This is a genomic window from Lentzea californiensis, from assembly GCF_024648825.1.
Taxonomy (GTDB): domain Bacteria; phylum Actinomycetota; class Actinomycetes; order Mycobacteriales; family Pseudonocardiaceae; genus Lentzea; species Lentzea californiensis.
The window spans coordinates 285,674-341,186 of the sequence record NZ_JANBBE010000007.1 but is presented as its reverse complement, the minus strand read 5'-3'; the positions used below and the strand labels follow the sequence as shown (position 1 = coordinate 341,186).

Below are 55,513 nucleotides of genomic sequence, written 5' to 3'. Positions count from 1 at the left end.
GGCCGCTGGTGCAGAAGTGCATGCACCGCGACCCGGCCAAGCGCCCGGAACCGGCCGAGGTGACGCGCCTGCTGTCCCAGGTCGTCACGCCGAAGGCGCCGACCAGCAAGATGCCCGCCCCGATGACGCCGGCCGCCGCGACGTTCTCGACGTCGCGGTTCGTGCCGATGGCGTGGGGTGGCCTGAACCTCGCCGTGGCGCTGCTCGCCGCCGCGATCGCCGACCCGGCCGCGCAGGCGAACGGTGCCACCCAGCTGCTGGCGCTGGCCGCGTTCTGCGTGCTCATCGTGCGCGCCGTGCGGTACTTCAGCGCCGCCGCGCGCCGCAAGGTCGTGATCGAGATCAGCCGAGAGGGCATCGCCACGACGCGCAACGGCAAGTTCCACCAGTACTGGTGGTACGAGCTCGCACGGGTGCGCGTCGTGCCGCACAAGAAACGGCCGTGGGTCGTCGTCTGGCTGAAGGACCCGGCGCCGCGCCGCTTCTTCGGCGCGCACCACGGCGGTGTGCGGGTGTTCCCGATCGCCCACGAGCGCACCAGGAGGCGGCGCGAGCGCGACGTCGCCGAGCTGCGCGCCGCCCTGGCCTGGTACCTGCCGCGGAGCTACGACGGCCGCTGATCGGTCCACTCGTAGGTGATGGTGACCGAGGTCGTCACCGTGTCCGCCGGGATCCGCGGGTCGTTCGACCCGCGCTCCTCCATGCCGGTGACCTGGCCGGTCGCCGGGTCGACGGCGAACGTCCTGGCGCCGCCGTCGGTCGTCACCTTCCCGTTGTCCCAGCGGATCTGGGGCGACTCGGCGATCCGGCGGTACAGCGCGGCCTTCTCCTCGTTCGTGGTGAACGGCGAGAGCATCGCGGCCACGGCGTCCTCCAGCCTCCGCTTCGGCTCGGTGCTCAGCGGCTGCCCGGCGGTCTCCTCCTTGCACGGGGTGCTCGCGCAGAACGACTCCCACAGCGAAGGGTTGCGGGAGTAGTTGGTGAAGTCCTCGACGGGGCGCCGCGCGCCCGCGACCGGCCGCTGGCCGCCGGTCGGCCTGCGGTAGATCACGACCATCTCGTCGGCGGCGGTGGGCAGCCACACGACGTACTCGAACTCGATCGCCGAGGACGCGTACGGGTCGCCCACTCCCATCACGTGCCAGATGCGGTAGGTGATGCGCTGGTACTTCGCCGCCGGCTGCTGCGCCACCTCCAGCAGCGTGGCGGCCTCCTGCAACGAGGCCGCGGGCTTCACCGGCAGCGTCGCGGGCGCGTCCCGCGAGACCGGCCGCAGCAGCACCACGAGCCCGGTGATCATCACCACCGCCACGGCCGCCGCCGCGATGCCGACCCACCGTCGTGAGCGGGAACGCGGCTTCTCGGCGAACAGCTGCTCGCGCAACCGGGCCAGCCGCACGTCGTCGCTCGCCCGCACGGGGTACAGCTCGGCGAGGTCGTCGTCCAGCACGTCACGCATGTTCCACTTCCTTCAGCTTCGCGCGCAGGCGGTGCAGACGGGACCGCGCGGTGCCGGGGTTGAGGTCGAGTGCTTCCGCGGTCTCCTGCACGCTCAGGCCGGCCAGCGACACGAGCAGCACCAGGTCGCGGTCGGTCTGGGACATCCGGGCCAGCTCGCGGGCGATCCGGCGCAGGTGCGCGCGGGAGTCGACGCGGGTGACGACCGTGTGCTCCAGCGACTCGGCGACACCGAGGTCGACGCCGTACCGCTCGGAGGTGCGCAGCAGGCGGTTCTCGCGCTTGGCGTGCCCGCGCAACAGGTTCGTGGCGATGCCGTAGAGCCAGCCGACCACACTGCCCTTCTCCGGGTCGTAGCCCTCCTCGCCGCGCATGGCGGCCAGGAAGGTCTCGCTGACGAGGTCGTCGGCCACGTCGGCGCCCACCCGCCGCGCCAGATACCGGTGCAACGGGTGGGCGTGCTCGTCGAACAGCTCCGCGAACATCACGCCCCCAGTTGGCTTCTCGCGGCACCGGTGTTGCAGTGACCTGAATCACAGTGGACGGCCTTTCGATGATGGTCCCATGACCAACTGGACCGTGACGGCCACCGCCGCCGCGCAGTCGCCGCTCAACCGCGAGTACAACGCGGAGATGATCAGCCGCTACTGGGGCAGGCCGGCGAACGACGCCGAGATCGACGCGTACGAACGCGACGAGCAGGACCACGACGTGCCGGTGTTCCTCGTCGTGTCGCGCGATGGCAACGATGTCGGCTGTCTGGGCATGCGCTTCCTCGACGACGGTGTCGGTGAGCTGACCCGGATGTTCGTCCGCGCGCCGTTCCGCGGACAGGGTGCCGCGTCGGCGCTGCTCGCCGCGATGGAGGCCGAGGCGAAGGCGCGCGGCATCACGACGTTGCGGCTCGACACCCGCAAAGATCTCGTGGAGGCGAGGAGTCTCTACGCCAAGCACGGCTTCGCGGAGATTGCTCCGTACAACGCAGCCGAGTACTCCGACCACTGGTTCGAGAAACGGCTAACGTCCGCTCGCCCGGTCGCGATGTCCTGAAGGGTCGGGATGACTCGCAGGAGGCATTGAAATGCGGTTGCGTCCACTGGTGATGGCGGTTGCCGTCACCTCGGCACTGGTGGTGACCCCGGCCCAGGCGGCACCCGCCGGCCGGGTCCTGGGGTACGTCGCCAACAACGGCGGCGGGGTGTCGGTGATCGACACGGCCACGAACGCGGTGTCCACGACGATCGCCGACGGCGGCGGCGGTTCGCCGTACATGGCGGCGGTCGCGTTCGACGGAACTCGCGGCTACGTGACGAACTCCGTGCAGAACACGCTGACGGTCATCGACACGCCGACCAACACGGTCGACAAGTCCATTCCCGTCGGGACCCAGCCCGCGGGCGTCGCGGTCGCCCCCGGTGGCGGCTTCGTCTACGTCACCAACTACCTGGGCGGCACGGTGTCCGTGGTCGACACGGCCACGCTGACGGTCACCGCGACCGTCTCGGTCGGCTCGAACGCCGACGGTGTCGTCGTCACGAAGGACGGTTCGGCCGTCTACGTCACGCACGACCTTCCAGGGCCGGGCAAGGTCTCGGTCATCGACACGACGTCCAACACCGTCGTCGCCACGATCGGCGTCGGCAACGCGGCGACCGCCATCGCGGCCTCGGCGGACGGCAAGCGGATGTACGTGGTCAACAAGGGTTCGGACAGCGTCTCCGCCATCGACGTCGCCTCGCGCACCGTCGTCGGCACCGCGTCCGTCGGCTTCACGCCGCACGGCATCGCGCTGACGCCGGACGGCACCCGCGCGTACGTCACGAACAGCGAGTTCGACTCGGTGTCCGTCGTGGACCTCACGACGATGGCCGAACTGCAGAAGATCTTCGTCGGCGACCGCCCGATCAGCGTGGCGCTCACGCCGGACGGCGCGAGCGCCTACGTCACGAACTTCAACAGCAACTCGGTGTCGATCATCGACACGGCGTCGAACACGGTCACCGGCACCCTCGCCGTGGGCCAGCACCCGGTGGGCATCGCGATCAACTTCGTGCCGCCCGCCACGTCGAAGCTCGTGGGCGGGTCCGCCCAGCTGCAGTTGCGGCTCCTCGGTTTCACGGTCCGCTCGCTCGACGCGACGCTGACCGACAAGCACACCGGGGTGCCGGTCGCCGGCCAGCAGGTCGTCTTCCGCACGGTGAAGGGCAACCCGCTCTGCACCGCGACGACCAACTCGTACGGCAAGGCCACCTGTGACGCGCAAGTGTCACTGCTGGTCGGTCTCTCCACGCTGCTGCAAGGCTTCACGGCCTCGTACGCGGGCAACAACGAGCACGGCGGTGCCTCTTCGCACGGGCACATCGCATTGCTCTAGTGGTGTGGCAGTGGTGGTGGGCCTAGGCCGCCATCGGCACGTCGAACCGGAGCGCGTCCACGTAGTCCGCACAGGACTGCCTGGACGCGACTCCGTGGACGACCTGCCAGCCGGCGGGCACCTGGAGCACCGCGGGCCAGATCGAGTACTGGCCCGTCGGGCTGACCAGCACCAGGAACATGGTGTGAGCCTGTGCGAACGGGGAAGTCATGCTCCCAGAGTGACCTGCGACACCTATGGTTCGGCTATCTCCCCGCTCAAGCTCACCCGACCGCGCGGTTCCCGATCTCGGCCCGCGTGTGATTACGTGGTGCACGTGACTGTGGAACAGGTGGTCCTCCTGGCCGAGGACGGTTCGGCCATCGGCGTCGAGGACAAAGCAGTGGTGCACCACGCGGAAACCCCGCTGCACCTGGCGTTCTCCAGCTACGTCTTCGACTCGGCGGGCAACACCGTGCTCACCCGCCGCGCGCTGCACAAGAAGACCTTCCCCGGTCTGTGGACGAACACCTGCTGCGGCCACCCCCTCCCGGAGGAGGACATGGCCCAGGCCGTGCTGCGGCGCCTGCGCGACGAGCTCGGCATGAAGGTCTCCGAGCCCGAACTGCTGCTGCCGGCCTTCCGCTACCGCGCGGAGATGGACGGCGTCGTCGAGAACGAGATGTGCCCGGTGTTCCGCGTGCTGTCCGACGACGAGCCGGTCCCCAACCCCGACGAGGTCGACTCGACCGAGCGGGTTCCGTGGAGCGAGTTCGCTGCGAGCGTGCTGGACGGCACCCGCGAGATCTCCCCTTGGTCGCGTCTGCAGGTCGCCGCACTCGTGGAACTCGGGCCCGATCCGCTGGCGTGGCCGGTCGCGGACCGGGCCGGGCTCCCTAAAGCCGTGCGGCTCGCCTCACCACTCCAGTGATCCGCCGTTCTGGTACTCGATGACCCTGGTCTCGAAGAAGTTCTTCTCCTTCTTCAGGTCCATCATCTCCGACATCCACGGGAACGGGTTCTCGGCCGGCTCCCACACCGGCTCCAGGCCGAGCTGTGCGCACCGGCGGTTCGTGATGAACCGCATGTACTGCTCGCACAGCTCGGCGTTGAGACCGAGGATGCCGTTCGGCATGGTGTCGCGGCCGTAGGCGATCTCCAGCTCGCACCCCTCCGCGAGCATGGTCCGCACCTCCTCCTGGAACGCGTCGTTCCACAGGTGCGGGTTCTCAATCTTGATCTGGTTGATCGCGTCGATGCCGAAGTTCAGGTGGATCGACTCGTCGCGCAGGATGTACTGGTACTGCTCGGCGACGCCGACCATCTTGTTGCGGCGGCCGAGCGACAGGATCTGCGCGAACCCGGTGTAGAACCACATGCCCTCGAAGACCACGTAGAACGCGACGAGGTCCTTGAGGAACGCCTGGTCCGTCTCGGGCGTACCGGTCCTGAACGCGGGGTCCTCCAGGTGTTGCGTGAACTGCAGCGCCCACACCGCCTTGTCCGTGATGGACGGGATCTCCCGGTACATGTTGAACAGCTCGCCGTCGTCGAGGCCGAGCGACTCGCAGACGTACTGGAACGTGTGGGTGTGCACGGCCTCCTCGAAGGCCTGCCGCAGCAGGTACTGGCGGCACTCGGGGTTCGTGAGGTGGCGGTACACCGCGAGCACGATGTTGTTGGCCACCAGTGACTCGCTGGTCGCGAAGAAGCCCAGGTTGCGCTTGATCATCAGCCGTTCGTCGTCGGTGAGACCGTCCTTCGACTTCCACAGGCCGATGTCGGCCTGCATGGAGACCTCGGTCGGCATCCACGCGTTGTTGCAGCCGGCCAGGTACTTCTCCCACGCCCAGTGGTACTTCAGCGGCAGCAGCTGGTTGACGTCGGCGCGACAGTTGATCATCGCCTTGTCGTCGACGGAGACGCGCGCGGCGCCTGCCTCGATCAGGTCCTCGGTCATTGGCAGGCCTCGCACTCGGGGTCGGTGATGGAGCAGTTCGGGTCGGCGGCGGAGGGGGAGACGGCGTTGAGCTTGCCGTCGGTGCCCTGCAACGTGGACTTCTCCACGTGCGTCGCGCTCTGCGTGCGCAGGTAGTACGTGGTCTTGAGGCCGCGCAGCCACGCCAGCTGGTAGAGCTCGTCGAGCTTGCGGCCGCTCGGCTGGGAGAGGTACAGGTTCAGCGACTGCGCCTGGTCGATCCACTTCTGCCTGCGTGAACCGGCCTCGACCAGCCACGAGCTGTCGACCTCGAACGCCGTGGCGTACAGGGCCTTCAGGTACGGCGGCACCCGGTCGATCGCGCCGAGGCTGCCGTCGTGCAGCTTCAGGTCCGACACCATCCGCTCGTCCCACAGCCCGCGCTGCTCGAGCGCCCGCACCAGGTGGGGGTTGACCACGGTGAAGTCACCGGACATGTTCGACTTCACGTACAGGTTGCGGTACAGCGGCTCGATCGACTGGTTGACACCGGTGATGTTCGCGATGGTCGCGGTCGGCGCGATCGCCATCACGTTCGAGTTCCGCATGCCCTCGCGGGCCATCGCCCTGACCGGCGCCCAGTCCATCGTGGACTCGCGGTTCTGCTCCAGCTCACCCCCGGCGCGCGTGGCGGCCAGGATCTCGATCGAGTCGATCGGCAGGATCCCCCTGCTCCACAACGATCCCTCGAACGACGCGTAGGCGCCGCGTTCCCGCGCCAGCTCCGCGCTCGCGGAGATCGCGTAGTAGCTGATCTCCTCCATGCTGCGGTCGGCGAACTCGACGGCCTCCTTCGACGCCATCGGCGTGCCGAGAGTGAACAGCGCATCCTGGAAACCCATCAGCCCCAGGCCCACGGGCCGGTGCTTCAGGTTGGAGTTCCTGGCTTCCGGGATCGTGTAGTAGTTCACGTCGATCACGTTGTCGAGCATGCGCACCGCCGTGCGCACGGTCTTCTCGAGCCGCGCGTGGTCGATGCCGTCCACTGTCACGTGCCGCGCGAGGTTGACACTGCCGAGGTTGCAGACCGCGACCTCGTCGACCGCCGTGTTCAGGGTGATCTCGGTGCACAGGTTGGACGAGTGCACGACACCGCTGTGCTGCTGCGGCGAACGCAGGTTGCACGGGTCCTTGAACGTGATCCACGGGTGGCCGGTCTCGAACAGCATGGTCAGCATGCGCCGCCACAGGTCGACGGCCCGCACCCGGCGGAAGACCTTGATCTCGCCGTTGTCGGCCATCTCCTCGTACGCGCGGTACTTCGCCGCGAACTCGCTGCCGAAGGCGTCGTGCAGGTCCGGCACCTCGTCGGGCGAGAACAGCGTCCACTGGCCGTTCGCGCGCACGCGGCGGATGAACTCGTCCGGCACCCAGTTCGCGGTGTTCATGTCGTGGGTGCGGCGGCGTTCGTCGCCGGTGTTCTTGCGCAGGTCGAGGAACTCCTCGACGTCGATGTGCCAGGTCTCCAGGTAGGCGCAGACAGCGCCCTTGCGGCGCCCGCCCTGGTTCACGGCCACCGCGGTGTCGTTCGCGACCTTGAGGAACGGCACGACGCCCTGCGACTTGCCGTTGGTGCCCTTGATGTGCGCGCCGATGCCGCGCACCGGGGTCCAGTCGTTGCCGAGGCCGCCGGCGAACTTGGAGAGCAGCGCGTTGTTGCTGATGCCGTGGAAGATGGCGGCGAGGTCGTCGTCCACGGTTGTGAGGAAGCACGACGAGAGCTGTGGGCGCGTGGTGCCCGAGTTGAACAGGGTCGGCGTCGAGCACATGAAGTCGAAGCTCGACAGCAGCTCGTAGAACTCGATCGCGCGGGCGTTCCTGTCGTCCTCCTCGAGGGCCAGGCCCATCGCGACGCGCATGAAGAACGCCTGCGGCAGCTCGTAGCGGCGGTCGTCGTGGTGCAGGAAGTAGCGGTCGTAGAGCGTCTGCATGCCCAGGAACTGGAAGTTCAGGTCGCGGGACGCGTCGAGCGCGGCGCCGAGCCCGGCCAGGTCGAAGTCGGCGAGGCGCGGGTCGAGCTGACCGAGTTCGATGCCGTGGCGGACGAACTGCGCGAAGTACTCCGGGTAGCGCTCGGTCATCTCGGCGTGCGACAGGGGGATTCCGCAGGCCTCGGTGCGGAGTTTGTCCAGCAGCAACCGGGCGCTGACGTAGGAGTAGTCCGGGTCGTGCTCGACCATCGTGCGGGCGGCCATGATCGGCGCGAGCGCGAGCTCGGCGTCGGTGATGCCGTCGTAGAGGGTCCGCTTGGTCTCGGCCAGAACCGCCTCGGCCGACGCGTGGGGCAGGTCGGCGCAGGCTTCGTCGATGACCACTGAAAGGCGGTCGGGCACGCTCTCTCCTCCGAGATCGGCCCGAGGAAACGCGTGCGCGCACCAGCGGTCGCCACCACTGGTGCACACAGCCGCCCTCCCTCGGGGCACCGTGTCGTGCGCGCAGGCTTGCGCGCACACCAATGGCAGGTCTTCGGACTCGTGGGCGTACCTCTGGCGCCTACCGGCCGTCGCTTCCCAGGTCTCGCGACCCAGTGCTTCGTTGACGGCTTTCGTTCCCACTCACCGCTGCGGGGCAGTCCCGGATTCCCACCGGGTTCCCTCTTGCCTCACCGGCCCGGTTGATCCGAGCCCGTGAACCACTAGCGCGGCAGATACTACATGTGGTGGTGAAGTCTGGATCACCACCCAATATGCGCGTGTCGTGGGCTAGGGTCGAGAACGTGGATGATCTTCGGCCTCGGGTCGTCATCGGTGCTCTGGTCAGCGCGGGGCTCGCTTCGGCGTCCCTTCTCGCCGGGGCGGCGGCACCCGTGACGAGCGGTGTCCTGGCCGTCGCGGCGGTGCTGGTGATGATCACGACCCGGCGATCAGGGCCACCCCGAGAGTGATCATCACGGCGGCGATCAGGCCGTCCAGCACCCGCCACGCGCGGGGCTTCGCGAACAACGGGCTGAGCAGCCGCGCGCCGAACCCGAGCGCGACGAACCAGGTGATGCTCGCCGTCACCGCGCCGATCCCGAACAGCCAGCGGCCGGCCGCGATCGAGCCGAGGAGCACCAGCGTGTCGAGGTAGACGTGCGGGTTGAGCCACGTCAGCGCGAGCGCCGTCAGCACGGGCCGGCTGCTCGTCTCCGTTCCGGCGTTCAACGCCGAGGGCCTGAACGCCCTGCGCGCCGCCAGGAACCCGTATCCCAGCAGGAAGATCCCGCCCAGGACCGCGGCGACCGTGATGGCCTGTGGGAACTTCTTCACGATCACGCCGAAGCCGGCGACGCCCACCGCGACCAGGATCGCGTCCGAGAGGGCGCACACGGCGACGACCCTCACGACCGCTTGCCGGCGAAGTCCTTGCCGCAGCACGAAAGCGTTCTGCGCGCCGATCGCGACGATCAGGGTCATCATGGTGCCGAAGCCGAGCAGCAGGTCAGTCACGGGTTCCACGGTATTTACGCGGTCTTGATGAAACCAGCTAAAGATTCTTAAGTACCATTAGCCGCTGTGATGGATCTCGACCTGGTGCGGACGCTGCTCGCGGTCGTCGACGCGGGCACGTTCGACGCGGCGGCCACCGCGCTGCACGTCACGCCTTCCGCTGTCTCGCAACGCATCAAGGCCCTGGAACAACGGACGGGCCGCGTGCTGCTGGTGCGGGCGCGCCCGGTGCGGCTGACGCCGTCGGGCGAGGTGATCGTCCGCTACGGTCGCCAACTGCTCGCCCTGGACCAGGACCTCGACGCGGCACTCGGCGAGGACGCGGTCGCGCGGGTGCCCATCGCGGTGAACGCCGACTCGCTCGCCACGTGGTTCCTGCCCGCGCTGCAACGGGTGTCACCTGACCTGCGGATCTCCTTCGACCTCCATCGTGAGGACCAGGACCACACGACGGCGTTGCTGCGGCAGGGTCTGGTGATGGCGGCGGTGACGTCCTCGCGCGAGCCGGTGGCGGGCTGCTCGGTGACCAAGCTGGGCGAGATCCGTTACGCGGCAATGGCTTCGGAGTCGTTTCTGGAGCGTCACGAGGACGGTCCGCCGAAGTCGTGGCTGCCGGACGCGCCGGTCGTCGTGTTCGACCGCAACGACGACCTGCAGGACCGTTTCGTGCGCACGCTGACCCGTGGTCGCGGCGCCTCGGACCACCGCCACTACGTGCCGTCGTCCGAGGTGTACGTCCGGGCGATCGTGGCGGGCCTCGGCTGGGGAATGGTTCCACCGCAACAACTCCAGGACGGCCTCGTCGACCTCGTGCCGGGCCGCACCATCTCCGTGCCGCTGTACTGGCAGCAGTGGAAGCTCGACTCGCCGGCGCTGACCGCGGTGGCCGAGGCGGTCGCGGCCGAGGCGGGCGTGGCGCTGCGGTAGGAGTTAGCCTCGACGCCATGACCGGCGAGCCGATGAACCTCAACGGGAAGACCGCAGTCATCTACGGCGGTGCGGGCAACGTGGGCGGCGCGATCGCCGCCGCGTTCACCGAGGCCGGCGCCAGGGTGCACCTGGCCGGCCGCACGGAGGCGACGCTCAAGGCGAAAGCCGCCGAGCTCGGCGCCGAGTACGCCGTGGTCGACGCGCTCGACGAGCAGGCGGTGGACCGGCACGCCGCCGCGTTCGAACGGATCGACATCTCCGTCAACGTCACCACCGACGACGACGTCCAGGGCACGCCGATGGTCGAGATGAGCGTCGACGACTACCTGAGTCCCGTCGTGTCGGCGGTCCGGTCGAAGTTCCTCACGGCCAGGGCGGCGGCCCGGCACATGATCCGGCAGCGTTCCGGCGTCATCCTGTTCTTCGGCGGCACCGGTGAGCCGTCGGCGCACCGGAAGTGGCAGCTCGGCGGTCTGCTCGCGGCGTTCGACGCCGTGGAGTCGATGCGGCGCCAGCTCGCGGCCGAGCTCGGCCCGCGCGGCGTGCGGGTGGTGACCCTGCAGACCGGAGGCATCCCCGAGTCGGTGCCGGCGGAGCACCGGGCGCCCATCGAGGAGGACATCGTCGGCGACACGCTGCTCGGGCGGGCGGCGACGCTCGGCGACGTGGGGCGGACGGCGGTGTTCGCTGCCTCGGACTGGGGGCGCGCGATCACGGGAGCGCAGGTCAACATCACGTGCGGGAGCGTCTTCGGCTGATCCTGTCAGGTGCGACCTGTCGGGTTCCTGAACCCAGGAACCCCGCGCGTTCGCCGGGACGTTGTCCGTTACGTGCTCCTACCTCGCCTGGCCGCCATCGGCGGTTCGCTCGCCGTCGTCGCGACGATCACCATGGTCGGTCTGCTGGACCTGACCGCCGGTTCGCTGCGGCGCACGATCAGCGAGTACGCCCTGGGCGACTACCGCCTGGTCTTCGACGTCGCCGTGGTGCTGCTGGCCGTCGGATCGCTCGCGATCCTCGGCGTGCTGGCGCACAAGGGGCTGACGAGGTGGTGGTCCGGCGGCTCGATCGCGCTCGCCCTGTGGTCGGCCGGCCTGTTCCTCGTGGTGGTGTTCCCGAAGACGAACTGGGCCATGGGCACCAACGAGCTCAGCGGCAGCATCCACCGGTTCGGCAGCATGCTCGCGTTCGTCAGCCTGCCGATCGCCGTCATCCTGCTCGCGCGGCCGTGGCTGCGGGACCACGTGTGGGGGAAACACGCGCGGTGGACGATGGCGTCCGGTTTGTTGAGCGTTGTCGCATTCATGCCGATCTTGTACGCCATTGTGCTGGGCATGGTGTCCGACGTTCGGTGGTGGCGCGTGTTCCCGTTGGGCTACATAGAGAGGATCTTGCTCATCGCCGAGGTGGGCGCTGTGCTCGTGGTCGGGCTGTGGGCCGTCGCGGCAAGTAGGGTTGCGCCATGGCGAGTTGGGGAGACCTCGCGGATTACGTCCGCGCCACGTACGACGTCATCCACGACGAGGGCGAGGAACTGAGGATCCTCTGCACCTTCGGAGACGTGGAGGAGGACGAGGACGACCGCACGCAGGTCGTGATCATCGTCCGGGAAGTGCTCGACAAGATGCACGAGTGGGTGCAGATCGCGTCCCCGTGCGGGTTGGCCAAGGACGTCGACCTGCGGGCGGTGCTGGCGGAGGTCGGCAACTCCACCGTCGCGTGCGGCCTCGCGATCATGGGGGAGCACGTCGTGGTGCGGCACTCGCTGCCGCTCAAGGACCTCGACATCCACGAGTTCACCGACCCGCTCCAGCTGCTCGCCGGTACCGCGGACACGCTGGAGGAGCAGTTCTGGGGCGGAGACGGTTACTGATGTTCGACCTGACCCCGGCGGCGGACCGGCTCGCGGGCCTCGTGCGCACCGTGACGGACGGCGACCTGAAGGCGCCGACCCCGTGCCCCGGCTACACCGTCGGCGACCTGCTCGACCACGTGAACGGCCTGTCCGTCGCGTTCACGATGGCGGCGCTGAAGACCCCGCTGGAAGGCGCGGGTTCCGGCGACGCGTCCCGGCTGCCGCTCGACTTCCGCGAGTCCGTTCCACAGCGGCTGGCAGAACTCGCGAAGGCGACCGGGCAGCCGTTCGAGGTCGAGGAGGACCTGCTCCAGGTCGTCCACGGCAACGTGTCGTCGATCGGCCCGGACGACCGGGACGGCTCGCTCTTCGGAGCCGCGGTGGAGGTCGGCTCGAACGCGCCTCTGCTCGACCGTGTCCTGGGACTCAGCGGACGCGATCCCGGGTGGGCCTAGGTTAGGCTCTCCTAACGTGAGAACCATTACGGTGCAGGTTCGGGCAGGGCTGGGCGTCGGACGTCTCGCCGCCGCCATGCAGTCCCTGGTGGAACTGCATCCTGAGCTGTGCCGTTCCGGCTTCGCGCACCACGAGGTCGCGGATCCCGCCGCCGCCACCCCCGCGGCCCTCGCGGAGGCGGAGGCGGGGCTCGACCTGCAGACCGGCGTCCTGATGCACCTGGTGTGGCTCGACGCCGGCCCTGCCCGCACCGGCCGGATCGTGCTGGTGCTGCACGACATCGTGGCCGACCGCCTGCCCAGGATCCTGCCGTGGCTGGTGCAGGCCTGGAAGCAGCCGGTGCTCGTCAGCTGACCTTGCGCGCCAGGAACACGTGTTCCCGGCCCGGCCGGTCCGGTGCGTCCCGCACGTCGACGACCTCGAAGCCGCAGCGCACGAGGCTGTGGCTGACCTCCGCGCGCGAGCGGAACCGCAGCGTCGAGTCCGAGGTGATCACCGAGCCGTCCGGGAAACCGTAGGTGTGGCGGAAGGACACGAACGGCATGCTCACCTCGAGCAGGTCGAACTCCTCGCGCACGCCGACCAGCACCCGCGGCTTCACCCGCGCCCAGTCCTCCCAGGCTCGTTCCTCCGGCCGCCGCGTCTCGAACGCGAAGTGCCCGCCGGGTCGCAGCGCACCGTGCACGCCCCGCAGCGTGGCCTCCCAGTCGTCGCCGAGGAACACCTGCGCCACGTTTCCGGTCATCGTGGCGAGGTCTACCGACATCTGGGGCAACGTGGTGGCGTCGCCGTGGATCCAGGTGACCCGGGAGTCCTTGGCGCGAGCGATCTCCAGTGAGGCCAGCGCCGGATCCACCCCGACGACCGTCCGGCCGGATGAGGCGAGCAACACAGCCAGACGTCCTGTACCGCACCCGACGTCGAGCACGCTCCTCGCCTCGACCTCGGCCGCGATCCCGAGATATAAGTCCAGGTCCAGGCGTGGCCCGTCGAAGGCGTCGTAGATTTTTGCCAACCGGGGGTCGGCGAATATGGCGTCAGGCATTCCACATCGTAGGCCCGACGACGAACGGCATCAGCAACTCGATCACCTCTCGGTCCGGCTTTCCGTTCAGTTCCTCCTCCGCGACCCGTCGCGCGATGCCCGCCAGGAAGTCCGCGACCTGCACGCGAGCGTCGTGCTGCGAGTCGACCAGCGTGAGGCTTTCCAGCCGTGGAGCCAGTTCTTTGAGCCGCTGGATCCGCCCGCCGGTCAGCGACAGCTGCTGGTCGTGCACGATCGACACCGGCCCGTCCCACTGCGCCACTGCCCGCAGGATCGCCGGGAACAACGGGTCGAGCGCCCCGCGCGGCCCACGGGCGCGCAGCAGGTCGTTGTACAGCTCCAGGGGTCCGGTCACCGAGCCGAACTCCGCCCGCACCCGTGAGGCCAGGTACCGCCGTTTGTCGACCAGTTGCACGCGGGCACGACCGGCCAGCGGACCGTCCTGGCCGAGGAACCACAGCAGCACCCAGCGGTTCTTCGTCCGAAGCAGGTGGTTCGCCTTGTATTCCAAGGCAGGTGACCTGATCATCTGGCGCAGTGCCTCGACGCACGCCGAAGCCTCGGCCTCGGACAGCGACACCCCGGCGTGCGCGAAGACCGCCGTGACCCCGCCGACGAGCTTCTCGCCCTCGGACCCCGACTCGTCGCAGGCGATCTCCATCAGGACATCCGGAACACGGGGCCACGCGCGCGGAACGGCAGGTGCGCGCCCGCCGGTACGAGGAACGCGTGCTCCCGCCGGATCCGTAGCACGTCGCACCCCCCGTCGGTGATCACCAGTACCGGGCCGCCCGGGGGGAAGTCGTCCGCGCGTTCGAGCAGGTCGATGCCGGGCTGCAGCACCGTGCCGCCGCGCCCCCGCACCGCCACCCGGCCCGCGATGTCCTCGACGGGCACGTATCCGGCGTCATATGCCATCGCGTCACAGAAAACCACGCGTGCGGCGGGTACGTCACGTGCCGCGGCGTAGGAGGCGATCGCGCCCAGCGCCTTGCCGAGCAGCCTGGGGTCCATCGAACCGGACGTGTCGAGCACGACGCCGAACGTCGGCCGTGCCTCCAGCGACTCCGGCCGCACCCAGCCGGGCCGCGGAATGTCCGGAGTGGACGCTTGCCGCCGTGACGCACGCGCGTAGCTGCGGCGTTTCTCCGCGGCCGGAACGAACTCCTCGAACCACCGCGCCAGCTGGGCGTCCCACGACAGCGGCGGGTGCTCCAGCGCCCTGATCTCCTCGACCAGCCCGGCGGGCAGGAGTCCGCGGGACGACGTGTGATAACTCAGGCCGGTCAGCAGGGCACGCCGGTAGAACTCGTCCAGATCCGTCACGTGGGCGGGTCCGCGCAACGGTTCGCCGAGCAGATCACCCTGGTGGTTCCCGCGCAGGGTCAGCAGCTTGCGGTACCGCCTCAGGTCCACCGCGATCCGGTCGTACACCGACTCCGCCGACAGGCCGCGCAGTTCCGGGTCGTGCAGCACGCCCTCCGGTGGCGAGCCGACGCCCATCTCGACGAGCCAGCCGTTCACCACGAAGTCGGCGGCGATGTTCCACAGGTACGGATCGCGCCCGCCGACCCGGTCGCAGTGCCGTAGCGCGGCGTGCAGCATCTCGTGCGCGAGCACGAACCGCCACTCCTGCTTCGTCAAGCCGGCCAGCGGGTTCACGTAGATCTCGGCCGAGGCCGTGGACACCGCCGCGATCGAGATGTCCCAGCCCCGCGCCAGTTCCGCGTCCGCCACGACCTTCATCGTCGACGCCAGCGCGCCCAGCAGCGGGTAGTTCGACACGAACCAGCCGAGCGCGAGCTCCCATTCACTCCGCACCGGCCGCGAATCCGTCAACGACGACCGCGCTCCACCCGCCACGTCGATCGCGGCCGCGGCGGCGTTGGACAGCCCGGCGGCGAACCGTTCCGCCCACTTCTCCGGGGCCTCCGACTCCTTGCCTCGCACACACCTGCCCGGTTCCCACGACGGTGGCCGCGTGCCGAACCTCAGCGCGGGCTGGAAGTCGAGCACGACGTCACAGGAGTGCGTGCTGAAACCCAGGTGCAGCAGGCAATGCGCGAACACCCACGTCCACTCGTCCTCGCTCGCCTGCCGTGACGGGTGGGCGAGCAACTTGCCGTCGAGCGAGATGTCGGCCCACGGGTGCTCGGAGCGCCGGAACACGTACGAGCTGAGGGCGGCGAACAGCGGATGGGCGGCGATCCGCTTCTCCGCCGCGTCGAACGCCACGATGGCTGGATACGCACTGACCCTGGCACGCTTCCTCATGCGCGGGCCGCGACCAGCCGGGGCAGATCGCGGGTGACCTCGACGAGGAACCACGTGGGCAGCACCGGGTTGCCGTCGTCGTCGGCCGCGATCACCATCTGCGCGATCTCCAGCGACAGCTCCGCCAGCTCCAGCAGCAGCGCCTTGCCGCGGTGCGCGAGCTGCTTGCCCGCCGCGGACGCGTGCGCCTTGTCGTGCGGCAGTTCCTTCACCAGTCGCGCGCGGAACGCCTCGCCGAGGAAGTAGAGCAGGTCGCGGTCCTGGGGTGCCGACGGCCAGCGGACGTCCCCGCGCAGCACGGCCTCCAGCCCGAACGCGTTGCGCACGGTCTTCACGTACGCCTTGAACATCGACGCGTGGTTCGCGGTGACCGTGCCGAACGCCAGCACCCCGAGCACGTCCTCGGAGATGTCGTCGCCGAACGAGTGCAGCGCGTCGGACAGCATGTGCCAGCCACGCGGCGTCGAGAACGTCTCCTCGACCTTCGGCGCCGCGCTCCACAGGTGGTCCGGGCGCTGCGTCAGGTACTCCAGCACCCACGGGTGGATGTTGCTCTCGCGCGCCCATGCCAGCCAGTCGCGCGCGGACGCCGTGAGGTGCACGTGGATCATGCGGTTCACGAGAGCGGACGCCATCGGGCGCGCCAGGGCGTTGTCGACCGCCCGGTTTCCGGCGCCGATCACGATCGATCCCTTCGGCAGCTCGTAGGAGCCGATCCGGCGGTCGAGGATCAGTGAGTAGAACGCCTTCTGCACCTCGGGGGAGCTGGCGTTCAGCTCGTCGAGGAACAGGCAGTAGGGGTCGTGCCGCGCGATGGACTCCGGCGGCGCGAACCGGGACCGGCCACCGACCAGTTCCGGAACTCCGATGAGGTCCTCCGGCGCCAGCTGCGTGCCGAGCAGCGTGACGCACTCGAGGCCCAGTTCGGTCGCGAACTTGCGGACGAGTGAGGACTTGCCGATACCCGGTGCTCCCCAGAGGAAGACCGGTCGGACGACGGCGACGTGCAGCAGCACCTCCGGGAGCTGTGCTGGTGTCACGGTGACTGTGGATCGCATCAGGTGGTCGAGGATGCCAAACCCGGTCGGTTCCAGTCGCCCGATTTTGTTGACACGAGCAGAGGTCTAGTGCTGTGATTCAAGCCACTACTGACAGGAAAGCTTCTTAACTAAATCGCCGCCGCGCCCTGCAGTCCCCCTCACACAGGAGGCACCTGTGGCCAGACCCCTGTTGTTGGTCGTCCCGGCAGCCTTGGCACTCGCTGTCGTCCCGGCAGTCGCGATCGCCGCACCGGTCCAGTACCAGGCGGAAAGCGCGACCATCTCCAACGGTCTCGTCGAGTCGAACCACGCCGGCTTCACCGGCTCGGGGTTCGTCAACTACGACAACGAGGTCGGCAGCTCCGTCGAGTTCACCGTCGACGCGGGCACCGCCGGTCCGGCGACGCTCACGTTCCGGTTCGCCAACGGCCAGACGGCGAACCGCCCGATGGACATCTCGGTGAACGGCTCGGTGGTGGCGAGCCAGCTCTCGTTCCCGAGCACGGGCGCGTGGACGTCGTGGACCACCAAGTCCACGACCGTCACCCTGAACGCGGGCTCGAACAAGATCAGGACCGTCGCGACGACGGTCAACGGCGGCCCGAACCTGGACCGCGTCGACGTCGACGCCCAGCCGGGCACACCGGACACCGCGGCCCCCTCGGTTCCCGGCAGCCTGCGCTCCACCGGCACCACGGCGTCCTCGGTGTCGCTGGCGTGGAACGCGTCCACCGACAACGTGGGCGTGACCGGGTACGTGCTGTCCAACGGGCAGACCGCGTCCGGCACCACCCACACGGTCTCCGGCCTCACGCCGGACACCGCGTACACCTTCACCGTGCAGGCGCGTGACGCGGCGGGCAACCTGTCCGGGGCGTCGAACTCCATCTCGGTGCGCACCCAGCCGGGCACGCCCGGCGGCACCAGGCCGCACGACGTCAACGGCCTGCTGCGCGTGTGCGGCGTGCAGCTCTGCAACCAGTACGGCAACCCGATCCAGCTGCGGGGCATGAGCACGCACGGCATCCAGTGGTACCACCAGTGCTCCAAGTCCCAGTGGTGGGACGCGCTGGTGAACGACTGGAACGCGGACTTCATCCGCGTCGCCATGTACATCCAGGAGGACGGTTACGAGACCGACCCCCGCAAGTTCACCGACATGATGCACGGGTACATCGAGGAGGCCACGCGCCGTGGCATCTACGTCCTCGTGGACTGGCACCAGCTCTCGCCCGGTGACCCGAACTACAACCTGTCGCGCGCCAAGACGTTCTTCACGGAGATCGCCAACCGGCACAAGGACAAGACGAACATCATCTACGACATCGCCAACGAGCCGAACGGCACGTCGTGGGCGAGCGTCAAGTCCTACGCCGAGCAGATGATTCCGGTCATCCGCAACATCGACCCGGACAGCCTCATCGTCTCGGGCACGAACGGCTGGTCGACCTTCGGCCACTCCGACGGCGACAGCCCGTCGCAGGTGCTGAACAACAAGGTCAACGCGACGAACTTCATGTACTCGTTCCACTTCTACGCCCAGGCCCACCGCGACGAGTACCTGAGCGTCCTGGACCAGGTGTCGAGCCAGGTCCCCGTGTTCGTGACCGAGTTCGGCACGCAGGCCGCGTCCGGTGGCGGGACGAACGACTTCACCATGTCGCAGAAGTACATCGACCTGATGGCCCGCAAGAAGATCTCGTGGGCCAACTGGAACTTCTCCGACGACGGCCTGACCGGTGCGGTGTTCAAGACCGGTACCTGCTCGGGTACCACGTTCGCGGGCACCAGTGTTCTGAAGCCGGCCGGTGTGTGGGTGCGCGAACGCATCCGGACTCCGGACAACTTCCCGACGTCTTGATCGAGTGAACGGGTGTGGCCGCTCGCGGCCACACCCGTTCTGCTACGTCAAAGGCCAGGTGTGCACGGGTTCGTTGGCGTGCATCAGGTCCACATAGGTCCGCAGCATCGTGCGCAGCGCGTCCGCCCGGTCCATGTGCGTGTGGTCGTAGTGCCGGTGGAACTCCCGCGCCTGCCAGGTGGCGCCGTTCACGCCGCTCAGGCACCGCTGCTCGATGACGCCCAGTAAACGATCACGCTCCGACGAGTCGACGCCCCACCGGATCAGGCCCTCGTGCGCGAGCGGCAGCAACCGGCGCAGCACCAGTTCGACCACCGGCACCGTGCCGACGCCGGGCCAGTACATCTGCGCGTCCATGCCGTTGCGCGAGGCGGCGTTGAAGTTCTCCTCGGCCGCCTGGAAGCTCATCTGCGACCACAGTGGACGTTCGTCCTCGGCCAGTGCGCGCACCAGGCCGAAGTACAGCGCCGCGTTGGCCAGGGTGTCCACGACGGTCGGCCCGGCGGGCAGCACGCGGTTCTCGACGCGCAGGTGCGGCCGGTCGCGCACCACGTCGTACACGGGCCGGTTCCAGCGGTAGATGGTGCCGTTGTGCAGCTTCAGCTCGCCCAACGCGGGCGTGTCGCCCTTGTCGAGCACCGCCAGCGGGTCCTCGTCGTCGGTGATCGGCAGCAGCGCGGGGAAGTAGCGGACGTTCTCCTCGAACAGGTCGAAGATCGAGTTGATCCACCGCTCGCCGAACCACACGCGCGGCCGCACGCCCTGGGCCTTGAGCTCGTCGCCGCGGGTGTCGGTGGCCTGCTGGAACAACGCGATGCGGGTCTCGCGCCACAGCTCCTTGCCGAGGAAGAACGGCGAGTTCGCGCCGATCGCGACCTGCACGCCCGCGATGGCCTGGGCGGCGTTCCAGTAGGCGGGGAACTGCTCAGGGCTGACCTGCAGGTGCAGCTGCGTGCTCGTGCAGGCGGCCTCGGGGACGATCGAGTTCGCCGTGAGGTGCAGGCGCTCGACGCCGTCGATGGAGATCTGCAGGTCCTCGCCGCGCGCGGCCAGCACCTGCTCGTTGAGCAACGCGTAACGCGGGTTGCCGGAGAGCAGGTCAGGGGAGATGTCCTTGCTGCGCAGGGTCGGCAGGATGCCGTTGATGACCATGTGCGCGCCGACCTCGCGCGCCTTCTCCTCGGCGGAGTTGAGGCTGCGCCGGACGGTCTCCTCGAACGCCGTGATGCCACCACCGGCGAGCCGGCGCGGGGCCACGTTGATCTCGATGTTCCACTGGCCCAGCTCGGTGACGAAGTCAGGATCGTCGATGACGTTCAGCGCTTCATGGTTCTTCATCGCCGGATCGCCGTGCTCGTCGATGAGGTTGATCTCGATCTCGAGGCCGGTCATCGGCCTTTCGAAGTCGAAGCGGGCCTCACGCAGCATCCTCGCGAACACGTCGAGACAACGCCGCACCTTGGTGCGGTACCGCGTGCGGTCCTCGCGGGTGAACTCGTGCTTCGCGACGTCCTCGCCCATGGTGGCCTCCCGGCGGTCGAGGGTTCACCCCACCACTGTGCACCATGATTGATCAAGCCGACACTCGTGTCTTGTTGCGGAAGAGCGGGCCGTCCCTGGGGAGACGGCCCGCTCTACCCCCAGAGGTACCTGTCAGGGGCGGTCGTACTGCTCGCAGGTGAGCCAGTCGTCGGCCCCGTCCTGGAGACAGGCGATCACGTGGGCGGGACCGCCGGGGATGTCCACCACGAGGTTCAAGGTGCCGGTCTTGGTGGTGTCGCAGTGCAGGCTGGTGCTCCTGGAGGGGTACTCCTTGTAGTTGGCGTCGTAGGGCGTCACGTAGAGCCGGCGGCAGTAGCTGGCCTTGAGCGTGAAGTCGACGTCGACGGAACGCGCGTGCCAGCGCACGGTTCCGAACGCCTTCGTGGCGCCGTAGACGAGGTCCCACGGCTCGGAAGGGTCGGCGGTGATGGATGCCGGACCCGCGTCGGCGGGCGCCGCAGTGGCCGTGACCGGCGACATCAGCACCGCGCCCACGGCGGCGAGTGCCAGCCCCGCGCCGGCGATTCGGCGCAGCATTCCCCTGAAGTTCATCGGATCCCCTTTGTGAAAGTGGCGTTCGCCGGGTGCCGCAGGTCAGGCTGGCAGGACGCTCCAGCGCGTGGCCTCGCCGCAGTTGATCAGGTAGGCGAACTTGCCGGCCGAGCCGCTGTTCGTGTGCAGGCACTTGCTGGATTCCACGCCGTGCTTGATGTACCTCGGCGAGCCAGAAGTCGAGGTCCACCCGGACGACGGCGTGTCGCAACGACTCATGATGAAGACCTTCGCGCCGTCTGATGCCAGACACGCGTCCCACTGCACGTTGCGGAACCTTCCCACCGAACCAGTCGTGTAGTTGCTCCACTGCTGCTCGGCCGAGCCGTTGCACACAAGGAGGCCGACCTCACCGAGGTCGTTGGCTGTCAGGCAGTTGCGTGAGCTCGCGTGCAGGATGTTCACGATCCCCGCAGCGGTGATGTCGTCCTGCGCCGCCGGAGCCGCCGTGGCCGAGGCGGGTGCCATCAGCATCGCCCCGACCGCCGCGAGCGCCGCCCCCGCGCCGACGACCCGGCGCAGCATTCCGGTGAACTTCATCGTGTTCCCCTCTGTCAGAACCGCGGACTTTCGCGGTCTGAAAGCCAAGCTAGGGAGCCCATCTACACGGCACCTACATGCCGGCCACACCGGTCCGACAGCAAAGGAGACCTTCGGCCCGTGTCCAAGCGTGATAGCGCTGCTACGCTCCGAAGTCGTCGACTGGACCGGGTGGGGGAGCCTTGGTTACTACAGCGGCGTTCGCGGTCCTCGGACCGCTAAGCGTCATGAACAACGGTCAGCGCCTTCCGCAGGCAGGCCGGCGCCAGCGAGCGCTGCTGGCCGCGTTGCTGGTCAGGGCACGGCAGCCGATCAGCGTGCCCGGGCTCATCGAGGCGCTGTGGGGTGAGCGGCCGCCCGTGTCGGCGATCGCCAACGTGCACACCCACGTGAGCCGGCTGCGGCGTGAGCTGGCCTCGATCGGTCTGGCGGACCGGCTGGTCACCGACAGCGGCGGCTACCGGCTGCACGTCGAGCTGGACGAGCTCGACAGCACCCTCTTCCAGAGTTCCGCCGAGGAGGCGCGGGCCGCGCTGGCCTCGGGGGACGCCGTGAAGGCGGTGGCGGTCTGGGAGGAGGCGTGGTCGGGCTGGCGGGGTGAGCCGCTGGAGGACGTGCCGCGGTGCGGGTGGCTGGAGGGCGAGGTGGTGCGGCTGGAGGAGATGGCCACCGCCGCACGCGAGGACTTCGCCGACGCACGCCTGGCGGCCGGGCAGTTCGGCACCGTCATCACCGAGTTGAGCGCGCTGGTGCGGCAGTCGCCGTTGCGGGAGGGGCTGTGGCGCCGGCTGATCCTCGCCCAGCACCGGGCCGGGCGCCGGGCCGAGGCGCTCGAGACCTACCGGGCGCTGCGGGCGGTGCTGGTCGAGGCGCTCGGGGTCGAGCCGTGCGACGAGATCCGGCGGCTGCACCAGGAGGTGCTGCGCGGCACGTCCTCGACGCCGCGGGTGGTGCGGCCGATGCAGCTGCCGGTCGGCGCGGAGGACTTCGTCGGGCGCTCGGGCGAGACGGCCGAGCTGGTCAGGATCCTGACGGAAGAGCGAAGACCCGCCGTGATCGTGGGCAAGGCGGGTGTCGGCAAGACCGCGCTCGCGGTGCGGGTGGCGCACGAGGTCGGGCCCGAGTTCAGCGGCGGGCAGCTCTACGTGCGGCTGGGCGGTACCTCGCCGTCGCCGCGTGATCCGGCGACCGTGCTCGCGGAGCTGTTGATCGCGCTCGGCGTGCACCCGCACGCGGTGCCGGACGACCTGGACGCCCAGGCCGCGCTGTACCGCTCGCAACTCGCCGCACGGCAGGTGCTCGTCGTGCTGGACGACGCGGCGGGCATGGCACAGGTCCGGCCGCTGTTGCCGGGGTCGGCGGGGTCCGCGGTCCTGATCACCAGCCGGGTGCAGCTCGTGGAGACGGCGGGCACGCACGCGGTGCACCTCGACGTTCTCGGCCCGCGGGACTCGGTCCGGTTGCTGGCGTCGATCGCCGGGCAGGACCGGATGACCGCGGACCCCCTCGCCGCCGCCGAGGTCGCGCGCTACTGCGGCAACCTGCCACTGGCGTTGCGGATCGCCGGGTCGCGGCTGGCCAGGCGGTCCCACTGGACGGTCGGGCGGCTGGCCGCCCGGCTGGCGTGCGAGGGCACGCGCCTCAACGAACTGCGCATCGACGACCTGGAGGCGCGCGCCAGCCTGGCGTTGAGCTACCAGGCGCTGACCGGGGACCAGCAACGGGCGTTCCGGCTGCTGAGCCTGCTGGACGCCCCCGACTTCCCCGGCTGGGTGGCCGGTCCGCTGCTGGAGGCCGAGGTGCCGGACGCGGAGGAGATCGTCGACAGCCTCGCCGACGCGCACCTGCTGGAGTCCGCCGGTCCGGGTCGCTACCGGTTCCACGAGCTGCTGCGGGTGTTCGGGCGCGAGCGGGCACAGGAGCAGGACACTGCCGCAGACCGGACCGGCGCGCTGCGCAGGGCGTTCACCGCGTGGCTGGACCTGGCCGTGCGGGCGGAGGCCGACCTGCCGTGCCGGTTCCTCAAGGTGCGGCTGCTCGATCACGGCTCCGCGCCGGACGTGCCGATCGGCGATCCGCTCACGTTCCTGGAAACCGAACGCGACCCACTCGTCGCGGTGGCCGGGCAGGCCATCTCGCTCGGCATGACGGCGCTGGGCTGTGACGTCGCCTGCGTGCTGACCACGTTGTTCGACCTGCGCGGCCACTACGACCTGTGGCGGAGGACCCACACGTTCGCGCTGGAGGCCGCGCAGCGGGCGGGGGACCGGTACCACCGCGCGGTCCTGAGCCAGGGGCTCGGCGCGCTGGCGTTCTACCGGGACCACTTCCACGAGGCGAACGTGCACTTCCTGGAGGCGCAGGGGTTGTTCGCCGATCTGGGCGACGTGCACGGCCAGGCCTACGCCGACCTCGGCGTCGGCAGCGTGCACATGTTCCACGGGCAGCACGACGACGCGGCCGTCGAACTGACCCGCGCGCTGGCGGTGTTCCGCGACTGCGAGGACGCCTGCGGTGAGGCGTTCTCGTTGCAGGGACTGGGAGTCGTCCGCCGCAACCAGGGCCGTCTCGACGCCGCGGAGTGCTTCCTGAACGACTCGCTGGCCATCTTCGCCGAGCTCGGGTGCGCGTACGGGCGGGCGTGCACGCTGTTCAGCATGGGCCTGCACCACAACGCCCGCGGCGACCTGGAGGCCACCGAACGCGCCCTGATGGAGTCCATCGAGCTGTTCGGCGCGGCGTCCTGCCCTCGTGACGAGGCACTGGCGTTGCACGTCCTCGCCGCCGTCTACGCGCGGCAGGGTGACGGGGACAGGGCAGCCGAGCTGATGACCCGCTCGCAGGTGGTGTTCTCCCCGGCGGACGAGAGCGTCGGCAAGGCGGAGACTCTCTACAGCCTCGGTTGGGTGGCGTACCGCACCGGCCGCGTGGACGAGGCCGTCGCCTGTTTCGGTCAGGCGTCGCGGCTGTTCGGACTGCTCGACATGCCCGTGCACCTGGAGAGGACGGCGAAGGCGCTGACCGAACTGGGGCTCACCGCGCCAGGTCGCTGAACAGGTGCCGCCGCAGCAGCGCGAACACCAGCAGACAGGGCAGCGCGGTCACGGCGGCGACCGACATCACCTCCGGCAGGCCGAGGTGCTCCGCGCTCACGGCGGACAGCCCGACCGTGAGCGTGTACATCGAGCCTGACCGCGCGGCCACCAGCGGCCACAAAAAGTCGTTCCAGTGCCACAGGAACACGAACACCGCGAGCGTCGCGAGCACCGGCCGGCACATCGGCAGCACCACGTGCCAGTACGTGCGCCAGTCGCCGGCGCCGTCGATCCGCACCGCGTCGAAGACCTCGTCGGGCAGCGCCCGGATGAACTGCCGCAGCAGCAGGACGGCCTGCGCGTTGGCGAGCGTCGGCACGATCAGGCCCCAGTAGGTGTCGACCCAGCCCATCAGGGCGATCAGCAGCAGCGACGGCATCACGACGGTGTGCACCGGGACCATCAGGGTCGCGACCAACGACCACAGCAGCGCGTCACGTCCGGGAAAACGCTTGCGGGCGAACACGTACGCGGCCATCGACGCCGAGAGCAGCACGACCACCACCGACACCGCCGCGTACACCGAGGTGTTGACCAGCCACCGCGGCAGGCCGGAGGTCGTGAACACCTCGGTGAGGTTGCGCAACGTCAGCGATCCCGGCAGCCCGTGCGGGAGGGTCGGCTCGTCTGACGGGGAGAGCGCGATCACCAGCATCAACACGAACGGGCTCACCGCCGCGAGCGTGATCACCGCCAGCAGCGCTGTCAGTAACCGTTGCCGCGTCATGGTTTCCTCTCCAACGCACGGTGCTGCACGAGCGACACCAGCAGGATGACGGCCCAGAGCACCACGCCGGCCGCCGCGGCACGGCCGTAGGTGAGGTGGGTGAAGCCGTAGTCGTAGATCGCGTACGCCAGCGTGTAGCTCGCCCTCATCGGACCGCCGTTGGTCATCACGTAGACCGTGTCGAACACCTGGAACGCGCCGATGGTCTCCACGGCGACCACGAAGAGCAGCGCGGGGCGCAGGAGCGGCAACCTGATGTGCCGCAACCGCTGCCAGGCGCTCGCGCCGTCCACCCGCGCGGCGTCCACGCAGTCGGCGGGCACGGTCTGGACGCCCGCGAGCAGGATCACCGTCGCGTAGCCGAAGCCCTTCCACACCCCGACGACGGCCAGCGCGGGCAGCACGAACGCAGGGGAGTCCAGCAGCGGTCCGAAGATCCACCGCCAGACGACCCCGGCGAGCACCAGGCTCGTGACGTACGGCGCCAGCAGCGCCGCGCGGAACAGGCGACGGCCCCACCGCGCGGCGTTGAGCAGCAGCGCCGTGCCCAGTGCCACCGCGACCGTGAGCGGCACGCAGAGCGCCACGTAGCCCAGCGTGGTGGCCAGGCTGTTCAGAAAGACCGCGTCCTGGAACAGATCCGCGTAGTTCGCCGTGCCGGTGAACCGCCAGTCGCCACCCAGCCGGTAGTCGGTCAGGCTCAGCCCGAGCATCCCGGCCATCGGCACGAACCGGAACACCCCGAACAGCACCAGCACCGGCAGCAGGAACACCAGCGTGGTGAACGCCCGGCGCATCAACCCCGGCCGAGCATCGCGTCGACCTCCCGGGCCGCCTCGGCGAGCGCCTGCTCCGGTGTGGCGCGGCCGAGCAGCGCGGCCTGCAGATGCGGTGCGAGCAGACTCATCACCTTGCGCGCCCGGGGATGCGTGTCACCCGCGTTGGCGAACGGCAGCGCTTCGGTGAAGGTCCTGCTCACCGCGTCGGCGGGCGCCGATGTCGCGGTCGTCCACGGCTGGAAGTACCCCGACCGGGCGCACAGTTCCTCGGTCACCCGCGGTGAGGCCAGGTAGGTGAGCAGGTGGCGGGCGGCATCGGGATTCTTCGCGGCGCGCAGCAACGTGACCGCGCCCGGCATCCCGAAGGTCGCCTGCACCCTGCCCCGCAGCGGCGCCCCGATCACGGTGTCCTGCTCGCCGACGCCCGCGATGACGGCGCGGGCCTGGGCGGCGGTCGCGGCGTGGGCCATCGCCGCCCTGCCGGTCACGACCGGTTCGTTCGCGGGCCCCGAGCCCTTGGTCGCGGCGCCGTCCGGCAGACCGCCCGCGTTCTCCAGGTCGACGAGGAACCGCAGCGCCTCGATGCCCTGTGGGGAGTCGAAAGCGCTTTTCGTGCCGTCCGCGCTGAACACGGTGCCGCCCGCCTGCCACAGCAACGGGTAGAAGGTGAGGTTGAGCGTGGACTCCGTGGAACCGGAGTAGTCGAGCACCGGAACGCCCCTCGCGGCCAGCTTGGGCGCGGCCGCCCGCACCTCGTCCCACGTGCGCGGCAACTCGGTGATCCCGGCTTCGGCGAACAGCTTCCGGTTGTACACGGTGGTGGTGACGGTCTGGTAGAGCGGCACACCGTAGGCCTGGTCCCCCACGGTCACCGCGGCGAGGGCCGAGGGCCGGAACGCGCGCTCGGCGCCGGTCACGACGTCGCCGACCGGCTGGAGGGCGCCCTGAGCGACGTACTGCGGGATCATGTCCGGTTGCAGCAGCACGACGTCCGGGCCGCTGCGGGACATCAGCGCGGCGCCGAGCTTCTCCTCCCTGCTCCGCCAAGGCTGCAGTTCGACCTCGAGGTCCACGCCGTACCTGGCCTCGAAACCGGTCTCGACGTCCCGCCAGAACTCCTCGCTCCGCGTCCGGTCCTCGATCACCGGGTACATCCACAGGGTCACGGTGTCCCGGCCGGAATCGGCCGTGCCGCACCCCGCGAGTGCCACGACGAGTGCCGTCAGGAACCACTTCCTCATGCCGCGAGCCCCACTGTCGTCTCGATGCCGAAGAGACCTGCGGCGTTGCGCCACATCACGTGCTCGTACTCGTGCTCGGTGACGTCCGCGTCGGCGATCACGCCCAGCGCGATCGCCGGGTCGACCAGGGTGCTGTCCGTGCCGAACAGCATCTGGCCGAGCGGCACCCGGTCGAGCGCGTACCGGAACCTGCCGCGATCGGTGATGGAGCAGCACGGCTCCAGGTAGAGCCGGTCGGTGCGGCACGCCGCGTCGACCGCGGTCCGCCACGCGGGGCCACCCATGTGCCCGGCGATGATCCGTAGTTCCTCGTGCCGCTCCAGCACGTCCACCAGGCCCAGCACACCGTCGTCCCAGGTGTGGATCAGCACCGGCAGTCCTGCCTGCGCCGCGAGCTTCAACGCCTCCGTGGTCGCCGTGGACGTCAGCGGCAGGTCCGGGTACGTCGTGTGGATCTTCACCCCCACGAACCGCCCGGTCGCCTGGTGGCGCTCCAGTTCCCTGGCCGCCTCGCCGAGCTCGTTCGGGTTGATCACGAGGTAGCCGAGCAGGCGCGGGTGCGCGGCGAGCACCTCCGCCATCCACCTGTTGCCGCTGACCATGTCGTACGTGACGGCCTCCGACGCCGACACGATCTGCAGGTCGATGCCGTACCGGTCCATCAGCTCGATGTTCGTCTCGACCGCTCCCACCTCGGTCGAGAAGAACCACGGCCCGGCGTGCGCGTGCACGTCGATGATCACGATCCGTCCCCCAGCCATCCCGTGGCCGTTCCCCCGGCCACCTGCCGCCATTCCTGCTCGGTCAACCTGGCCGTCCGCAGCCGCAGCGCCGACGGCATCACGTCGTGCAGCGGAGCCCGCGATCCGTACGCCAGCCGGTCGGTGCCCACCTCGCCCGCGATCCGCTCGATGTTGTCCGGTCCGACCAGCATCCGGGTGGACGCCACGAACCCCGGCTCGCGGCGGGCCAGGACCACGAAGTCCGCCACCCGGTACGAGTGCACGTCCAGGAAGCACACCCGCGTCCCGCTGAACGGCCGCCAGAACCGGCTGACGTCCCCGCTGGTGAGCAACGTGAGCCCGCTCGCCGTCGCGACCTCGATGACGTGCGCCAGGCCGGGTGAGTCCGGTTCCACCCACTGCTCGACCGGGAAGAGCCGCAACAACCGCACCCCGCTCGCGGCCAGCCGGACGATCTCCTCCTCCGCCGTGAGCGCGTCCCGGATGTCGACGGTTCCCACCGGCACGTGCCCCGTCTGCTCCGTCGCCTTGCGCATCTCGTCGTTCCCGGAGCACGCGTCGAACAACCCGCCCCGCAGCGAGCAGACCAGCCCCCGCCTGATTCCGTGACTGCTCAGCTGCTCGTCCACCGCGCCGATCGACGCGTCGAGGTCCCGGCTGGGCACCGCGCCGAACAGGACGTCCACGTCGAGGTCGATTTCCTGCCGTTCGGCGGGCACCGCGGGCAGGGGAGGCCTGAACACCATGGTGATCAGTGTGCTGACCACCCCTACACGTGCCCTACACGCGCGCGGGCACGGCTATCGCGGTGATGAGGAGGTCGCCCTGCACGAGCCAGCGGCCGTCGAACCCGGCGATCGGGGAGTCGGGCAGCAGGATGCGCGAGTGGAACGTGCCGCCGGCGTCGAGCGTGATGTCCGCGTCCTCGAAGCCGAGCCAGCGCCGGGTGACCGGGAACCAGGCCTTGTAGGTGGTCTCCTTGGCGCTGAACAACAACCGGTCCCAGCAGATCTTCGGGTCCTCGGCCTTCAGGCCGGCCATCCTGCCGAGCTCGGCAGGGATCGCGATCGCGCCCAGCACGCCGTCCGGCGCGGGCAGGTGCGGTTCGGCGTCGATGCCGATCGTCTCGAAGTCGCTCGTCCTCGCGAGCGCCGCTGCGCGGTAGCCCGCGCAGTGCGTGAGGCTGCCGACGATGCCGTCCGGCCACAGCGGCTCGCGCTTCGGGCCCGGCAGGATCGCGGCGGGTGCCACGTCCAGGACCCGCATGGCCTCGCGGGCGCAGGCGCGGACCGTGCCGAACTCGAACCGGCGCTTGGGCACGGCGTTGCCGAGCTGCGCCTCCTCTTCCGGGAAGAGCTCGACGGGCTCGTCGTCGTTGTAGCGCTCCACGACCGCGATGGGTGGGGGGAACAACTGCTCCAGCATTTATGACTCCCGCAGCACGTCGTGCAGCTTCACCTGGGTGGTGCCGCGTGGTTTCCACTCGCGCGGGTAGCCGAGCGAGACCTCGTCGAAGCGCACGCCGTCGTAGTGCGTCGTGCGGGGGATGTGCAGGTGGCCGTAGACCATCTCGACCGCGTTGAACCTGCGGTGCCAGTCCGCGGTCAGCGACGTGCCGCACCAGAGCGCGAACTCGGGGTAGCGCAGCACGAACGTGGGATCGCGGACGAGCGGGTAGTGGTTGATCAGCACGGTCGGCCCGCTGATCCGGGCGAGCCGCTCCTCGGTCTCCCGCACGCGCGCCTCGCACCAGGCCTCGCGGGACGGGTACGGGTCGGGGTGCAGGAAGTACTCGTCCGTGCACACCACACCCGCCTCGTGCGCGATGGCGAGGGCCGACTTCACGTCCGTGGCACCCGGCGGCCGGAAGGAGTAGTCGTAACCGAGGAAGAGCGGACAGACGGTAACCGGACCTTTAGGGCCGTCGAACGTGACGTACGGGTCCTCGGGCGTGATCACGTCAAGGCTGCGGCACAGTTCCACGAGCTGCTTGTAGCGCACCTCGCCGCGGGACTGGTTGACGTCGTCCTTGGTGGTCCAGAGCTCGTGGTTGCCCGGTGACCAGATCACCCGCCCGAACTTCGGCCGGAGCGTCCGCAGCGTCCATTCGATGGAGTCGAACTTCTCCGCGACGTCCCCGGCGATGATCAGCCAGTCAGCCGGGTCCGGCGGGGCGATCGCTGCCACGACGTCGCGGTTCTCCTGGTAGGAGACGTGCAGGTCGCTGGTGGCCAAGAGCTTCACGCCTCGACGGTATCCGGGGCGTCAACGAGGAGATCATCCCCTCCCGGCGCGCCACCCGATCGTGAGAGCGGTACCACGACCGGTTATCCGTTCGTCGCAGACAGTGCACCACTCGTCTCAACAGGACGAGCCGCGCGTCGCCGTTGCGGGGCCGCTCATCGCCTTTCATGGCCTACGTACTTACCTGTTTTCGCACTGCCTTCTTACTGTGAGTGCTGTCACCTGACGGAAAAGTCCTGGCGGAGGACCACACCATGACCGACTCGCAGTTCGCTCGCACCCCGGACCCGCGGCTGGCGCGGCAGGTCCCGCCCCGCCAGGTGCCAGGACGCCCAGTCGTCCCCCCACGCCAGATCCCACCGCGACAAGCGGCGGTGGGCCAGGCCCCGCTCCGCTACGGCCAGCCGGTGGACCCGCGCCTGGCGGCCAACCCGTCGTTCCGCCGCACGGTGGGCGCCGAGATCACGCGCCACGCCCAGCAGCACCAGGCCTACGCCGTCCCCCAGCGCCGCAACACGGCCGAGGACATGGCCCTGGCCACCCTCCTCCGCTCCCGCCAGCGAGCCGAGTCCGCCCGCCAGGACCCGCGCCCCGCCGACATGGCCCCCCGAGACGCCTGGATGCGCACGACCGCGTGGCCCTCGGAGCAGGAACCCGGCCGCGGTGACGTCATCGAACAACTCTCGTCCCGCCTGGTGTCCGCCAACCTGTGGGCCGTGGTCGAACCCCTGATCCCGCCCGCCAAGGTGCGCCGGCAGGGTGGCGGGCGCGGGCGGGTGTGCAACCGGTCGGTGTTCACCGCCATCGTGTTCGTGCTGTCGTCCGGGTGCGCTTGGCGGCATCTGCCGGCCTCGTTCGGGGTGACCGTGCCCACCGTGCACCGGCGGTTCCAGGAGTGGACCGATCTGGGGCTTTGGGTCCGGCTTCGTCGTGCCGCGGCTGAGGGGGCCTGTGGGATTGACGAGCTCGACTGGGTTCGGGCCGTTCTGGACGCTGCGGATCGCCGGGCTGCCAAGGCTGCCAGCTGAGGTTTTCGGTTTCGGCTTCGCCGGAGTCACCCTGAGGAAGGGTGGCTCCGGCGTTTTTGTTCTGGGTGGGTGGAGTCGGGGCTGCCGGCTGGCGCGGGGGACCGCTTGTCGCGGGATTGCGGGATGAGCGGTCGGTGGGGACGTTGGGCGGGTGGCACCGTGCGGGTCGGCTTGCGTTGGCCCGTTCCTGTTCCAGCGGGGTGGTCACCTGCCGTGCGGGCGGTCGCCTTGCGTGCGTGGCATGCGGGCAGTACCGGGCCGGTGCCGGTCATCGCCGCTGCGCGTCGATAGCGATTGGGGCTTGACCTCGAGCCTCTGGCGGGATGCTTAGACGGCCGGAAAAGGCCGGGCTGAAAGCGCCCGGCCGTGCCCATGAGGGGAGCATCCCGCCCACTCAAGGTCAAGCCCCGATCGCGCAATGCGTGGGTCACCACCCTTCACCAGCCCGCAGAGGTTCACACGCCTCGGCTTCGCCCTCGCGATTGGCGGCAGGGCGGCTCGGCTCCGCCGTTGCCCTGCATGTGCGGAGGGACGCCTCGGGCTCCGCCCTTGCGTTGGGCGGCAGGGTGGCTCGGCTTCGCCATCGCTGTTACGCGCGGCGGGAGGTCTCGGCGCCACCATCGCGTTGCCCAGCAGGGTTGTTTGCTGCTGCCCGCTGCCCGCTGCCCGCTGCCCGCTGCCCGCTGCCCGCTGCCTGCTGCCCGCTGCCTGCTGCCTGCTGCCCGCGGGCGGCTTGCCGCGCGTGAGTGTCGGATCTCGTCGGTACGTTGGGCCGCGGGGGAGCCGAAACCGAAGGGGACCCTGCGGGAGCGTGCGGTCAAATGCCGTTGATGCCCGCGTGGTACTTCGGCACCCGCACGGTGATCTTCGTGCCCAGCCCGCAGGCCGTTTCCACGACCAGGCCGTACTCGTCGCCGTACACGCGGCGAAGCCGTTCGTCGATGTTGCCGAGGCCTATCCCGGCGGACTCGTCCACGTGGCCCGCGAGGGTGCGGCGGAGTTTCTCGGGGTCCATGCCGATGCCGTCGTCCTCGATCGTGATGTGGGCTTCGGCGCCGCCGTCGTTCGCGTAGATCTGGATGTGGCCCGGTTCCACCTTGCCCTCCATGCCGTGGCGGACCGCGTTCTCCACCAGGGGTTGCAGGCAGAGGAACGGGACCGTCACCGGGAGCACCTCGGGGGCCACCTGCAGGGTGACTTTCAGGCGTTCGCCGAAGCGGGCTCGTTCGAGGGCCAGGTACTGGTCGATCGAGCGGAGTTCCTCGGCGAGGGTGGTGAAGTCGCCGTGGCGGCGGAAGGAGTAGCGGGTGAAGTCCGCGAAGTCCAGGAGCAGGGTCCGGGCTCGTTCCGGGTTGGTGCGGACGTAGGAGGCGATGGCGGAGAGTGAGTTGTAGATGAAGTGCGGGGAGATCTGGGCTCGCAGGGCGCGCACTTCGGCTTCGACCAGGCGGGTTCGGGAGCGGTCCAGTTCGGCCAGTTCCAGCTGGCCCGCCGCCCAGCGGGCGACCTGGTTCGTCGCGCGGACGAGGCCCGCGGAGGCTTCGCGGGAGTAGGCGGCCAGGGTGCCCACCACGCGGCCCTCGACGGTCAGGGGGGCCACGACGGCGCAGTTGATCGGGCAGTTCGGTTCGGTGCAGCCTATGTCGAAGGCCTGGGTGCGGCCGGTCAGGAAGACGTCCTCGGCCTGGGTCATGGCTTCGGCCGCGTGGTGCTCGGAGACGCCTTCCCACGCGACGACTTCCGTTTCGTCGGTCAGCGCCAGCGCGGGCGTGTCCAGCAACGTCCGCAGGTGCCGGGCCGACTTCTTCGCCGCGTCCGGGACGAGGCCCGCGCGCAGCGGGGGTGCGGCGGACCATGCCGTGTGGAGGGTCTCGTAGGTGACGCGCTGGGCCTCGGTCGAGAGCGACTGCTTGTTGCGCGTGCCCCGCCACAGGACGAGGACGGCCGCTCCGCCGACGATCAGGATCGCGGCTGCGGTGAGGAAGTCTTGCATGGGCGCGTCACCTTCTAGCTTCGCTCGTCGGCCGAGGAGGAGGAGCCGGAGCCGTCCAGCCCGAGGTTCTCGGGCGCGTGGAGCTTGACCATCGTGCGCTGCACTCCTGAAGGCAGGTGCCGTGGGGTGAGCAGCGAGACGACGTACATCACCGAGAAACCGAGGGGGACCGTCCACGCGGCGGGGCGCGAGAGCAGGATCTCGTACCAGGCGTCGCCGGTGTCGGTGAACATCGTGACGAGACCCGCGGTCAGCGCCGGGACGCCGCCCGCGAGCATGCCGGCGATGGCACCGGCCTTCGTGATGCGGCTCGACCAGATTCCCAGCATCAGCAACGGGCACAACGACGACGCCGCCACCGCGAACGCCAGGCCGACCATGTCCGCGACGGGCATGCCGGTCGAGATGAACGTCATCGCCAGCGGCACCAGGCCCGCGAGCACCGTGGAGATCCGGAAACCGCGCACGCCGCCGAGGCGCAGCACGTCCTGCGAGAGCACGCCCGCCAGCGACACCACCAGGCCCGACGACGTGGAGAGGAACGCCGCGAAGGCGCCACCCGCCACCAGAGCGCCCAGCAGCTGGCCGCCGACGCCTTCGATCATCCGCGTCGGCAGCACGAGCACCACGGCGTCGGTCTGGCCGGTCATCAGCAGTTCCGGTGTGTACAGACGGCCGAGAGCGCCGTACATCGGTGGCATCAGGTAGAAGACGGACAGCAGGCCCAGCACGATCAACGTCGTGCGGCGCGCGGCGGTGCCGTTCGGGTTCGTGTAGAAGCGCACGATCACGTGCGGCAGGCCCATGGTGCCGAGGAACGTCGCGATGATGAGCGAGTACGCCCCGTAGACGGGGAACTCCTGGCCGCTCGACATCGGCAGCGACCACATCTCGTCGGTGTTGTGCTCCATTGTGGACAGGTGCGGGACGGGTGCGTCCTTCGGGAACGTGAACTCCGAGCCCTGCCCGATGCGGTGGTAGCCCTCGGGCAGCACGACGACGGTGTTCTCGACGCGTGCGCCGTCGATCTCGCCGGTGCCCGTGATGGAGATGAACGCGTCGGCGTGGATCGTGGTCAGGCGCTGGAACGTGACCTCGGTGTCCTGCCGGAAGACCGGGTACTCGGGCTTGGTCAGCGACTCGGACCCGTGCACCTGCCACGCGACGATCAGGAACACGATCGGCACGGTGATCGCGGTGAGCTTGAGCCAGTACTGGAACGCCTGCACGAACGTGATCGACCGCATGCCGCCCGACATCACGTTCGCGGTCACGACCATCGTGACGATCAGCGCGCCCACCCAGTCCGGCGCTCCCGTCACCGTGTTCAGCGTCAGGCCCGCGCCTTCCAGCTGGGGCAGCAGGTACAGCCAGCCGATCGCCAGCGCCAGGATCGACGCGACCACGCGCACACCGCGCGACCGGAAGCGGGCCTCGGCGAAGTCGGGCAGCGTGTAGGCGCCGGAACGCCGCAGCGGCGCCGCGACCATCGTCAGCAGCACGAGGTACCCGGCGGTGTAGCCGACCGGGAACCACAGCATGTCCGGCCCGTAGGCGAAGATCAGCCCGGCGATGCCGACGAACGACGCGGCGGAGAGGTACTCGCCGCCGATCGCCGAGGCGTTCCACCACGGCGAGACGGTGCGCGAGGCGACGTAGAAGTCGGACGTGGTGCGGGAGACGCGCAGTCCGTAGGTGCCGACCAGGATCGTGCCCAGTGCGACGACCACCACCGCCACGATGGCGTAGCCACTCGTCATGGACGTTCGACCAGCTCCGCGAACTCGCGCTCACTGCGCTCGGCCTGCCGCACGTAGAACCAGCCGGCCAGCAGCAGCATCGGGCACGTCGCCACGCACAGCAGGAACCACGGCAGCCCGAGCCCGAGGATCCGGAACTTGCCGAGCTCCGGCTCGATCGCGAACAGCAGCGGCAGCAGGGCCAAGGCACCGGTCGCCACCAGGCACACCGACAGGCCCAGCCGCCGTTGCGCCCGGATCAGCGTGCGCATGTAGACGGCGCCGAGCTCGCTCTGCTCGTTGATCTCGCGCGTGCCCGAGTACGGGCGGCGCGCACGGGGGGCCCGCGTGCGCGGGCTCGTCACCACCACGCGCTGGGTCGGCTTCGGGTCCGGCCGCCGGGGTGGTGGCGTCGTCACGACCCGAGCCCGTTCCTCGGTTGCAGGACACCGGCGGGCTGCCCCGCGCCGGGCGTGGGCCGGGCGCGGCGGACCAGCAGCTGCCGCAGGTGACGGGCGTGCCGGCGGCTGACCGGCAGCACCGCGCCGCCGATCGTGACGCTCAGGTGCCCGTCCTCGAGGCGAAGTTCGTCGATGTGGCCGAGCGACACCAGGTGGCTGCGGTGGATGCGGACGAACCCGGCGCTGCGCCAGCGCTCCTCCAGGCCGTTCAACGCGGCGCGCACCAGACCGCTGCCGGTCGCGGTGTGCAGGCGGGCGTAGTCGCCGTGCGCCTCCACGTACCGGATGTCGGCGAGGCGGATGAACCGCGTGACGCCACCGAGCTCGACGGGGATGACCTCGTCGCCCATCTCCGGCGGCGTGGAGTTCGCGGGCTGCGCGGGAGCCGAGGTGGCCGGTTCGGTGGCGGTCTTCGAGTCCCAGACCTCGTGCACGATGCGGTGCACGGACTCCGCGAGCCGTTCGGGGCGCACGGGCTTGAGGAGGTAGTCGAGCGCCTTGAGTTCGAACGCCTCCACGGCGGGCTGCTGGTGCGCCGTCACGAACACGACGGGCGGCGGCTGCGCGAACCGCGAGAGCACACGGGCGAGGTCGAGACCGTCCAGCCCCGGCATGCGGATGTCGAGGAACACCGCGTCCAACGGCTGCCCGGCGTCCATCGCGCGGTGCAGCACGCGCAGCGCCTTGGTGGCGTCGGTGACCGCTTCCACGTGGGCGATGCGGGGATCGGAACGCAACAGGTACACGAGGTCTTCCAGCGCGGGCGCCTCGTCGTCGACGGCGAGCACCCGCAGCGAGCGCTCGAGGCTGCCACGTCGATCCGGCCCCTCGCAGATGGGGCAGGGCAGACCTGAGGTCATTCGAGATCGAGTCCAAACTGTGTACGGCCGATCCTCACGTGGCGGCGATTGGACCACGTTCGGTCATCGCGCGCCTGGTGAGCCGAGGGCGTCGGATACGCGATCATGCCCTCTCACGGAGGGTGACCCGCCATGGGGGTCCGGTTGCACAGCGTGTGCACGACGAGTACCCCCCTCGCACCCCTGAAACCCCGAACGGGCGCATCATCCGCCAGGGGGAGGACGTGCGGAAACCCTCCGATCGGGTGCGTCTCGGGTAGGAGACGGGCACCGCTATCACGCAGCGTGCAGTTGCCTGGTCAGGCCTGTCGCACGGTTTCGTCAGCGGTCGCGAGATGATTTGGGAGGAAAGAAGACAGTCTTCACGGCTGCCGGATAGCGCGGGGCTGGGCCGCCAGCGCGTCACCGAGCGTGATCTCCAGCTCGATGAACGACTCCTCGGCACGACGGGCGGCGACGCTCACGGAAGCGGCGGCGGCCGGGCCGATCAGTCTGCGGGTGGGCGCGCGCAGCGCCTGGATCGCCTCGGACCACTGGTTCGAGAGCTTGGCGAGACCGCTCAGCGTGTCCACGAGTTGCTCGGTGTTGTCCGGCGGTGACGCGACGATCTCCGCCAGCCGGTCGCGCAAGGCGTCCAGTGCCGGGTCCACGGATTCCTCCAGACGTGCTGCGCCAGAAATTTCCCCACTGGGCAACACCATATCCCGGCCGTTGTGGTCCGGCGCAATGATGTTGCCCCGAGGAGACTACTCGGTCAATCGATTGCGCATTCCGTCTCAACTGGCGATCGTCTCAACTGGCGTGCACTTGTGGTGACCGGATGAAATGGACCCGGTTTCGGCGTCCGGCCTGCTTTCCCACCGTCGTGCCGACCCTTCGTGCCTGGTAGGCCGGTTGGCGTTCGGGCGAACCGGCGTATTAACTTCTTTGCCTGAGGACGTCTCGGGGTGTGCGCGGAGTTCGGCCGTTCAGGTTCGTGCGGGCAATCCGGCGATTCTCTTGCTATGACACGAGCTCGGCCGATCTGGGGGATCGCATGAAGTACTTCGTGGTTCGGAACACACGGTGACCTGGGTCGAACGGCGTGAGGCCGAGGCTCGGACGTACGAGGCCATGCGTGCGGAACGGGCCGGGCTGCCCTGCGTCGCGGTGTTCGCCTCGACCCACCGCATCGACGAGATGGTCGGCGTGAGGGCGGTGATGCGCCGCCGGGACGGTGCTGAGGAGTGGCTCGACACGGACAACGTCTGGCGAGCTGAGGAACGGAACCTCGAAGGGGAGGTCTGGCTGCCCGTCAGCGAGGAGGAGCTCGACCGTCTCCAGTGGACCGCCGCGCGGCCTTCGTGGTTCGTCCTGCACGACCGGCTCGACCACCCGTATGCGGTGGTCAGGAAGATCCCGTCGGCGGAGGAGGCCTTCACCCGCGACCTGCGCTGGGAACCCTCCGACCTGCTCGGGCGCACCGATCTGCGGATCGAGGAGGTCGCCTACGAGTTCGAAGCCGGTGAAGCGAGAGCCGCCATCGAGATCGCCGTGCGCAGCCAGCGGCAACGCGGCTGGCCCCGGTACTTCGCGCTGTGGAAGAAGACCGAGTTCGAACCACACCACCTGCACTCCGTGCTCAGGCGGACACGGCTGGGCAGGGAGGAGATCCACACCGGCCGCAGCGGCTGGGTGCCGTCCAGAGTGCTGCGGCGCATGGAGAAGGAGGACTACTCGAACGACCGGGCGCTGCCCGTGAGCGAGGAGGAGGTCGAGACGATCATCGCCGGGAAGTCCGCACGACGGTGCTTCCGGGTGTTGTCCGTGGAGGGACCGAACCTGCCGTTCGCGGTGGTCAGGGTGAACGGAGAGCACGAGGAGGCGTTCACGCGCGACCTGGTGTGGGGGCCGTCGACCCTGCTGGCGGAGGTCGCGGACCACCGCGGCCGGTGGGTCGAGGAGCTGCCGCCCGACGCGACGGGGGACGGCGCGGCGTACGACCTCGCCTTCGCCCAGCGGCAGCTCTGGCAGCGCCACCGGTGGCAGGGAAGCTCGTACTTCGCGATCTTCTCCGACGTGGTGAACGCACTCGACCTAGCGAACGCGTTCGCACTCGTCAAAGGGGACTCCTGGGAGGAGTACGCCTATCGCGACGGTGCGTGGAAGCGGTGCTCGTTGCTGCGGGACATCAGCCGCGGGAGTTGGAGCCACGAGGAACTGCCGATCAGCCCCGACGAGGCGGAACGCCTGAAGGAGATCCTCGACAGCCGCTGAATCAGAGGCGGCCGACGTCCGTGATCGTCACGACGGCCTCGCCGAGCTCGTCGGACGCCGCCAGGTCGACCTCGGCGTTGAAGCCCCAGTCCTTGTCCCCGGCCGGGTCCTCGAAGATCTGCCGGCACACCCAGCGCTCGCGTTCGACGTTGATGATCAGGAACGCCGGGCCGCGCGCGTTCGGGCCCGCGCCGATGTCCGAGTGCTCCTCGAAGTACGGCTCCAGCGCGTCCATCCACTCCTTGGCCGTCCATCCCGACTCGTGGTCGAGCTCGCCGAGTGAGTACCAGTCGCGCTTGGCGGCCAGTTCGACTCGGCGGAACAGCGCGTTGCGGACCAGGACGCGGAACGCGCGGACGTTGCGGGTGACCGCCGGTGGGAGGTCGACGCGGACCTCCGGGGCAGTGTCGTCTCCGGGGTTGGTGAGCTTCTCCCACTCGTCGATCAGCGACGAGTCGACCTGGCGGACGAGCTCGCCGAGCCACGAGATCAGGTCGTTGAGCTCCTCGGTCTTCGCCTCGTCCGGCACCGTCTGCGACAGCGTCTTGTAGGCGTCGGCCAGGTACCGCAGCACGAGTCCCTCGGAGCGCGCAAGGCCGTAGAACGCCACGTACTCCGTGAACGTCATCGCGCGCTCGTACATGTCGCGCACGACGGACTTGGGGGACAGGTCGTAGTCGCCGACCCACGGGTGGCCGCGGCGGTAGGTGAAGAACGCGGCGTCGAGCAGTTCGGCCAGCGGCTTCGGGTACGTGACCTCGTCCAACAGCTCCATGCGCTGGTCGTACTCGATGCCGTCGGCCTTCATCGCGCCGATCGCCTCGCCGCGCGCCTTGTGCTCCTGCGCGCCCAGGATCTGCCGCGGGTTGTCCAGAATGGACTCGATGACCGAGAGCACGTCGAGCTCGTAGCCCGGTGCCTCGCGGTCGAGCAGCTCGATCGCGGCCAGCGCGAACGGCGACAGCGGCTGGTTCAGCGCGAAGTTGAACTGCAGGTCGACGGTGAGCTGGAAGTCGTCGCCGTGGCGTTCCACGACCCCGGCCGCGACCAGCGCCCGGTACATCGCCAGCGCGCGGCGGATGTGCTTGAGCTGCTTGGAACGGTCCTCGTGGTTGTCCTCCAGGAGGTGCCGCATGGCCTGGAACGCACCGCCCTGTGGGCGGCCGATCACGTTCAGCAGCATGGCGTGCGAGACCTGGAACGACGACGTCAGCGGTTCCGGTTCGGCGCCGACGAGCCGTTCGAACGTCGCCTCGCTCCACGACACGAACCCGTCGGGGGCCTTCTTGCGCACGATCTTGCGGCGCTTCTTCGGGTCGTCGCCGGCCTTCGCCAGCGCCTTGATGTTCTCGACCTCGTGCTCGGGCGCCTGCACGACGACCGTGCCGATGGTGTCGAAGCCCGCGCGGCCCGCCCGTCCGGCGATCTGGTGGAACTCACGGGCCTTCAGGGTCCGCGTCCTCGTGCCGTCGTACTTCGCGAGAGCGGTGAACACGACGGTGCGGATCGGGACGTTGATGCCGACGCCGAGGGTGTCCGTGCCGCAGATGACCTTCATCAGACCCGCCTGCGCGAGCTGTTCGACCAGGCGTCGGTACTTGGGCAGCATGCCGGCGTGGTGCACGCCGATGCCGTGCCGGACCAGCCGGGAGAGCGTCTTGCCGAACCCGGCCGAGAACCGGAAGTTGCCCATCTTCGCCGCGATGGCCTCCTTCTCCGGCTTGGTCGCGACGTTGACGCTCATCAGCGACTGCGCGCGCTCCAGCGCGGCGGCCTGGGTGAAGTGCACGACGTAGATCGGCGCCTCACGGCCGTGCAGCAGGTCTTCGATCGTCTCGTGCAACGGCGTGGAGACGTACTGGAAGTTCAGCGGCACCGGGCGCTGCGCCGAGCGGACCACCGCCGTCGGCCTGCCGGTGCGCCGCGTCAGGTCCTTCTCGAAGAACGAGACGTCGCCCAGCGTCGCCGACATCAGCAGGAACTGGGCCTGCGGCAGCTCGACGATCGGCACCTGCCAGGCCCAGCCGCGGTCGGGCTCGCTGTAGAAGTGGAACTCGTCCATCACGACCTGGCCGACGTCGGCCGTGTGGCCGTCGCGCAGGGCGATGTTCGCGAGGATCTCCGCGGTGCAGCAGATGATGGGCGCCTGGTCGTTGACGCTGGCGTCGCCGGTCATCATGCCGACGTTCTCCGGCCCGAACACCTCGCACAGCGCGAAGAACTTCTCCGAGACCAGCGCCTTGATCGGCGCGGTGTAGAAGCTGCGCTGGTTCGCCGCCATCGCGACCAGGTGGGCGCCGATGGCGACCAGGCTCTTGCCCGACCCCGTGGGCGTGCTGAGGATGACGTTGGCCCCCGAGACGAGCTCGATGACCGCTTCCTCCTGTGCCGGGTACAGCGCGAGGCCGCGCTCGGTAGCCCAGTGGGAGAAGGCGTCGAACAGTTCGTCTTCGTCGGCGATCGAGGTGAGCCGGTCCGTGAGTGCAGTCATCGCAGGTGAACTATAGGTGGTACGCGTACTCGGTGAACTCCCAGTCGGTCACGAACCGCTGGAACCGGGCCACCTCCTCCCACTTGAAGTCCACATAGGACCGAACGAAGTCCTTGCCCAGCACGTCGACCATCGCCGTGTCCTCCTCCAGGTAGGCGAGGGCGTCGGGCAGCGTGGCGGGCAGCGTCGGGGCCTTCGACGGGTCGTAGCCGTACCCGGCGGAGGGCCGCGGCGGTTCGATCTGGTCGCGGATGCCCAGGTAGGTGGCCGCGATGAGGCCCGCGATGCCGAGGTACGGGTTCGCGCTCGCGTCCCCGAGCCGCAGTTCGAGCCGGGTCGTGTCGCCGCGCTCGGCGGGCACCCGGAGCATCGCGCTGCGGTTGTCGAGGCCCCAGTCGATCAGCCACGGCGCGAGCGAGTCCGGCCCGAACCGCTTGTAGGAGTTGACCGTGGGGTTGAGCAGCGCGGCCAGCGCCGGGGCGTGCTTGAGGATGCCGCCGATGGCCCAGCGCGCCTCGTCGGACAGGCCGCTGGTGGTGCCGGGCGCCTGGAACGCGTTGCGGCCGTCCTTCTCGTGGCACGACAGGTGCAGGTGGAAGCCGCTGCCGCCGCCGTCGTTGAACGGCTTGGCCATGAACGTCGCCATCCGGCCCTCGCGCCGGGCCAGTTCCTTGACGCTCGTCTTGAAGCGGAACGCGCGATCGGCCGCGTCCATGGCGGGCGAATGGACGAGGTTGATTTCGAACTGACCGCCGGCGTACTCGTGGTTGCCGCCGGTCGTTTGGAGGCCTGCCGAACTGAGCGTGCGAAGAGTTCTCAACAGATGACCGTCAGAATCACCGCGGCGTCCGGTCGCGTAGACGTTGCCGGGCTCGTCGCAGTACGGCCGCCACCCGTTCGGGCGATCTTCGTCCGGTTCGCAGAGAAAATATTCCAGCTCGGGTCCCACGACCGGCGTGAGCCCGGTGGTCTCGAATATTTCCAGGGCCCTGCGCAGCACCTGCCTGGGCGATTCGTCCACGGGTCTTTCGTCGGCCGGGCTCACCGCGTCGCCGATGCACCACGCCACCCCCGGCTCCCAGGGGATCGGGAGCAGCGTGGCGAGGTCGGGGACCACGATCACGTCGGGCAGCCCGGCGTCGAGCACACCCCCGTTCTCCGTGGTCTTGCCGCCGGGAGTGGTGCTGTACACGGCCCGGCAGAACGACAGCCCGCGCTGCGTAACCGCAGGTAGGTGCTCTACGAGGACGTCACGGCCCCGGTCGGTGCCCAGCAGGTCGGGGAAGACGACGCGCACCACGTCGATCCCGTCCTCGCCGAGTCTCGCCGCGAGTTCCCCTGTCACCTGTTCACCGACCACGTCGAACTACCTTTCCGGCACAGTGTGTCGCTGGCGCGGAGGGGATAACGTCGTGGGGCAAACGCTATCGACCCGTCCGTGGAGCAAAGACCGTCATTGGTCCTCGTCGGGTGCTCCACACTCATCGTCCACCACGGGGCAACAGTCCGTAACTGGACGGGTGACGACCGTCACGAGATCATGCACGATGTGGGATCGTGATCAAAGTGGTTGCGGACCGACTCGCACCACATCACAGACATAGTTCGGAACCGCAAGTATTGTGCCGGGAACACCTGAGCTCGAGCACGGGAGACTTTGAGTTGTCTGGTCACCACACGATTGCCGAGACCGAGAAAGCCGTCCAGGCCAAACTCGGTGCGGTGCCGCTGCGTCGCGAACAGATGGCAGCGGTGTCGAACATCCACCGCGCCGCCACCGCGATCCGCCAGCACCTCGAGAACTCGGTGCTGCGCACCAGCGATCTGACCTGGACCGGCTTCGTCGTTCTCTGGGTCGTGTGGATCTGGGGCGAGATGGAGACGCGTTACGTCGCGGAGGAGGCCGGGATCTCCAAGGGGACCCTGACGGGCGTCGCCAAGACGCTGCAGTCACGGGGCCTGCTGGAGCGCATGGGCCACCCGACCGACGGGCGCCTGGCGGTTCTGCGGCTCACCCCTGAGGGTGAAGAACTGATGGCCGACCTCTTCCCCAAGTTCAACGAGGAAGAGGTCTTCGTCAGCGACCCGCTGGAGTCGTCCGAGGCCCAGTCGCTGGCCGAGATGCTGCGCCGCATGGTCACGCATCTGGAGGCCAACGGCGAGCAGCGCCGCCTGGACCTGCGAGGAGACACGCCGCTGCCGCCGCGCCGGTCCGGCCGGCGCGCCAAGCACGGCTGATCTTCGCGGCTGTGGGCGACTCACCGGGGGTGAGTCGCCCATTTCGGCGTTGGTTCGCTGTCTGACCGGTCAGAGGGCGGGCCCCTGACCAGGCCTTCAGAGCAGGCTCAGCACTCGTGCGTGCAGGGTGTCGAGGTAGTCCTCCGACTCCGGCTTCATCAGCACGCTGCGCAGCACCCGCGCACCGTCCGCATCGGCTCCGACCTCGGGGTGGCGGGCGGCGAACGCACCCTTCGACGCCCGTGCCACGCTCAGGAAGATCGGGTCGACGGGGGCGTTCATGCCCGTCTCCATCACGCGGTGCGAGGCCGCGTCCACGGCCGACAGGGTCAGCGGGTCGGTGCGCGGGAAGTACGTGACGATGTCGAGCTCGGGCTCCTGGTAGAGCTCCAGGGCCTCGGACTCCCGGATGATCGACGCCCACCGCACGGCCGCCCGCCGCCCGGCCGCGAGGACCTCGCCCAGGCCGTCGCGGGTCAGGGGGAGCAGGCGGAGGGTCAGCCAGAGACCGGCCGCCGCGGCGCCGGCGCGAGAGCATTCCAGGCTGATTTCACCGAGATGCATCTCGTCCGACGTGAAATACGTGTACGGGGAGTCGTGCAGGTAAAAACGGCCCACGGACGGGTCGCGGAAAAGGACCGCGCCGCAGCCATAGGGCTGTAGTCCGTGCTTGTGCGGATCGACCACCACGGAGTCGCACGAGCCGATGGCCTCCCACGGCTCGGGTGGGAGGTCGGTCCCCGCGAGCAGGGTGAAGAAGCCGCCATACGCGCCGTCCACGTGCACCCGTGCGTCGTAGCGGCGTGCGACATCCAGCACAAGATTCACCGGTTCGATGGCACCCAACGCGGTAGTCCCTGGAGTGACCACGACCGTTCCGACCTTGCCGGTCTTCAAGAGCTCCTCGAGTGCGTCCAGATCCATGCGACCTAGGCCGTCCACGGCGACAGGGAAACCCTCGATGCCGAGCACGCCGCACATGCGTGAGTGCGTGTAGTGCGCCTCGGAGGAGTAAGCGACGCCGCGGGTCGGATGCAGCGAACGGGCGACGAACAACGCCTCCAGGTTCGCGATCGTGCCGCTCGACGTCAGGTGGCCGAGGTGCTGCTCGCCGTAGCCGAACATCGTCGCCAGGTCCGAGACGACCTCGCGTTCCATGGCGGCGGTCGCGGGGCCGCCGTCGAGGGCGTGGTTGTTCGGGTTGATCAGCATCGCGGACAGGTAGCCCACGACGGCCGCGGGATGTGGCGGCTTGAGCATCTGGCCCGCGTAGCGCGGGTGGAAGAACGGGTAGTTGTCGCGCAGGCGGTCCTGGAGCTCGGCGAGCGCCGAGCCGAACAGCGCCGGGTCGACCTGCAGCGACGAGTGGGGTGTGAAGGAGCCGTACTCCGCCGTCCACTTCTCGTGGTTGGCCAGCGCCTCGTTGAGCCAGTGTTGAAGATCCACCGCACACACCCCACTCGTCCACGCACAATCCGAATGTTCGAATTTGGACGTTACGGCAGTCCCCAACGCGAAGACGAGCCGTTGGCGTTCACATCACGTGGTGAGACGTCGGGGCGTGTGCCACGACGGGAGACCACGGCGCTCTGACCTCGGCGAAGCGGGATTTCGACGGCGGTGCCACGAGTCCTGTACTCCAAACGTCGTCCCCACGTGTCGCGGACGTCGATGTCACCCGTGATTCCGTGCTCCAGCAACAAAGGCGAGCCTGCCTCCGAATGGACCTTGACCCAGTCGGTGCGTCCGCCGGAGCGGGAAGCGTCCACAAGGAACGCTCCTTGCGTGCGCAACGACGAGATGGACGCATCGGCCCAAGTGGACGAAACAGACGGGAAGACGCGCACGACGTCGTTGTGCGACTGCACCATCATTTCCAGCACGGCCTGGCCGGACATCAGCGGCGACTCGATCGCGAGGTTGCCTCCCTCGCGGTAGAAGGTGTTCTCGGTCAGCACGGCGTTCGAACCGACCTGCTTGCGGTCGAGGAAGTAGCGCAGGAACGACAGCGCCTCCTCCGGCCGTCCCATCGCCGACGCCATCGCGGACGCGGCGCCGTAGCTGTACCCGGCCCACGCCTGCTGCCGCGACACCCAGTGGTCGAACGTCCTGTCGATGAGCGCGCGGTGCTCCGGCATGTCGTAGGTCAGCTCGCGCAGCGGGTAGAACCACAGCATGTGCGAGAAGTGGCGGTGCGAGTCGTTGAGCGAGACGTCCTTGCCGATGAGCACGCCGTCCGGGCCCTGGGCGTAGGGCACGAGCCGGTTGGCGATGTCACGCCAGCGCGCGTTCTCCTCGATGGACAGCAGCGTGCGCGCACCCCAGCGGATCAGCGAGAGGTCGTACGTCGTGTCCGTGGCGTTCGCGTACTCCGGTGAGCGCGTCTCGGGCAGGTGCAGCTTCCCGTCCGCGCCCTCGACGAGGAAGCGTGCGTAGTAGTTGACCGCCTTCGTCAGGATCGGGAAGAGGACGTCCTTCAGGATCTTCCTGTCCATCGTGTGCCGGTAGCCCAGCCAGACGTTGTGGCAGGCCCACAGAAGATTGCCCGTATGGTCGTTCGGTGCGACGCCCGGAACGCCGCAGTAGCGTGGCCCGGACCGCAGTGTGCGGTCGCCGGGGTGGCAGATCGCGTACGAGTTCCCGTCGCGGTAAGCCGGGTTCACGTTGAGTTCGAGGTTGTGCTCGAACCGCTTCAACGTCGTCGTCACCGCGTCGAGCTCGTGGTGGTTCGAGCCGTTGACCAGCGGGTACGAGATCTGGACGTTGAGGTTCCACCACACGGCCGTCCAGCTGTTGCCCTGCTCGGGGAACCACGGGCCCCATTCGGAGATGACCGGCGCGTCCGCTCGGGTCGCCGCCGCCATCTTGTAGAGCTGCAGCCAGTAGAAGCGCTGCACGAGCTTGTCCGGCACCGAGACCAGCGACTTCGCGAAGTAGGCGTTCCACCAGCGGCGATGCTGCAGCGTCAGCACCTCGAACGGGATCGCCGACGCCTGGCGCACCTCGCGGATCGCGTCGGACGTGTGCGTGTCCGCAGGGTGCGTGTACGCCACGTGAGCCGCGAACCGACCGTTGCGGGCCTGCCAGGCCGTTGTGTAGCCGCCGCCCGCCAGCAGCGGCTGGGCGGCGTAGGAGACGCCGTTGGCGGTGCCCAGCGTCGGCGCCGGGTTGGCCGTGTAATCCGCCGGCCTGCGGATCTGGCGGGTCGTCGACGACTCCAGCGGCTGGAAACCCCAGGTCACGTCCCCCTTCACGGAGGCGAGGAACGTGCTGCGCGAGTTGTGCACGAGCATCGTGAACGTGGCGCTGCCCTGCGTGGTCGTCACGGAGCCGGTGAGCTCGGCGTTCCACAGGTCGAGCGTCCAGTCGACGGCGGTGATCGCGCCGGCGAACTGCAGGGTCAGGTACCCGATCGGCAGCCGGGAGAGCCCGACCGCGGCCTCCCAGTGTTCCCGCTGGTCCTGCACCTCGGAGTGGCTGAGCATGAGTTTCAGCTCGTTCGCGGTCCGGCCCGCGTAGACCTGGACGCCCAGAAAACCGTTGGCCAGGAACGGGCTGTCACCCCAGTTCTGCGGCAGTCTCCGCCACTCCATGCGGGCATCGCGCACGACGTCCCGGTGCACGTTGTGACCCGATGTTTCAGGGGCTGCGACCGCAGTGCCCACCCCGAGCGCGGAGGCCCCGACGGCCGCACCCGTCCCGTACAAAAAGGTTCTACGCGACAGCTCTGTCACTGTTCGTCCCTCCGTGCCGTGGCGGCGGCGGAACGGATCTAACCGCAGAAGTCATCCGATGACTAGCGAGCGTGTGACGATCAACGCCTTCTTGCCCGCAAATCGTTGTTGCACAGTTCTAGCCATAGCCGAGGTAGGGCAATTAGCGTGACGTCTCATGTCACCTGTTGCCATGCACATGAGCGACGGTCTGCTGAACGCTCCGCTGTCGGTCGTCCTGCTCGTCGTAGCGGTGGCGGGCGTCGGGTTCGCGTTGGTCAAGGCCCGTGCGGACCTGGACGACCGCACGGCGCCGATGGCGGGCCTGGTGGCCACGTTCGTCTTCGCCGTCCAGATGATCAACTTCCCGATCCTGCCCGGCGCCTCCGGGCACCTGCTGGGCGGTGCGCTCGCGGCGATCCTGGTCGGCCCGTACGTCGGCGCGTTGTGCGTGACGATCGTGCTCGTCGTGCAGGCGCTGCTGTTCGCGGACGGCGGCCTCACCGCGCTGGGCGCCAACATCACCAACATGGCCCTGATCGGCACCGCGGCCGGGTTCCTGGTCGCCGTCGCGCTGCGCCGGTTCGCCGCGAAGGGCAAGGGCGGTCTCGCGGCCGTCGCGTTCGTCTCCGCGTTCGTCAACACGCTGCTGGCCGCGACCGGCTTCGTCGTCGAGTACGCGATCGGCGGCGCCGGTGGCGTGGAGATCGGCAAGGTCGCGCTGCTGATGTGGGGCCTGCACGCGCTGATCGGCATCGGCGAGGGCCTGATCACCGCCGTCACGGTCACCTCGGTCGCGTCGATCCGGCCCGACCTCGTCCACCTGCTGAAGGGCAGCAACACCGCATTTGGCAGCAAGCCGCTGGAGGTGCGGTCGTGAAGAAGTTCTTCATCGGGTTCGCGTTCGTGTCACTGCTGATCGCCGGGGTGCTGTCGTACTTCGCGTCCGGCGACCCGGACGGCCTCGACAAGACCGTCGAGGACACCGGCATCGCCGAGCACGCTCAGGAGCACCCGTTCTCCGGCGGCATGTTCGCCGACTACGCGCTCGGCGGTGACGACAGGTTCACCGGCCTCGCGGGTGTGCTCGGTGTGGTCGTCGTGCTGGGCCTGTCGTTCGGCCTGTTCTGGGTGCTGCGCAAGAAGTCCGACGCGCGGTGAGCGGCGCCCACGACGTCCTGCACCACGCCGGCGACTCGCCGGTGCACCGCCTCGCGCCCCACGTGAAGATCCTCGTGGCGTTCGGGGCGGTGCTGGGTGTCGTGGCCACCTCGCGCACGTTGTTCCCGCTGTTCGGCCTGTACCTGCTGCTGATCGTCGCGGTGTGGTCCGTGGCGCGCGTTCCCGTGCTGTGGTTCGTGAAGCGCGCGGTGATCGAGGTGCCGTTCGTGGTGCTCGCGTTCCTGCTGCCGATCTTCGGCACGGACCCGCGCACCGACTTCCTCGGGTTCTCGGTCTCGGTCGAGGGTTCCCTGGCGGGCTGGAACATCCTCGCCAAGGGCACGCTGGGCGTCCTGGTCAGCCTGACCCTGGCCGCCACGACGGCGCCGGGGGAGTTGCTGCGCGGCCTGCAGGCGTTGCGGGTGCCGGCGCCGCTGATCATGATCGCCACGCTGATGCTGCGGTACGGCGAAGTCGTCGTGGGCGAGGCGAGGCGCATGCGCGTCGCCCGCATCTCGCGCGGTGACGACCCGCGCTTCCTGTGGCAGGCCGGCGCGGTGGCACGGTCGGTCGGCACGTTGTTCATCCGGTCCTACGAACGCGGAGAGAGGGTGCACCTCGCGATGGTGTCGCGCGGCTGGACGGGCACGCAGGGAGGCTCGGCGACGATCGTTCCCGAGACCGTGGCGGCTCCCGCCCTGGAGGTGTCGAAGCTGGCCTTCGCCTACCCGGACGGGCACCAGGCCTTGTTCGGCATCGACCTGCGGGTCGAGCGTGGCGAACGTGTCGCGGTGCTCGGGCCGAACGGGGCCGGAAAGACCACCTTCGCGTTGCACCTCAACGGAGTTCTCGGTGGTGGCTCGGGGTCGATCTCGATCGCCGGGCTGGAGGTCCGCAAGCAGAACCTGCGCGAGATCCGCCGCCGCGTCGGGCTCGTCTTCCAGGACCCCGACGACCAGCTGTTCAGCCCGACGGCAGGGGAGGACGTCGCGTTCGGGCCGCGCAACTTCGGCATGTCCGATGTGGACGCCCGCGTGCGGAAGGCGTTGAGCGCCGTCGGGATGGAGTCGGTCGCGGACCGCTCACCGCTGCACCTGTCCGGCGGCCAGCGTCGCCGTGTCGCGCTCGCCACGGTGCTGGCCTGCTCGCCGGAGGTCCTGGTGCTCGACGAGCCTTCGGCGAACCTCGAGCCGGTGGCCCGCCGCGAACTCGCCGAGCTGCTGCTCTCGTTGGCGCCCACCATGCTGATGGTCACGCACGACCTGCCGTTCGCGCTGCAGGTCTGCCCCCGCAGCGTGCTGATCGACGACGGCGTGGTCGTGGCGGACGGACCGACGCGCGAGATCCTCGCGGACTCCGCGCTGCTGGCCCGTCACCGCCTCGAACTGCCCTACGGCTTCCGGCTCGACTGAAGCCCGCTCAGCACGATCTCCAGCAGCACGGCGGGATTCGCGCCCTCGTGCATGCTCTGCAGCATCCCCTTCATCAACGCGACGAGGTCCTTCGTCGTGATGTCGGCGCGGACGGCCCCCGCCTCCTGGGCCCGGGCCAGCAGTCCGCCGAGGGTGGCGTGCAGGCTGTCGCGCAGCTCTGACGGCACCGCGATCGCGTCGGACATGTCCCGCTTCGCCGTCGCCTCGTCCGCCATCTTGCCCAGGAACGCGAAGAGGTCCGCGCCGGCGTCGGCCGACGGTTCCGCCGACGCGATCATGGCCGACACGCGCGCCTCCGTGACGGCCTGGAACAGCGCCTGCTTCGTCGGGAAGTGCCGGTAGACCGTGCCGGGACCGACGCCCGCCTTCGCCGCGATCTCGTCCAGCGGCACGTCGAAGCCCTGTTCCGCGAACAGCTCTCGCGCCGCGACCAGCACCTTCTCACGATTGCGCGCGGCATCGGCCCTCATCGTTGCCAACCGGGGCGTGCGTTCCGTATGTTGTTAACCGGGGTCACCGTTCCGATTCTACGAGGGGCACACCATGACACGCACGCCAGCACAGATCGTGGAGCACGTCCGGCGGCAGGTGGCGGGCGAGCAGGGCCACGACTCGTTCGCCGACCTGTTCACCGAGGACGGCGTGATGGCCTACCGCTTCCCCGCGCCGTTCCAGAAACCGGAGATCGGGGGCCGGGCCGCGATCCGCGCCTACTTCGACAGGATGAGGGGCGCCCGCGTCCGCGAGAAGATCGAGATCCAGCACGTCGAGGCGATCACCAGGCTCACCGACGACCCGGACGTCGTCGTCGCGGAGATCACCCACCGCGGCTGGTCGAAGGTGAAGCAGGACTACTACACGTTCACCGCCGTCGCGATCATCCACTTGCGCGACGGCGAGATCGTCCGCTACGACGACTACATGAACCCGTTGCTGCTGCAGGAACTTCTCGGCGTATGACCTTCGACCTGTCCGCCTGGTGCTCGTCGGAGCTGGGAAGCCCCGTGGCCGGCGTGCTCTACGAGCGCGTGTCGATCTCCACGGTCTCCGGCGTGCGCCTGGCGGACGGTCGCGAGGTCTACGTGAAGGCCCGCCCGGACGACGGCCGCGCCGTGTCGTGCGTGGCCGCGCAGGCATTCCTGGCGGCGCGGGCGTTCCCGTGCCCCCGCCCGCTGACACCGGTCGTGGTCGCGGACGGGCTGGCCGTGCACGCCGAGGAACCGTTGCCCGGCGGGAAGATGCTGCTCGGTTCCTCCCCGGACGTCGCCCGCCGCTACGCGGCCGTGTTCGCCCGGCTGATGGCCCTGCTGGCCGGCGTTTCCGTCCCGCCTCCGCTCCCGTCACCGCGCTGGGCCCGCTGGGACCACACCGGTCCGGGCCTGTGGCCGGCGATCCACTTCCTCGACGCGCGGGATCAGAGCGTGGTGCCTTCTCTGGTCTCGGAGATGGCGTGGCGCGTGCGCAAGCGGTTGCTGGCCACCTCGCTGCCGTGCGTGCTGGGCCACGCCGACTTCGAGGCGCAGAACCTCCGCTGGCACGACGGCGAGGTGCTGGCCGTGCACGACTGGGACAGCCTGGCGTGGCAACCGGAAGCGGCCCTCGCCGGCGCCGCGTCCGGAGCGTTCGCCAACGTGTCACCGCCGGGCCTGGTGCCGATCGGCAGCTCGGCGGCGTTCCTCGGGACCTATCAGCAGGTCCGCGGGCGGGCGTTCTCCGTGGAGGAGAAGGAGATCGCGTGGGCCGGGAGCATGTGGACCGCCCTGCACAACGCACGGTGGGAGGTCCTGCACGGCGATCCGACGCCCTCAGGTGACGCCGTGCGCGAACAAGGGGCCGAACGCCTGCGGCTGGCCAACGCCTAGGCCGCCGCGCGACGCCTGCGTTCCGCCAGCACCGCCGACAGGTACGGGTGCGGATGCGTGTACTCGACCCGCGGCGACCGGATCGCCGCGCCGACGTCGTCCGACAGCCGCGACCCCAGCTCCCACCGCGCCGACTCGTTCAACTCGTGGTAGCGGCTCAGGTACTGCCGCGCCGCCAGCACCAGCTCTTCCGGCAGCTGCGACAGGTCGAGCCCTGATGCCCAGTCCGCGAGCTGCGGCGGCATGACGGCGAGCTCCACCTCCTGCTGGGGCACGCGGGTGTGGATCACCACCGTGCCGGCCAGGTAGTCGCCGACCCGCTTGCCCTGCGGCGAGAAGAGGGAGACGAACAGCGCGATCGCGCCGGCGAGGCCCAGCACCCAGAAGTCCACGATGAAGCCGGTGAGCGAGCGCACCAGGGCGTGCCGGAAACGGATCGCGCCACCGTCGTCGCGCACCACGCGAAGGCCCATGGCGAGCTTGCCCAGCGAACGGCCCCGCGTCGCGGTCTCCACCGCGGTCGGCACGCCGATCATCACGGTTATCAGGAGCGTGATCGCGAGCGCGTCCTGCAGCGCGTTGTCGACGTCGACCGGCGCGATCAGGAACAGGACGACGAGCAGGCCGAACTGCACAGCCACGTCGATCGCGTACGCGACCGCCCTGCTGGCGAGTTGTGCGACGCGCAGGTCCAGAACTACGGCTTCACCGGTGACGAGGTCCCCCACGCGGATAGTGTGACCCATCGTGGATCTCGACGTCTTCATCGATCGCCACCGCGAGTCGTGGCGGCGGCTCGAGCGGCTGGTCAAGCGGTCCGGGAAGCTCAGCGGGCCCGAGGCCGACGAGCTGATCGAGCTCTACCAGCGGGTGACGACGCACCTGTCGGTCGTGCGCAGCCAGATGCCGGACCCGGCCACGGTCGAACGGCTCTCGGCACTGGTAGCCCAGGCGCGGTCGGTGCTGACGGGCACGCACACGCCCGCCTGGCGGACGTTCACGCGCTTCTTCACGCACCGGCTGCCCGCCGCGATCTACCTCGGCTGGCGGTGGTGGGTGCCGGCCGGGATCGCGTTCTACCTCGTCACCGGCATCATCGCGGCGTGGATCGCCTCGAACCCGGACGTGCAGGCGACCATCGCCGCGCCGGAGGAGATCCGGGAGATGACGAGGGTCGGCGGCGGGTACGAGTCGTACTACTCCAGCGACCCCGCCGGGTCGTTCGCGGCGAAGGTGTGGACGAACAACGCCTGGGTCGCCGCGGCCTGCCTGCTGCTGGGCGTGCTGTTCGCGATCCCGCCGGTCTACCTGCTCTTCACCAACGCCCTCAACGTCGGCGTCGGCATCGGGCTGATGTTCGGTGCGGGCCGCGGAGGGGTGTTCCTCGGACTGCTGGCGCCGCACGGGTTGTTGGAGCTCACGGCCGTGTTCGTGGCGGCGGGCATCGGCATGCGGCTGGGCTGGCAGGTGATCGACCCCGGCAAGCGCACCCGTGGCCAGGCCCTCGCCACGGAGGGCCGGTCGGTCGTCGCGGTGGCGCTCGGACTGGTCGTGGTGCTGCTCGTGTCCGGTGTGCTGGAAGGGTTCGTGACGCCTTCCGGGCTGCCGACGTGGGCGCGCATCGGCATCGGGGTGGTGGCCGAGGTGCTGTTCCTGCTGTACGTCTTCGTGATCGGGCGCCGGGCCGCGCGGCAGGGTGAGACGGGCGACATGGACGCGAGCGAACGTGAGGACGTCGCGCCCGTCGCCGTCTAAAGCTTGCCGGCGGCCTTCAACGAGAGATAGCGGTCCGCGAGAGCGCGCGGCAGGTCGTCGGGCAGTGCGTCCACGACGTCGACACCGTGCCGTGCGAGCAACGCGGTGAGACGGCGGCGTTCGGCCAGAGTGCGTTCCGCCGCGGCGGCCGCGTACACGGCCTCCAGGTCGCCACGTCCGGCGGCCATCGCGTGCACGGCCGGGTCGGACACCGACGCGACCAGCAGGTGGTGGCGCGTGGCCAACGCCGGCAGCAGCGGCAGCAGGCCGTGCTCCATCGACGGCTCCAGCGACGTCAGCAGCACGACCAGTGAGCGGCGACCCGCCCGGCGGAGCACCTCGGAGACGGCGCCGCGGGCGTCGAACTCGACCAGTTCGGCCTCCAGCGGTGCCATGGCCTGCACCAGGACGGGCAGTGTCGCCCGCGGTACCGAGGCGCGCACCTGCTGGCTGAACGCCAGGAAGTCGATCTGGTCGCGGGCCTGCGAAGCCAAGGCGGACAACAACAACGCGGCGTCCATCGCCGTGTCCAGGCGCGGCAGACCACCGAGTGCGCCGTCCACGCGGCCCGCCGAGGTGCGGGCCGTGTCGAGCACGATCGTCACCTGCCGGTCGCGTTCGGGGCGCCAGGTGCGGACCACCACGTCCGGCGAACGAGCCGAGGCGCGCCAGTCGATCGAGCGCACGTCGTCACCGATGACGTACGCGCGCAGCGAGTCGAACTCCGTGCCGGCGCCGCGGATCAACGAGGCGCGGCGGCCGTCCAGTTCGCGCAGGCGTTCCAGCAGGGGAGGAAGGTGACGGCGGCTGTGGAACGGCGGCAGCGCGCGCACGATCCACGGCACGACGTGTGAGCCTTGCCGTGCCGCGATGCCCAACGGGCCGTGGGAACGCACGGTCACACGGTCCGCAGTGCGATCGCCACGCCGTAGGGGCCGCAGCTCGAAAGACAGCACACGCGAACCACCGGCGGGCACGTCGACCGCAACCCGATCGGCGACCACACCGGCAGAAGGCGCCCATGCGTCACGAAGAACGCCACGCAGCCGACGTCCGGGGTTGTGCACGGTCAGCTGCACCACACACGGCTCGCCCGTGCGCACCGAGGTCGCCCCCGCGCGCGAGAACGTCAGCCGCCGCACGCCGCCCGCCAACAACAAGTCGACGGCCACGCACAGCACCAGAAGGCCGAACAGAACGAGAATCCCCTGCCACGACGGCAGGAGAAGCCCGACGACGAAGACCCCGATGAGCGCGAGCAGTCCCGCGCGGCCCGTGAGCGCCACGTCAGCGTGGCACCTGAACGGCACCGAGCACGCCGTCCAGCACGCCGTCCGCCGTCACGCCCTCCAGTTCGACCTCCGGGCGCAACTCCAGCCGATGCCGCAACGCGGGCCGTGCGAGCGCCTTCACGTCGTCGGGCGTCACGTAGTCACGGCCCGAGAGCCACGCCCACGCACGTGCGGCAGCCAGCAGAGCCGTTGCGCCACGGGGAGAAACGCCCAGACGCACGGCCGGAGACTGACGGGTCGCACGGCACACGTCCACGACGTACGCGATCACCTCGGGAGCCACGGTCAACGCGCGCACGGCCGCCGTCCCCGCCTCCAGGTGTGCGGCACTCGCGACCGGCGACAACGACGAGAGGTCACGCGGGTCGAAGCCGGAGGCGTGCCGCGTCAGCACGTCGATCTCGTGCTCCCGCCCCGGGATCGGCATCGTCACCTTGAGCAGGAACCGGTCGAGCTGCGCCTCGGGCAACGGGTAGGTGCCCTCGTACTCCACCGGGTTCTGCGTCGCCACGACGATGAACGGCGACGGCAGCGGCCGCGTCTTGCCGTCGGCGGAGACCTGCCGTTCCTCCATCGCCTCCAGCAGCGCGGACTGCGTCTTCGGCGGCGTCCGGTTGATCTCGTCGGCGAGCAGCAGGTTCGTGAACACCGGGCCCTCGCGGAACGAGAACGCCGCGTTGTGCGAGTCGTAGACCAGCGACCCCGTCAGATCGCCGGGCATCAGGTCCGGCGTGAACTGCACCCGCGTCGTCGACAGGTCCAACGCGCGTGCAAGAGCGCGCACGAGCAACGTCTTCGCGACGCCCGGAACACCCTCCAGCAGCACGTGTCCCTTGCACAGCAACGCGAGGATCAACGACGTCACGGCGGCGTCGTTGCCCACCACGGCTTTGCCGATCTCCGCGCGCAACGCCACCAGCGCCGTACGGGCTTCCTCGGTGGTGACCACTGCCGTCATGCCTTGCGCACCTCGTTCTCCAGAGCATCGAGCGATGCGGCCAGCGCGACCAACCCCCGGTCGTCCACCGGCTCCCTGTCGTAGAGCAGCGCCCGCACCGAAGTGACGGGACGCGAAGTCCTGCGGGCGATC

At 69.4% G+C, this 55,513-nt stretch carries 55 protein-coding genes, 1 pseudogene and 1 riboswitch (2 of these 57 cut by a window edge); of the genes and pseudogenes, 22 read left to right on the top strand and 34 right to left on the bottom strand.

Annotated features, from left to right (window positions below):
- Positions 1-620, top strand: the 3' portion of a protein-coding gene (locus LX88_RS26080; RefSeq protein WP_245983686.1) for a serine/threonine-protein kinase. It extends 706 nt beyond the left edge of the window; 620 of the gene's 1,326 nt are visible here — the last part of the coding sequence; its start codon lies beyond the left edge, outside the window; its stop codon occupies positions 618-620.
- Here LX88_RS26080 and LX88_RS26075 read toward each other — a convergent pair.
- Entirely contained in the window at positions 605-1,459 is an 855-nt protein-coding gene (locus LX88_RS26075; protein ID WP_258950430.1) for a hypothetical protein, read from the bottom strand. The genes LX88_RS26080 and LX88_RS26075 overlap by 16 nt on opposite strands.
- Complete coding sequence (locus tag LX88_RS26070) at positions 1,452-1,943, bottom strand: RNA polymerase sigma factor (RefSeq protein WP_258950559.1); 492 nt, start codon at positions 1,941-1,943, stop codon at positions 1,452-1,454. Before LX88_RS26070 ends, LX88_RS26075 begins: the two co-directional genes overlap by 8 nt.
- A gap of 79 nt (positions 1,944-2,022) precedes the next feature.
- Between LX88_RS26070 and LX88_RS26065 the strand changes: the two genes are divergently transcribed.
- Together LX88_RS26065 and LX88_RS26060 are read left to right on the top strand one after the other, a co-directional pair.
- Entirely contained in the window at positions 2,023-2,508 is a 486-nt protein-coding gene (locus LX88_RS26065) for a GNAT family N-acetyltransferase (RefSeq protein WP_258950429.1), read from the top strand.
- A gap of 31 nt (positions 2,509-2,539) precedes the next feature.
- Positions 2,540-3,832 carry a choice-of-anchor I domain-containing protein gene (locus LX88_RS26060; RefSeq protein WP_258950428.1) on the top strand — a complete coding sequence of 431 codons (1,293 nt, stop codon included), beginning with the start codon at positions 2,540-2,542 and terminating at the stop codon, positions 3,830-3,832.
- Positions 3,833-3,854: 22 nt separating this feature from the next.
- On the opposite strand, the gene LX88_RS26055 is transcribed toward LX88_RS26060, so the two are convergent.
- Positions 3,855-4,043, bottom strand: coding sequence for an MbtH family protein (locus LX88_RS26055; protein WP_030475476.1), 189 nt, complete (start codon positions 4,041-4,043; stop codon positions 3,855-3,857).
- 111 nt (positions 4,044-4,154) lie between these two features.
- Here LX88_RS26055 and idi point away from each other — a divergent pair, with 111 nt between their 5' ends.
- On the top strand, positions 4,155-4,742 hold the full coding sequence (idi, locus tag LX88_RS26050; protein ID WP_258950558.1) for an isopentenyl-diphosphate Delta-isomerase: 588 nt from the start codon (positions 4,155-4,157) through the stop codon (positions 4,740-4,742).
- Here the strand turns inward: idi and LX88_RS26045 are convergent.
- Positions 4,728-5,771, bottom strand: a complete 1,044-nt coding sequence (locus LX88_RS26045) for a ribonucleotide-diphosphate reductase subunit beta (protein ID WP_258950427.1) — start codon at positions 5,769-5,771, stop codon at positions 4,728-4,730. The two genes, idi and LX88_RS26045, sit on opposite strands and share 15 nt — an antisense overlap.
- A complete protein-coding gene (locus tag LX88_RS26040; protein WP_258950426.1) occupies positions 5,768-8,122 on the bottom strand; it encodes a ribonucleoside-diphosphate reductase subunit alpha in 2,355 nt (784 codons plus the stop codon). The genes LX88_RS26045 and LX88_RS26040 overlap by 4 nt, the downstream gene beginning before the upstream one ends.
- 107 nt (positions 8,123-8,229) lie before the next feature.
- Positions 8,230-8,441, bottom strand: a riboswitch (cobalamin riboswitch).
- Between the two features lie 64 nt (positions 8,442-8,505).
- Here LX88_RS26040 and LX88_RS26035 point away from each other — a divergent pair.
- Entirely contained in the window at positions 8,506-8,673 is a 168-nt protein-coding gene (locus LX88_RS26035) for a hypothetical protein (RefSeq protein WP_258950425.1), read from the top strand.
- Here the strand turns inward: LX88_RS26035 and LX88_RS26030 are convergent.
- Positions 8,639-9,187 carry a LysE/ArgO family amino acid transporter gene (locus LX88_RS26030; RefSeq protein WP_258950557.1) on the bottom strand — a complete coding sequence of 183 codons (549 nt, stop codon included), beginning with the start codon at positions 9,185-9,187 and terminating at the stop codon, positions 8,639-8,641. The two genes, LX88_RS26035 and LX88_RS26030, sit on opposite strands and share 35 nt — an antisense overlap.
- 99 nt (positions 9,188-9,286) lie before the next feature.
- On the opposite strand from LX88_RS26030, the gene LX88_RS26025 reads away from it, so the two are divergent.
- From LX88_RS26025 to LX88_RS26000, 6 genes are all read left to right on the top strand, one after another.
- Complete coding sequence (locus tag LX88_RS26025) at positions 9,287-10,144, top strand: LysR family transcriptional regulator ArgP (RefSeq protein ID WP_258950556.1); 858 nt, start codon at positions 9,287-9,289, stop codon at positions 10,142-10,144.
- Between the two features lie 32 nt (positions 10,145-10,176).
- Positions 10,177-10,905 (top strand): SDR family NAD(P)-dependent oxidoreductase, encoded by a 729-nt coding sequence (locus LX88_RS26020; protein WP_258950555.1) that lies wholly within the window; start codon positions 10,177-10,179, stop codon positions 10,903-10,905.
- 72 nt (positions 10,906-10,977) lie between these two features.
- The gene (locus LX88_RS26015) at positions 10,978-11,685 is read left to right on the top strand and encodes a DUF998 domain-containing protein (RefSeq protein ID WP_258950424.1); all 708 of its coding nucleotides are present in this window, start codon (positions 10,978-10,980) and stop codon (positions 11,683-11,685) included.
- Positions 11,610-12,020, top strand: a complete 411-nt coding sequence (locus LX88_RS26010; RefSeq protein ID WP_090068945.1) for a type III secretion system chaperone family protein — start codon at positions 11,610-11,612, stop codon at positions 12,018-12,020. Before LX88_RS26015 ends, LX88_RS26010 begins: the two co-directional genes overlap by 76 nt.
- Positions 12,020-12,457 (top strand): maleylpyruvate isomerase family mycothiol-dependent enzyme, encoded by a 438-nt coding sequence (locus tag LX88_RS26005; RefSeq protein WP_258950423.1) that lies wholly within the window; start codon positions 12,020-12,022, stop codon positions 12,455-12,457. The genes LX88_RS26010 and LX88_RS26005 overlap by 1 nt, the downstream gene beginning before the upstream one ends.
- A gap of 16 nt (positions 12,458-12,473) precedes the next feature.
- Complete coding sequence (locus LX88_RS26000) at positions 12,474-12,812, top strand: hypothetical protein (protein WP_258950422.1); 339 nt, start codon at positions 12,474-12,476, stop codon at positions 12,810-12,812.
- Here LX88_RS26000 and LX88_RS25995 read toward each other — a convergent pair.
- Genes LX88_RS25995 through LX88_RS25980 form a run of 4 tightly spaced genes read right to left on the bottom strand, consistent with a single transcriptional unit; the run spans position 12,805 to position 16,835 of the window.
- On the bottom strand, positions 12,805-13,503 hold the full coding sequence (locus tag LX88_RS25995; RefSeq protein WP_258950421.1) for a class I SAM-dependent DNA methyltransferase: 699 nt from the start codon (positions 13,501-13,503) through the stop codon (positions 12,805-12,807). The two genes, LX88_RS26000 and LX88_RS25995, sit on opposite strands and share 8 nt — an antisense overlap.
- On the bottom strand, positions 13,496-14,164 hold the full coding sequence (locus tag LX88_RS25990) for a DUF3800 domain-containing protein (protein WP_258950420.1): 669 nt from the start codon (positions 14,162-14,164) through the stop codon (positions 13,496-13,498). The genes LX88_RS25995 and LX88_RS25990 overlap by 8 nt, the downstream gene beginning before the upstream one ends.
- Positions 14,164-15,738, bottom strand: a complete 1,575-nt coding sequence (locus LX88_RS25985) for a vWA domain-containing protein (RefSeq protein WP_258950419.1) — start codon at positions 15,736-15,738, stop codon at positions 14,164-14,166. Before LX88_RS25985 ends, LX88_RS25990 begins: the two co-directional genes overlap by 1 nt.
- A 35-nt stretch (positions 15,739-15,773) precedes the next feature.
- Positions 15,774-16,835 carry an ATP-binding protein gene (locus tag LX88_RS25980; RefSeq protein WP_258950418.1) on the bottom strand — a complete coding sequence of 354 codons (1,062 nt, stop codon included), beginning with the start codon at positions 16,833-16,835 and terminating at the stop codon, positions 15,774-15,776.
- Positions 16,836-16,992: 157 nt separating this feature from the next.
- On the opposite strand from LX88_RS25980, the gene LX88_RS25975 reads away from it, so the two are divergent.
- Positions 16,993-18,678, top strand: a complete 1,686-nt coding sequence (locus tag LX88_RS25975) for a cellulase family glycosylhydrolase (RefSeq protein ID WP_258950417.1) — start codon at positions 16,993-16,995, stop codon at positions 18,676-18,678.
- A gap of 42 nt (positions 18,679-18,720) precedes the next feature.
- Here LX88_RS25975 and LX88_RS25970 read toward each other — a convergent pair whose 3' ends face one another.
- The 3 genes from LX88_RS25970 to LX88_RS25960 form a co-directional block, all read right to left on the bottom strand.
- Complete coding sequence (locus tag LX88_RS25970) at positions 18,721-20,199, bottom strand: glutamate-cysteine ligase family protein (protein WP_258950416.1); 1,479 nt, start codon at positions 20,197-20,199, stop codon at positions 18,721-18,723.
- Positions 20,200-20,331: 132 nt separating this feature from the next.
- Positions 20,332-20,772: a hypothetical protein gene (locus tag LX88_RS25965; RefSeq protein WP_258950415.1), complete on the bottom strand. Its 441-nt coding sequence runs from the start codon at positions 20,770-20,772 to the stop codon at positions 20,332-20,334.
- Between the two features lie 42 nt (positions 20,773-20,814).
- Positions 20,815-21,312 carry a ricin-type beta-trefoil lectin domain protein gene (locus tag LX88_RS25960; protein ID WP_258950414.1) on the bottom strand — a complete coding sequence of 166 codons (498 nt, stop codon included), beginning with the start codon at positions 21,310-21,312 and terminating at the stop codon, positions 20,815-20,817.
- A 227-nt stretch (positions 21,313-21,539) separates the two neighbouring features.
- Here LX88_RS25960 and LX88_RS25955 point away from each other — a divergent pair, with 227 nt between their 5' ends.
- Entirely contained in the window at positions 21,540-24,365 is a 2,826-nt protein-coding gene (locus LX88_RS25955; RefSeq protein ID WP_258950413.1) for an AfsR/SARP family transcriptional regulator, read from the top strand.
- Here the strand turns inward: LX88_RS25955 and LX88_RS25950 are convergent.
- The 7 genes from LX88_RS25950 to LX88_RS25920 are packed head-to-tail and all read right to left on the bottom strand — an operon-like array spanning position 24,346 to position 30,141.
- Complete coding sequence (locus tag LX88_RS25950) at positions 24,346-25,134, bottom strand: carbohydrate ABC transporter permease (protein WP_258950412.1); 789 nt, start codon at positions 25,132-25,134, stop codon at positions 24,346-24,348. The genes LX88_RS25955 and LX88_RS25950 overlap by 20 nt on opposite strands.
- Positions 25,131-25,931, bottom strand: a complete 801-nt coding sequence (locus tag LX88_RS25945) for a carbohydrate ABC transporter permease (protein ID WP_258950411.1) — start codon at positions 25,929-25,931, stop codon at positions 25,131-25,133. Before LX88_RS25945 ends, LX88_RS25950 begins: the two co-directional genes overlap by 4 nt.
- Entirely contained in the window at positions 25,931-27,154 is a 1,224-nt protein-coding gene (locus LX88_RS25940) for an ABC transporter substrate-binding protein (protein ID WP_258950410.1), read from the bottom strand. The genes LX88_RS25945 and LX88_RS25940 overlap by 1 nt, the downstream gene beginning before the upstream one ends.
- Entirely contained in the window at positions 27,151-27,897 is a 747-nt protein-coding gene (locus LX88_RS25935) for an amidohydrolase family protein (RefSeq protein WP_258950409.1), read from the bottom strand. Before LX88_RS25935 ends, LX88_RS25940 begins: the two co-directional genes overlap by 4 nt.
- The gene (locus LX88_RS25930; RefSeq protein WP_258950408.1) at positions 27,894-28,643 is read right to left on the bottom strand and encodes an amidohydrolase family protein; all 750 of its coding nucleotides are present in this window, start codon (positions 28,641-28,643) and stop codon (positions 27,894-27,896) included. Before LX88_RS25930 ends, LX88_RS25935 begins: the two co-directional genes overlap by 4 nt.
- Before the next feature lie 34 nt (positions 28,644-28,677).
- A complete protein-coding gene (locus LX88_RS25925) occupies positions 28,678-29,322 on the bottom strand; it encodes a 4'-phosphopantetheinyl transferase family protein (RefSeq protein ID WP_258950407.1) in 645 nt (214 codons plus the stop codon).
- Entirely contained in the window at positions 29,323-30,141 is an 819-nt protein-coding gene (locus LX88_RS25920; RefSeq protein ID WP_258950406.1) for a metallophosphoesterase family protein, read from the bottom strand.
- A gap of 620 nt (positions 30,142-30,761) precedes the next feature.
- On the opposite strand from LX88_RS25920, the pseudogene LX88_RS25915 reads away from it, so the two are divergent.
- A pseudogene (locus LX88_RS25915) lies at positions 30,762-31,166 on the top strand (transposase); the annotation flags it as partial.
- A gap of 820 nt (positions 31,167-31,986) precedes the next feature.
- Here LX88_RS25915 and LX88_RS25910 read toward each other — a convergent pair.
- From LX88_RS25910 to LX88_RS25890, 5 genes are all read right to left on the bottom strand, one after another.
- Positions 31,987-33,162, bottom strand: coding sequence for a sensor histidine kinase (locus LX88_RS25910; RefSeq protein WP_258950405.1), 1,176 nt, complete (start codon positions 33,160-33,162; stop codon positions 31,987-31,989).
- Between the two features lie 14 nt (positions 33,163-33,176).
- Positions 33,177-34,922 (bottom strand): sodium/solute symporter, encoded by a 1,746-nt coding sequence (locus LX88_RS25905; RefSeq protein ID WP_258950404.1) that lies wholly within the window; start codon positions 34,920-34,922, stop codon positions 33,177-33,179.
- The gene (locus LX88_RS25900) at positions 34,919-35,320 is read right to left on the bottom strand and encodes a hypothetical protein (RefSeq protein ID WP_090068971.1); all 402 of its coding nucleotides are present in this window, start codon (positions 35,318-35,320) and stop codon (positions 34,919-34,921) included. The genes LX88_RS25905 and LX88_RS25900 overlap by 4 nt, the downstream gene beginning before the upstream one ends.
- Positions 35,317-36,222, bottom strand: a complete 906-nt coding sequence (locus tag LX88_RS25895; RefSeq protein ID WP_258950403.1) for a LytR/AlgR family response regulator transcription factor — start codon at positions 36,220-36,222, stop codon at positions 35,317-35,319. The genes LX88_RS25900 and LX88_RS25895 overlap by 4 nt, the downstream gene beginning before the upstream one ends.
- 362 nt (positions 36,223-36,584) lie before the next feature.
- Positions 36,585-36,872 carry a hypothetical protein gene (locus LX88_RS25890; RefSeq protein ID WP_051771726.1) on the bottom strand — a complete coding sequence of 96 codons (288 nt, stop codon included), beginning with the start codon at positions 36,870-36,872 and terminating at the stop codon, positions 36,585-36,587.
- Positions 36,873-37,287: 415 nt separating this feature from the next.
- Between LX88_RS25890 and LX88_RS25885 the strand changes: the two genes are divergently transcribed.
- On the top strand, positions 37,288-38,478 hold the full coding sequence (locus tag LX88_RS25885; RefSeq protein WP_258950402.1) for a hypothetical protein: 1,191 nt from the start codon (positions 37,288-37,290) through the stop codon (positions 38,476-38,478).
- 1 nt (position 38,479) lies between these two features.
- Here LX88_RS25885 and LX88_RS25880 read toward each other — a convergent pair whose 3' ends face one another.
- On the bottom strand, positions 38,480-40,969 hold the full coding sequence (locus LX88_RS25880; protein ID WP_258950401.1) for a DEAD/DEAH box helicase: 2,490 nt from the start codon (positions 40,967-40,969) through the stop codon (positions 38,480-38,482).
- A gap of 10 nt (positions 40,970-40,979) precedes the next feature.
- Positions 40,980-42,329: a glutamine synthetase family protein gene (locus LX88_RS25875; protein WP_258950400.1), complete on the bottom strand. Its 1,350-nt coding sequence runs from the start codon at positions 42,327-42,329 to the stop codon at positions 40,980-40,982.
- Between the two features lie 362 nt (positions 42,330-42,691).
- Between LX88_RS25875 and LX88_RS25870 the strand changes: the two genes are divergently transcribed.
- A complete protein-coding gene (locus LX88_RS25870; protein ID WP_245816540.1) occupies positions 42,692-43,207 on the top strand; it encodes a MarR family winged helix-turn-helix transcriptional regulator in 516 nt (171 codons plus the stop codon).
- 96 nt (positions 43,208-43,303) lie between these two features.
- Here the strand turns inward: LX88_RS25870 and LX88_RS25865 are convergent, their stop codons facing one another.
- Positions 43,304-44,653: a pyridoxal phosphate-dependent decarboxylase family protein gene (locus LX88_RS25865; RefSeq protein ID WP_258950399.1), complete on the bottom strand. Its 1,350-nt coding sequence runs from the start codon at positions 44,651-44,653 to the stop codon at positions 43,304-43,306.
- A gap of 50 nt (positions 44,654-44,703) precedes the next feature.
- The gene (locus tag LX88_RS25860) at positions 44,704-46,800 is read right to left on the bottom strand and encodes a glycosyl hydrolase family 95 catalytic domain-containing protein (protein WP_258950398.1); all 2,097 of its coding nucleotides are present in this window, start codon (positions 46,798-46,800) and stop codon (positions 44,704-44,706) included.
- 298 nt (positions 46,801-47,098) lie between these two features.
- Here LX88_RS25860 and LX88_RS25855 point away from each other — a divergent pair, with 298 nt between their 5' ends.
- The 3 genes from LX88_RS25855 to cbiQ are packed head-to-tail and all read left to right on the top strand — an operon-like array spanning position 47,099 to position 49,493.
- The gene (locus tag LX88_RS25855) at positions 47,099-47,800 is read left to right on the top strand and encodes an energy-coupling factor ABC transporter permease (protein WP_258950397.1); all 702 of its coding nucleotides are present in this window, start codon (positions 47,099-47,101) and stop codon (positions 47,798-47,800) included.
- Complete coding sequence (locus LX88_RS25850) at positions 47,797-48,081, top strand: PDGLE domain-containing protein (protein ID WP_258950396.1); 285 nt, start codon at positions 47,797-47,799, stop codon at positions 48,079-48,081. Before LX88_RS25855 ends, LX88_RS25850 begins: the two co-directional genes overlap by 4 nt.
- Positions 48,078-49,493 carry a cobalt ECF transporter T component CbiQ gene (gene cbiQ, locus LX88_RS44625; RefSeq protein WP_372511418.1) on the top strand — a complete coding sequence of 472 codons (1,416 nt, stop codon included), beginning with the start codon at positions 48,078-48,080 and terminating at the stop codon, positions 49,491-49,493. Before LX88_RS25850 ends, cbiQ begins: the two co-directional genes overlap by 4 nt.
- Here the strand turns inward: cbiQ and LX88_RS25835 are convergent.
- Positions 49,472-49,984, bottom strand: coding sequence for a TetR/AcrR family transcriptional regulator (locus LX88_RS25835; protein WP_258950395.1), 513 nt, complete (start codon positions 49,982-49,984; stop codon positions 49,472-49,474). The two genes, cbiQ and LX88_RS25835, sit on opposite strands and share 22 nt — an antisense overlap.
- 73 nt (positions 49,985-50,057) lie before the next feature.
- On the opposite strand from LX88_RS25835, the gene LX88_RS25830 reads away from it, so the two are divergent.
- Both LX88_RS25830 and LX88_RS25825 read left to right on the top strand, forming a co-directional pair.
- Positions 50,058-50,474, top strand: coding sequence for a nuclear transport factor 2 family protein (locus LX88_RS25830; protein ID WP_258950394.1), 417 nt, complete (start codon positions 50,058-50,060; stop codon positions 50,472-50,474).
- Positions 50,471-51,376: a phosphotransferase gene (locus LX88_RS25825; protein WP_258950393.1), complete on the top strand. Its 906-nt coding sequence runs from the start codon at positions 50,471-50,473 to the stop codon at positions 51,374-51,376. Before LX88_RS25830 ends, LX88_RS25825 begins: the two co-directional genes overlap by 4 nt.
- On the opposite strand, the gene LX88_RS25820 is transcribed toward LX88_RS25825, so the two are convergent.
- Positions 51,373-52,104: an RDD family protein gene (locus tag LX88_RS25820; protein WP_258950392.1), complete on the bottom strand. Its 732-nt coding sequence runs from the start codon at positions 52,102-52,104 to the stop codon at positions 51,373-51,375. The genes LX88_RS25825 and LX88_RS25820 overlap by 4 nt on opposite strands.
- Positions 52,105-52,123: 19 nt before the next feature.
- Between LX88_RS25820 and LX88_RS25815 the strand changes: the two genes are divergently transcribed.
- A complete protein-coding gene (locus tag LX88_RS25815) occupies positions 52,124-53,131 on the top strand; it encodes a stage II sporulation protein M (RefSeq protein ID WP_258950391.1) in 1,008 nt (335 codons plus the stop codon).
- Here the strand turns inward: LX88_RS25815 and LX88_RS25810 are convergent.
- The 3 genes in view from LX88_RS25810 to LX88_RS25800 are tightly spaced (at most 1 nt apart) and all read right to left on the bottom strand, a layout consistent with a single transcriptional unit that may run on beyond the window.
- Positions 53,128-54,417, bottom strand: coding sequence for a DUF58 domain-containing protein (locus tag LX88_RS25810; RefSeq protein WP_258950390.1), 1,290 nt, complete (start codon positions 54,415-54,417; stop codon positions 53,128-53,130). The genes LX88_RS25815 and LX88_RS25810 overlap by 4 nt on opposite strands.
- A 1-nt stretch (position 54,418) precedes the next feature.
- The gene (locus tag LX88_RS25805; RefSeq protein ID WP_258950389.1) at positions 54,419-55,381 is read right to left on the bottom strand and encodes an AAA family ATPase; all 963 of its coding nucleotides are present in this window, start codon (positions 55,379-55,381) and stop codon (positions 54,419-54,421) included.
- On the bottom strand, positions 55,378-55,513 hold the final stretch of the coding sequence (locus LX88_RS25800; RefSeq protein ID WP_258950388.1) for a DUF4350 domain-containing protein. Its footprint extends 896 nt past the window's final position; only the last 136 of its 1,032 coding nucleotides appear in the window; the start codon falls outside the window, past its right edge — the gene reads right to left on this strand; the stop codon is at positions 55,378-55,380. Before LX88_RS25800 ends, LX88_RS25805 begins: the two co-directional genes overlap by 4 nt.

What these genes read in the sequence shown, in the direction of transcription:
- LX88_RS26005 (WP_258950423.1), top strand. Translation starts at nt 12,020, where the DNA reads ATGTTCGACCTGACCCCGGCGGCGGACCGGCTCGCGGGCCTCGTGCGC.
- LX88_RS25960 (WP_258950414.1), bottom strand. Translation starts at nt 21,312, where the DNA reads ATGAAGTTCACCGGAATGCTGCGCCGGGTCGTCGGCGCGGGGGCGGCG.
- LX88_RS25970 (WP_258950416.1), bottom strand. Translation starts at nt 20,199, where the DNA reads ATGGGCGAGGACGTCGCGAAGCACGAGTTCACCCGCGAGGACCGCACG.
- LX88_RS25905 (WP_258950404.1), bottom strand. Translation starts at nt 34,922, where the DNA reads ATGACGAGTGGCTACGCCATCGTGGCGGTGGTGGTCGTCGCACTGGGC.
- LX88_RS26010 (WP_090068945.1), top strand. Translation starts at nt 11,610, where the DNA reads ATGGCGAGTTGGGGAGACCTCGCGGATTACGTCCGCGCCACGTACGAC.
- LX88_RS25880 (WP_258950401.1), bottom strand. Translation starts at nt 40,969, where the DNA reads ATGACTGCACTCACGGACCGGCTCACCTCGATCGCCGACGAAGACGAA.
- LX88_RS25895 (WP_258950403.1), bottom strand. Translation starts at nt 36,222, where the DNA reads ATGACCTCAGGTCTGCCCTGCCCCATCTGCGAGGGGCCGGATCGACGT.
- LX88_RS25860 (WP_258950398.1), bottom strand. Translation starts at nt 46,800, where the DNA reads ATGGAGTGGCGGAGACTGCCGCAGAACTGGGGTGACAGCCCGTTCCTG.
- LX88_RS26070 (WP_258950559.1), bottom strand. Translation starts at nt 1,943, where the DNA reads ATGTTCGCGGAGCTGTTCGACGAGCACGCCCACCCGTTGCACCGGTAT.
- LX88_RS25855 (WP_258950397.1), top strand. Translation starts at nt 47,099, where the DNA reads ATGTCACCTGTTGCCATGCACATGAGCGACGGTCTGCTGAACGCTCCG.
- LX88_RS25965 (WP_258950415.1), bottom strand. Translation starts at nt 20,772, where the DNA reads ATGAACTTCAGGGGAATGCTGCGCCGAATCGCCGGCGCGGGGCTGGCA.
- LX88_RS25990 (WP_258950420.1), bottom strand. Translation starts at nt 14,164, where the DNA reads ATGGAGATCGCCTGCGACGAGTCGGGGTCCGAGGGCGAGAAGCTCGTC.
- LX88_RS25945 (WP_258950411.1), bottom strand. Translation starts at nt 25,931, where the DNA reads ATGCGCCGGGCGTTCACCACGCTGGTGTTCCTGCTGCCGGTGCTGGTG.
- LX88_RS25995 (WP_258950421.1), bottom strand. Translation starts at nt 13,503, where the DNA reads ATGCCTGACGCCATATTCGCCGACCCCCGGTTGGCAAAAATCTACGAC.
- LX88_RS26060 (WP_258950428.1), top strand. Translation starts at nt 2,540, where the DNA reads ATGCGGTTGCGTCCACTGGTGATGGCGGTTGCCGTCACCTCGGCACTG.
- LX88_RS25825 (WP_258950393.1), top strand. Translation starts at nt 50,471, where the DNA reads ATGACCTTCGACCTGTCCGCCTGGTGCTCGTCGGAGCTGGGAAGCCCC.
- LX88_RS25950 (WP_258950412.1), bottom strand. Translation starts at nt 25,134, where the DNA reads ATGACGCGGCAACGGTTACTGACAGCGCTGCTGGCGGTGATCACGCTC.
- LX88_RS25980 (WP_258950418.1), bottom strand. Translation starts at nt 16,835, where the DNA reads ATGCGATCCACAGTCACCGTGACACCAGCACAGCTCCCGGAGGTGCTG.
- LX88_RS26065 (WP_258950429.1), top strand. Translation starts at nt 2,023, where the DNA reads ATGACCAACTGGACCGTGACGGCCACCGCCGCCGCGCAGTCGCCGCTC.
- LX88_RS25830 (WP_258950394.1), top strand. Translation starts at nt 50,058, where the DNA reads ATGACACGCACGCCAGCACAGATCGTGGAGCACGTCCGGCGGCAGGTG.
- LX88_RS26045 (WP_258950427.1), bottom strand. Translation starts at nt 5,771, where the DNA reads ATGACCGAGGACCTGATCGAGGCAGGCGCCGCGCGCGTCTCCGTCGAC.
- LX88_RS26055 (WP_030475476.1), bottom strand. Translation starts at nt 4,043, where the DNA reads ATGACTTCCCCGTTCGCACAGGCTCACACCATGTTCCTGGTGCTGGTC.
- LX88_RS25955 (WP_258950413.1), top strand. Translation starts at nt 21,540, where the DNA reads ATGAACAACGGTCAGCGCCTTCCGCAGGCAGGCCGGCGCCAGCGAGCG.
- LX88_RS25940 (WP_258950410.1), bottom strand. Translation starts at nt 27,154, where the DNA reads ATGAGGAAGTGGTTCCTGACGGCACTCGTCGTGGCACTCGCGGGGTGC.
- LX88_RS26075 (WP_258950430.1), bottom strand. Translation starts at nt 1,459, where the DNA reads ATGCGTGACGTGCTGGACGACGACCTCGCCGAGCTGTACCCCGTGCGG.
- LX88_RS26025 (WP_258950556.1), top strand. Translation starts at nt 9,287, where the DNA reads ATGGATCTCGACCTGGTGCGGACGCTGCTCGCGGTCGTCGACGCGGGC.
- LX88_RS25805 (WP_258950389.1), bottom strand. Translation starts at nt 55,381, where the DNA reads ATGACGGCAGTGGTCACCACCGAGGAAGCCCGTACGGCGCTGGTGGCG.
- LX88_RS26020 (WP_258950555.1), top strand. Translation starts at nt 10,177, where the DNA reads ATGAACCTCAACGGGAAGACCGCAGTCATCTACGGCGGTGCGGGCAAC.
- LX88_RS26030 (WP_258950557.1), bottom strand. Translation starts at nt 9,187, where the DNA reads ATGATGACCCTGATCGTCGCGATCGGCGCGCAGAACGCTTTCGTGCTG.
- LX88_RS25835 (WP_258950395.1), bottom strand. Translation starts at nt 49,984, where the DNA reads ATGAGGGCCGATGCCGCGCGCAATCGTGAGAAGGTGCTGGTCGCGGCG.
- LX88_RS25910 (WP_258950405.1), bottom strand. Translation starts at nt 33,162, where the DNA reads ATGCAAGACTTCCTCACCGCAGCCGCGATCCTGATCGTCGGCGGAGCG.
- LX88_RS25925 (WP_258950407.1), bottom strand. Translation starts at nt 29,322, where the DNA reads ATGCTGGAGCAGTTGTTCCCCCCACCCATCGCGGTCGTGGAGCGCTAC.
- LX88_RS25930 (WP_258950408.1), bottom strand. Translation starts at nt 28,643, where the DNA reads ATGGTGTTCAGGCCTCCCCTGCCCGCGGTGCCCGCCGAACGGCAGGAA.